Below are 49,077 nucleotides of genomic sequence, written 5' to 3' on the forward strand. Positions count from 1 at the left end.
CCTTCAGGTGCGACAGGCCGGTGCGGGCCTTCTCACGCGCTTCGAGATCGATCAGGAACTGCCCGGCGTTTTCGCTGAGCGATTGCAAATCGTCCAACTCGGCGTCGTAACCGGTTTTCAACACGCCGCCGTCACGGATGACGGCGGGCGGGTTGTCGATAATGGCTTTTTCCAGCAGCGCCGCCAGTTCCGGGTAGGTGCTGGTGGTCGTCGCCAATTGAATGATGTGCGGGGCTTCGAGCTCGGCCATCGCCACTTGCAACTCTGGCAATGCACCGAGGGCATCGCGCAGACGCGCCAAGTCACGAGGACGGGCATTGCGCAGGCCGATCCGCGCCAGAATCCGCTCGATGTCACCGATTTCCTTGAGCTGCGGTTGCAGCTTTTCGAAGCGGTAACCGTCGAGCAGGCAAGTGATCGAGCTCTGACGCGCCAGCAATACGGTCAAATCCCGCAGCGGACGGTTCAGCCAGCGAGTCAGCAAGCGGCTGCCCATGGCGGTCTGGCAGCGGTCGACCACCGATTGCAACGTGTTGTCGCGACCGCCGGCTAGGTTGGTGTCCAGTTCCAGGTTGCGACGGCTTGCGCCGTCCAGCACCACAGTGTCGTCCAGGCGTTCATGACGCAGGCTGCGCAAGTGGGGCAGGGCGGTGCGCTGGGTTTCCTTGGCGTAGCTGAGCAGGCAACCGGCGGCGCCGATCGCCAGGGTCAGGTTCTCGCAGCCGAAACCTTTCAGGTCCTGGGTGGAAAACTGCTGGCAAAGACTTTTCAGCGCCGAATCACGTTCGAAATCCCACGGTGCACGGCGACGAACCCCACGACGTTTTTCCGGCAGGTCTTTTGGCCAGTCGTCCGGGATCATCAGCTCTACCGGATTGACCCGCTCCAGTTCCGCCAGCAAGTTTTCCCAGCCCTTGATCTCCAGCACGGTGAAGTTGCCGCTGGTAATGTCCAGCACCGCCAGACCGAACAGACGTTCGTCACCCAGCACTGCCGCGATCAGATTGTCCCGACGCTCATCCAGCAGCGCTTCATCGCTGACCGTGCCGGGAGTGATGATCCGCACCACCTGACGATCCACCGGGCCTTTGCTGGTGGCCGGGTCGCCAACCTGTTCACAAATCACCACCGACTCGCCGAGCTTCACCAGTTTCGCCAGGTAACCTTCCGCGGCGTGGTAAGGAATCCCACACATCGGAATCGCCTGCCCCGCCGATTGCCCACGAGCCGTCAGGGTGATGTCCAGCAACTTGGCGGCCTTCTTCGCGTCTTCATAGAAGATCTCGTAGAAGTCGCCCATGCGGTAGAACATCAGCTGATCAGGGTGCTGGTTCTTCAGGCGCCAGTACTGCTGCATCATCGGGGTGTGGGAGGACAGATCGGAGAGGGCTTTATTCATCGGAAATTCAGGAAAACTCGTTGAAAGGTGTAGGGCAAAGGAGGGGCATCGGCCCGGCTTTTCCGCGATGGGCGCAAGATTACCATGGGCGGTCTGCCTCACGCAGGCATGAAAGCCTCCCGGTACCTTTCTGCTGGCTATGCACGATCTATGCGAATCAGCATTTGTCTTCCGAAAAAAGATCAAGCACTATGCGCATTATGCAAAAACGCAATGTTTCTACCGTCTTAAGAGCGCTGCTCGATCAGCACGGGATCTCCCCCACGGAGCTTCACCGTCGCACCGGCGTGCCTCAATCCACTCTCTCGCGGATCCTCAGCGGGAAGATCGTCGATCCTTCGGATAAACATATTTCGAAGATTGCCGAATACTTCGCCGTGAGCACCGACCAGTTGCGTGGCCGCGCGGATGTCGCGCACGCCGCCAGCGCCGGGCGCGATGAGTCGCATTCGGAACTCAAGGACATAAGCCTGTGGGATGACGATACGCCAGTCGATGATGACGAGGTGTCGGTCCCCTTTCTTCGCGAGGTTGAATTGGCTGCTGGATCAGGAAGATTCGTCATCGAAGAAAGCGAGCGCTCTAGCCTGCGCTTTGGCAAACGTAGCTTGCGCCACAACGGCGTGCAGTTCGACCAGGCCAAATGCGTGACCGTGCGCGGCAACAGCATGTTGCCGGTGCTGCGCGATGGCGCCACGGTCGGGGTGAATGCCGGAAAATGCGGGATTGGCGACATCGTTGACGGTGACTTGTATGCCATCAACCACAACGGCCAGTTGCGGGTGAAACAGCTTTATCGCCTGCCGACAGGGATTCGCCTGCGCAGCTTCAATCGCGATGAGCATCCGGACGAGGACTACAGCTTCCAGGAAATCCAGGAAGAGCAGATTGTCATCCTCGGTCACGTCTTCTGGTGGGGCATGTACGCCCGTTAACCTCACCGCTGTCAGATAAAACCCGCTGCCGGCGGGTTTTTTTTCGCCTATCGAAAACCGCTAACGCCTTTGTCTGCGGGGCTTTCATGCGCTAGTGCATTTGTAATGCATAAATAAATGCGTTTATGCATTGACTGTATATGCATCCATGCATATTCTTTGTCTCAAGCCACTCAACAAAGCGGCTCGAAACGAAGCTCTTTAGTTCCACCACAAAGGCAGCGATGAACCGGCCTCAACGGTTCAGAGGGTTGGCAACTGACCCGGGTGTGCAGCGTAAAGCACCAGAAGCAGTTATCCGGCGGGCAGGGACCGCGGTCGGAAAAAACAATTTGAATGGACTCGTACCGCGCCAGTAGCGCCGAAAAGTCAGCTTCCTTTTTGTACACAGGATTAAAGGAAGGCGAAGGACCGCATTACTGAAAAGCCCAGCCAAATGCCGGGCTTTTTGGAATGCCTACCTCAAGAGACATCGTTTGAACCCAACACACATCACTCATCAATCACCCCCAGGAGGCGTGACATGACAAACGAGCAACAAGCGTTGCTGGACATGCCGATCTGGCTGGTCATCGTTCTCGCCCTGGTGGGCGGGGTGTCCGGCGAAATGTGGCGCGCCGACAAGGAAGGCGCCCGTGGCTGGTCGCTGCTGCGGCGCCTGGCGCTGCGCTCCGGGGCCTGCATGATCTGCGGGGTCTCGGCCATCATGCTGCTGTACGCCGCCGGCGTGTCGATCTGGGCCGCCGGTGCGTTTGGCTGCCTGACGGCGATGGCAGGGGCGGATGTGGCCATCGGACTTTATGAACGCTGGGCCGCCAAGCGGATTGGCGTTTGTGAAGTGCCACCGCGCGATTCTCGTCCCGATTAACAGTGAACCGGTGTCGCTGATTTTCGCGTTGCTACAGAAACAGGAGGCCATTAATGCCCGCCGTCATCGAAAAACCGTCGCAGCTGTTTTCCGCCATTGCCGAAACCTTACGCACCAGCATCCCCGGCTTGACGGTCGGGAGTCATCAAGATTTCGACGGCACCGGCGATCAGCCTTGGGTGCTGATCGCCATCGAACGGGATGCGCCGGGCAACCGTGCCAACGATGGACGTATCGCTCATGTCCTGACGATTTCCTTGCAAGTCGTATTGCCCGGCACAGGGCTGGCCGCGTGCGACCTGGCCAGTGAGTTGAAAAACCTGATCGCCGACAACCGCTGGACACTGCCCGGCGACCAATGCGATTTGCCCATGAACATTGATGGCATCCCGTCCACGTTCATCAGCGAGACACGGGAGTACACCGCCTGGACCGTTTCATTCATCCAATCGCTGTACCTCGGCCCGACGCTGCTCGAGGACCCGCTGGGCATTCCGAAATTTGCCCGCACCTGGGAGGTGTCGAACATCGACGACCCGGATCAATACACCGCACTCGAGGAGTGACCCATGTTTGATGCGCTTCTACGTATGCAACTGGGCCCGATCATCGAACGTCTGGCCGAGATGGAAACCGAGCTCGAAGACCTGCACCGGCGTGCCGAAAGTTTCTGTCGCATTGGCGTTTGTCACGAGGTCGATGCGGCCAGCAACACCTGCAAGGTCAGTCATGGCGAGCTGCTCACCCCGGCGATCAGGTTTTTCAATCCAAGTGCCGGCGCACAGAGCGAGTCGCGGATCCCCTCCGTGGGCGAGCAGTGTTTGCTGCTGAATCACGGCGGCGGCGAGGGTGGTGGGCAGTCGGTGGCGTTGTTCGGCCTCAACGGCGGTCAGTTTCCGCCGGTCTCGACACAGGCTTCGCTGACGCGTCGCCTCTATCAGGACGGTACGCAAAGCAGTTACGACGACGCCAGTCATGTTCTGCACTGGAAAAACGGCCCGGCAGCGTTCACCGGCTCCCGTGAGTCCCTCGAGTTGAGCATCGGCCCGGCGAGGCTGGCGATGACGCCTGAAGTCATCGAATTGCAACTGGGCGCCGTCGGCATGCGGCTCGACGCCTCCGGTGTGCATCTGAGTGGCCCGCTGGTGGATCACCAGGGCCGCGTTATCAGCACCGCATAAAGAGCTTCCCATGATCGGAATCGATAGAAACACCGGCGCAACGGTCGATGACTGGCTGCAGTTTGTGCAGCGCGCCACCCGTGCACTGACCACGCCTTTGGGCACTCGGCAGAAGCGCCCTTTGTATGGCTGCGCACTCACTGACTTGCTGGGGCAAAACCTCGGTGACGATCTGCTGATTCTTGCCCAAAGCCATGCGGCCCAAGCGTTTTACAACCGGCACAACGGCATCGACGATTTCGAGCCTCAAGTCATTGTCGCCAGTCGCCGTGGTGCCGGGCTGCTGCTGCGTTTCGCTGGCACCTGGAAAAATCGCCAACAGACTTTCGAGGTAATGGCATGAGCATGTTGATCCCCGGTCAGAACCAGTTGGCCGAACCGGCAATCGTCACGGTCGAAGCGTTCGAGGATTTGCTCGCAGAGTTCAAAACCTTCGTCGTCGAGTACGTCGGCGCCCGTTCCCCCGAGAGCGCGGCCAAGCTTGTGGTCAGCCTTGAAAACGAAAGCGAGTTGCTGACCCTGGCCCTTGAGGCCTTTTGTGTGCGCCTGCAAACCCACGAGCGCAAATGCAACGCCCGTATCAAGCAGATGCTGGCATGGTGGGCCACCGGGACCAATCTCGATGCACGCCTTGCAGACATGGGCCTTGAACGTCAGATGCTCGATCCGGGCGACCCGGCGGCATTCCCGCCGATCCCCCCGATCTTTGAGAGCGATGACGACGCCCGCTTGCGTTACTACCTGGCGCCACACGCACCGGCGGCCGGCTCTCGCATGCAGTATCGGCGCGAGATCTTCACCCTTGGCGAACGGCCCGCGGTGAAGGTGGAAACCGCCGCGGCGGGTGTGGTGACGGTCACTTACACCTTCGAGCCGGACGGTTATGCAGCGCAGGTCAAGGACGGCAACGGGCGCCGGACCGCGCCCGGCGAAGTCACGGTCACAGTGCTGTCCCGGGAGGGCGATGGCACGCCATCCGAAGCGCTGCTCGACGGTGTTCGCCAGCATTTCGCCCGGCCTGATGTACGACCGGAAACGGATCTCGTCATCGTGCAAGCCGCGCGAATCAAGAACTACAAAATCCGGGTCGTGGCCAAGATCAATGCTGGTCCCGATTCGGGGTTGACCAAGGTTGCCGCGCAACAGCAGTTGCAGGCGTATGCCGATTCTTGTCACCGACTGGAAGGGCGGGTGGACCCGAGCTGGATCGACTACACGTTGCACAGCGCTGGCGCGGTTCAGCTTGAAATTCTTGAGCCGATCGAGCCGATTGTGACGACGGCTTTTGAGGCCCCGTATTGCACAGGTGTCGAGGTGGAGGTGGACACGTTATGAGTGAACAAACACCTCGCCCGAACCTGCTACCCGCCAACAGCTCACCCTTGGAAAAAGCCCTCGATCTCGGTTTTGGCACGTTGCTCGATCGCATCGCGCCGCCGTTTCCCGAGCTGATGAACCCCGCCGAAACACCGTTGGCATTCCTGCCATATCTGGGAGCCGATCGTGGGGTCAGCGAATGGAGCTCCGAGGCGGCCGAGGCTGAAAAGCGTTTGACGGTTGAACTCGCCTGGCCCACCGCACGGCAGGCCGGGACGCGAAAGGCGCTGGAGAATGCGGCGAAGGGTTTGCAATTGATGCCTGAGGTGCGCGCCTGGTATGAGCAAACACCGCCAGGCCAGCCTTACAGCTTTTCCGTCAGGGCCTTTACCGAACAGCCTTACAGCGAAGAGATCGACGCCCGTCTCGACCGTCGCCTGGCCGATGCCAAAAGCGAACGGGACATTTTGTCTGTCTCGGTCGGCTTGAGGGCATTCGGCACTCACTTCATAGGCGCCGCCACCGTGTGCGGCGAACTGACCACGGTTTATCCGATTGTCATCGAAGGGCTTGAAGCCTCGGGCCAGGCCTTCATGGCCGCCGGGCTCTACACCGTCGAAACCTCCACTATTTATCCACAGGGGTCCTAAATGGCCGACTATTACACCCTGCTCACCAATGCGGGGATCGCCTACGAAACCGCCTGCAAGGTGGCGGGCGTACCGATCAAACTGTCGCAGATCTCCGTCGGTGACGGCGGCGGCACGGTTTACAACCCGGCCGCCACGGCCACCGCACTGAAACGCGAAGTGTGGCGCGGGCCACTCAATGCACTGTTCCAGGACGAGAAAAACCCAAGCTGGTTGCTGGCCGAGGTGACTATCCCGCCTGAAGTCGGCGGCTGGTATGTGCGTGAGGCTGGGCTGTGGACTGATACCGGCATTCTGTACGCCATCGTCAAGTATCCGGAGTCGTTCAAACCGGTGCTGGCGACGTCGGGTTCGGGGAAAGAGTTTTACATTCGCTCGATTTTCGAGACCAGTAATGCGGCGTTGGTGACGTTATTGATTGACGACACGGTTGTTAAAGCGACGCGGGCCTGGGTGATGAGTTACCTCGCCGAAGAGCTTGGCAAACTCGACGGCAAGCAATCGGTGCGAGTTGCCGCCACCGCTAACGTGGTGTTGAACGGTGCTCAGCAGATTGACGGTGTTGCGGTGGTGGCGGGGGATCGGGTGTTGTTGCCGAACCAGACGCTGGCCAAGGACAACGGCCTATGGGTGGTTGCCAACGGAGACTGGGTGCGGGCGAGCGATGCCAACATCAATGCGAAAGTTACCCCGGGCCTGACTGTAATGGTCGAAGAGGGCGCGGTGAACGGTGACTCGCTGTGGCACTTGACCTCCAACGGGCCGATCACTTTGGGCACGACGGCGCTGACGTTTGAAATGTTGGCAGGGCGGACGGGGATTCAGCCGGGGACTTATAAAAGTCTGACTGTGGACAAATATGGTCGAGCAACCGGTGGTTCGAATCCTGAAACGTTAGCCGGGTTTGGTATCAAGGACACGTACACCAAGCCTGAAATCGAGGCGATGATTGCAGAGGCTTCGGCGTTGCCGGTTGGGTCGATGGTGGCGTTTCCCTTGAACAAGATCCCGCCAGGATTTCTTGAGATCGATGGCAGTGTGAAGAGCATTGCGGTCTATCCGGATTTGGCGGCGTTCCTCGGCATCGCATTCAACAAGGGGGATGAGGGCGCTGGTAACTTCCGTTTGCCAGAATCGCGCGGCGAGTTCCTGCGTGGTTGGGATCATGGGCGCGGTGTCGATGCTGGTCGTACAATCGGCAGTTGGCAGGCCGATGACAACAAGGCGCACTCCCATACCGTAACCCGGATGCAGGCCTTCGGTGGTGCGTCAGGGAGTAACCCGGGCGCGGTGGTCGTGGACAACGGCAATACGCCCGTAACCCTCAACTTTGGTACAGGCTTCAATAGTTCTGGAGGGACGGAGGCTCGGCCGCGAAACATGGCTGTCATGTGGTGCATCAAGGCCTGGAACGCGCCGATCAATCAGGGAACGATTGATATCTCAGCGTTGGCTGCGCTGGCGCAGCAAGCGACTGAGCTTGATCAAGGGACGGCGAAAGTTGCCACTCAGACACAGACTGATGTAGGCACCGACGATAAAACCATCGTCACACCGAAAAAGTTGCGCTGGGGATTCTCCGTCAGTATTTCAGGAGATCTGGGTGGCAGTTACATTGTCTTCCCTAGTTGGCTCGGCGGTTTGATGGTTCAGTGGGGTCTGACTCCCATCATTGCCTCGGCAGTCAATTATCTGCAGGTATTCCCGGTTGCTTTTCCGGGAATCAATCCCATGGTTTTCACCTCCTATCCCAATACGGCAGCCGATGCCGGCATGGGAACAACCTACATTGGGCAGGTCAGGGCGGTTAATAAGGCGAACGTGACGATTCGCAACCTGGGCCAAGCACCTGCGCAGTTTTACTATCTTGCATTTGGTCGTTAACACAATGGAGTTGGCGAGGGCTTATTATGAAGTTCGCAACATTTAATGAGTTTGGAGAAATTATCGGTCGATATGATTCGGACATTCACTTCGTGATTCCTGAGCACGCGGTAAACCTAAGCGATGATGTTTTTCTTGCTACAAGGATTGATAAGGACGGCATCTGGAAATTAGTCGATGGTGAGGTGGTCAAGTTGCCGCTTCCTGCGGTAGAGCCGAATTACCCAGCGTTGTTCGCTGCCGAGCGTTTCGTGCATGAGGCGTCTGGCATTTCTGTAGAGGGCCTGGATATTGAAACGACCCGAGACAGCCAGGCGCTGATCGCCAGCACCGGACTGTCGGCGATCCTTGACCCTGAGTACCGCTGCAACTTTAAAACTCTCAACGGTTTCATCGAGATTGGTGCGGCGCAGATTCTCGCGATTGCCAAGGCCGTCCGGGCACATGTCCAGGCCTGCTTTGACCGTGAGCTAACATTGCTCCGTGCTCTTGAGGCTGGAACTTACAAAGACGAAATGCTCAGTGATGGTTGGCCTGAGGCATCTCAACCAGGACCGAGCCCAGCGCTTCAATAAACGCCCCGCACCGTCGGGGCGTTTTCTTATCCGCCAAACACCAAACATCACCCAAAAGCCCCTCCCTAAAAAAGGGGCTTTTTCGTATCTGGAGAAACCCAAATGGCACAACGCCAAACCTACACCGTGCTCCTCCCATTCCCCACCGGGGGTGGCCACTGGTCGAGCGTCGGCCAAACCCTGGACCTGCTCGATGTGGAGGCCAATGCATTGCGCAGCGCAGGCCGTCTGGAGCTGACCGCTAAAACCGAGGTCGCCGAGTCGGCCTCTATCACTACCAAGGCCTTGAAGGCCGCTGCCAAGAAGGCTGAATAACCATGGCTGAGGTTTTGAACTTCGAGCACAACGGCATCACCGTCAATGCCACTGAATCTCCCGAGGCCATGGGTGGCCTGGGTGACAACGTCATCGGTCTGGTCGGCACCGCGCCGAATGCCAATCTGCTGATTCCGAAAAACACCCCGTTCCGCATCAACAGCTTCACCACTCAGGCCCAACTGGACCCGACCGGTGCCGAAGCGGGCACGCTGTTTCAAGCGGTTTACCAGATCCTCAAAGTGGTCAAGGTGCCGGTCTACGTGGTCATCGTCGAAGAGGGTGCAACCCCGGCCGACACCGTGAATAACGTGATCGGCGGTATCGAGCCGTTGACCGGTCGAAAACTGGGTCTGGCCGCGTTGAGCGGTGTCGCGGAAGACCTGACGATCATCGGCGCGCCGGGCTTCACTGGCACCAAGGCGGTAGCCAGTGAGTTCGCTTCGTTCGGCAAACGTATCAAGGCTCGCGTGGTACTCGACGGCAAGGACGCCGCGGTCGCCGATCAAGTGACTTATAGCCAGGAACTGGGCGGCGCTGACCTCGGTTTCGACCGCTGCCTGGTGGTGCACAACATGCCGGCGGTTTACTCCAAGGCGGCGAAGAAAAACGTGTTCCTTGCACCATCGAGCCTGGCCATCGCCGCCCTCGCCAAGGTCAAGCAATGGGAGAGCCCGGGCAACCAGGTCACCTATGCCGAAGATGTATCGCGGACCGTTGAATACAACATCCTCGACACCTCCACCGAGGGCGATCTGCTCAACCGCTATGGCATCAGCTATTACGCCCGGACCATCCTCGGCGGCTTCTCGCTGCTGGGTAACCGCTCCATCACCGGCAAGTTCATCAGCTACGTCGGCCTCGAAGATGCGATCAGCCGCAAGCTGGTGAAGGCCGGCCAAAAAGCCATGGCCAAGAACCTGACCAAGTCGTTCATGGATCAGGAGGTCAAGCGCATCAACGACTGGCTGCAGACTCTGGTCGCCGACGAAACCATTCCGGGCGGCAGCGTGTACCTGCACCCGGAATTGAACAGCGTCGAGAAGTACAAAAACGGCACTTGGTACGTGGTCATCGACTACGGCCGCTACGCGCCGAACGAACACATGATTTATCAACTCAACGCCCGCGATGAAATCATCGAGCAGTTCCTGGAGGACGTTCTCTAATGTTTACCAACCGCGTAAGACAGGCCATCGCGGCCACCCTGCAAGGCCTGCCGTTGTCGGCGACCGTAGAAGAATTCACCCCGCCGAAGATCGAATTCGAAATGGAAGAGATGCGTGGCGGTCGTTTCATTGGCGAGGAAATGGCCAAGGGCGGCAAAGCACTCACGGCCAAGCTGACGCTGCAAGGCGTCGGCCCGGAAATCATGCTGGCGCTGGGCGTGAGTGTGGGTGACGACATTTTGCTGAACGTGCGAGAAGCCGGCCAGGATCAAGACGGCAACACTTGGTTCACTTACCACACAGTGGGCGGCAAGTTGAAATCGCTTGAGGAAACCGCTCTGAAAATGAACGAGAAGCCCAAGACCAACCTTGAGCTGTCCTGCCGCACCTACAACCGGGTGGAAAATGGCATCCCGGTGATCGACATTGACGTGCGCACCCAGAAGTTCGTGCTCAACGGCGTCGACATTCTCGGCGACGCCCGCCGCGCCGTGTTGCTGCCTTAACCCCCGCCGGTTAAACACGATCCCTGTGGGAGCGAGCTTGCTCGCGATGAGGCCGGCACATCCAGCACTGACATTGCCTGACCCGCCGCCATCGCGAGCAAGCTCGCTCCCACAGGGGCTTTGCCAGCCCACAGATCTGCATTCATCGGCCGGCATTGCGCAACACTTCCCCATGATTCACCAAGGAATTCATTTCATGTCCTGGACGCCTCCTGTTCACGCCTTGTTGTCGCCGATCACCGCCGACGATCAGTCGACGATCGAGCAGATTCAGCTCAAACCACTGTTGTACGCCGCGCAGAAAGAGGCTCTGGCCCGCGCTGGCGATGATGAGGACGATCAGTTCTTCGAACTGGCCAAATTGGCAACGGGGTTGTCGGTCAAGGAACTCGACCAGCTCAAACGCCCGGACTACGTGAGCATTGCGCAGTACGTGCATGAGATGTCGACTCGCCCTGCTTCGTACTTTCTTGAACAGCAAGCGCAGGGCGAACAATCGGTAGACCCCGATCAGGTGCAACTACTGCAACCGCTCAACGCAGCGGGCCGCAGCATGACTTCGCTGACCCTGGAAATGCCGGTGCTGCGCGCGACCAAAGCGATGAAGAAACTGAAAACCGCCAAGGAACGCGCCGAATTCATCACCGCCCATTGCACCGGTCTGATGCTTCCCGATCTGGACTTGTTGACCGTGCCCGACTGGACACAGCTTCAGGTACGCATCGACGATTTTTTAAACAAACCGGCGGACTTCTTTCGGAACGCGACATCGAAGTAATCCTCGATGTGGTGCCGCTCATTTACTCGGTAACTGAGGCGGAAATTCTGGAGTGGGACGCCGGCAAGGCCTTGCGCCGCTACGACATCGCGATCACTCGCCTTGGCGTGAAACAGGAGTAGAGCGGGATGGCGGACGATAGATATTCGCTCAAATACGCAGCCTTCAATGACGGTGGGTTGGCGTTCGGTAATACCAACCTGGCCATCGCAACCACGAGCGTTGAGTCAGCACAAGGTACGGGCACGTCCGCCAGGGATCAGATGCCTGGCCTCGGTCTGGCGCTGGAAAGCGTCGGGTTCAAGCTCGGTCTGCTGACGACGGCTATTGAGTCGTTGACCTTGAAACTTTCGTCGCAACGTTTGATGTCCCAAGCGACGGGCCCTGGTGCCAGCGGGACCGCCAGCGAGCAAAAGAGTGCGGGCAGATCTGGTAGCCGCATCGAACCGCCGGAGCTGCTCAAACCCGCAATAGAGATGAATTCGGCCATGGCCGATCTGAGGCAGGCAGGCCAATTTACTTCGCGCCAGAGCGTAGAGATGGCGCAGTCAACCCAGCACATCGCCAGCGCTCCGTTAGTGGCGGCCGGGGGGACTCGATCGGTTGATCTGGTGAAGATTGAAAGTCTGGCCGCCAAGGCCGGGATCGTTAGCAATCTGCCCAATGCTTCGGACCGACAGTTTGAGCTGCTGCGCTTCGCCAGTGACGCCGGCGTCGCCGCATCGGCGTTCAAAATGTCCGCCATGGATGTCGCAGAAATGATGGTCGGCTGGCGCACCTCCATGAAGCTCAACGGCGCCCAAGCCTTTGACCTGGCGGATGCAACCAACTATCTGGGCAAGATACCCGGTGGTGCGAAAGCGGCTGACATCGGTGCCGTCTTGCAGCGTGACGGTGCTGCTGCTACGGCGACCGGCTTGTCCCCTGCGCAAGCCGCAGCGTTTACGGCGGCATTGTTGAATACCGGTACGCAAAAGGCTGATACCGGTAGTGCGCTCAATAACATCACCACCGCCCTGGGCAAGGGTAATCAGGTCTCTGCAGCCGAGCGAGCGGCCTGGGGACAGTTGGGGCTGGAGCCGAAAGCGGTGGCGAGCGGCTTGCGTGACGAGGACGCGGCGCCTGGCACGGTGATGGCGGTGCTTGCGGCCTTGAACGCGCAACCTGCCGAGAAACGCTCCACGCTTGCCTCCACGCTATTTGGCAAGGGTGATGAGGCGGCGCTGCACATGGCGCAAAACCTTACCGATGTGAATGGCGCCTTCTGGCAGGTAAAAGACAAAGCCCATTACGCCACCTCGGAGTTGGGTGACAAGGGCTCGGTGAGGCAAGACGCACTCGCGCAGTCGAAGACTCAACAGGGTCAATTGAATGTCTTGAATGCGCGCAACGATCGTTTGTCCACGGCCACGGGTAATGCGCTGGCCCCTACGACGGACAGCGCGCTTGGTTCCCTCGGTTCGTTGATTGATGGCTTGAGTGAGTTGGCTGAATCTTCACCTAAAGCCACCGCTGCAATTGTGCTGGTTGCAGCGGCGATCAAACCGCTGGTGGGGGCGCTATTCAAAGCCGTAACGGATGAGATGACCAATCAGGTGGCCAAGCGAGTATTGGGGGGCGTGGCTCCCCGTCTCCCCGGTCGTTTGGGTGAGATGATTTCTGAAGACTTCAGAAAAACCGATCGTACGGCCAAGCTGGATATCAAGGATACGAGCAGGCTTGAGCCCGGGACCGCTGCGAAAGTCGAGGCCGGGGGGAGTGCTAGCCGTTCCCTGCGAGGCGTGAGTGCTTCATTGCGCCCGTTTACCCGGTATATACCTGGAGCACTCGCGTTAAGTGCTGCCCCCGAGGTGGTTGAAGGCGCGATGAGCGGCGACGTCCGGATGATAGGCGCTGGCCTGGGAACCGCTGGCGGCGGCTGGGCAGGAGCTTCGGCAGGTGCAGCCATGGGCGCCACTGTGGGTACCTTTTTCGCTCCGGTCATCGGCACCGCCATTGGCGGGGCGGTCGGTGCGGTCGTCGGCGGACTGGCCGGAAGCTGGATAGGTAGAGAGTCGGGTTCCTGGCTGGGTGACAAACTCGCCACGCCCGCCGACAAGCTCCCCCCTCCTGATCAGGCCGCCAAAGATCTGACCAACACCCAGACCACCCGTCAGCAAAACGCACTGACCGCGAACATTTATATCAATGGTCAGGATCAAGCCAGCGCCACTCAACTGGCAAACCTGGTGGTGCAGCATATTTCCGGACAATTCGGACTGATGACAACGACCAATCAACTCGCCGTGCGACGTGACACGGCCCTGACCGATGGGGTGGCTTGATGAGGCAACAAATGGTCTTGGGCAGTTTCATTTTCGGCCTGTCCAGAAATTTCGCTTACAGCACCCTGATCCACAAATCTAACGGTGGTTGGACGAACATCGACATTCTCACCAGCAAACCCAAGTCCAGCCAGACTGGCCAAGGCCTGCAAACCCTGACGATCACTGGCAAATCGATGTACGCGGCCGCCATGGATCGACTCGACGAACTGCGTGCTTTGCAGGCGCTGCGCATCCCCTTGCCATTGGTTGACGGCATCGGTCGCAACTGGGGCTTATGGCGGGTCAACGATGTGTCGGAAACCCAAAACAACATCATCGATGACGGTACCGCGATGGTGGTGGATTGGACGATTGAGCTGATGGAGTTCGCCAATGCGTAGAGTCCGAAGTATCGCCGGTGACTCGGTGAATCTATTGCTCTACCGCGAGCTTGGGCGTTGTGACGATGTGGCGGAAGAGGCGCTGTGGCGCCTCAACCCGACGCTGGCCGAGCAAGGCCCGGTGCTGCCAGCAGGCATTTGGGTGGTGCTCCCGGAACTTGAATCCAGGCCCGCAGCGACTACACCTGTAACGGCGTGGGATTAAGGAGGCTACATGGCACTGGGGTTCACGCCAGCGGTGGAAATTTACGGGGCCAACGCGGCCCTGATCAATCAGCGTCTGATCAGTTGGCAGCACATCGATGCCGCCGGCATCGAGTCCGATCAACTGACCCTGGTGCTCGATCTTGAAGGCCTTGAAGGGCTGCCGAGCCTGGGCGGAAAAGTCGGCTTGCGCGTGGGATATCTGGAATCCGGACTGGTGGATAAAGGCCAGTTTCGGGTGACTCGACGTACGCCGACGCTGTTCCCGTTTCGCGTGTCGCTGGTGGCTACCGCCGCCCCGTTCAGTGCGGCGGACGAGAGCGGATTCCAGCAGCGGCGCTCGGCCAGCCATGGCCCGACCACCCTCGGTGCATTGTTTCGCGAGCTGACAGCCAGGCACGGCTTTTCGCCGAGGGTGGACCCGGCGTTGTCGCTGAAAAAGGTCGAACACATCGACCAGTCCAATGAAACCGACATGGGCTTCGTCACGCGCTTGGCACGCAAGTACGGCGCCATCGCCAAACCGGTGAATGAACTGTATGTGCTGGCCCGGCCAGGCCAGGTCAAATCGTTGTCGGGCAAAGTATTGCCGGACGTGAAACTGTCGGTCACCCGCAACAATCGCCCCGGCGATCATGCGTTTATCACAGCCACCCTCGATGATTCCGCCCGGGGCAAAAGCCAGGGCTGCAAAGTCAGTTGGTGGGACGCCGCAGCCGGTTTGATGCGGGTGGTTGAAACGGGGTTCGCGCCGTTCAAGACCTTGCGCCAGAGCTGCCAAAGCGCGGAAGAAGCGCAGGCGGTCGGCGAAGGTGAAGTGCGCAAGATGGGCCGTGAAAAGCTCAAGGTGAAAATCAGCTGTCCGGGCAATCCCGATTTTTCGGCTGAAGGCCTGGTACTCCTTGATGCCACCTGGCCAGACTTCATGCGTGGTCGCTGGTCGATCGACAAAGTCACGGCCAATGGCGATCGCACCAACAGCTATCGCTGCATGATCGAGGCAACTTGCCTGGACCCAAGTGCTGACGACGTCGCCTGATCCTGATTCCCTCCAAACCTGTAGCCAGCACACAGGTTTCTGACTGCACCTTCCATACAACTGGAGCGCCTTCATGAAGATCACCCCGATCCTCACGCAGTTGCGTGAGCAATGCCCAACCCTGGCCAATCGCGTGGCCGCCGGCATCGACCTCGTGACGCTGCAAGCCACCACCCCGCTGCAAACCCCCTGCGCCTATGTGGTGCCGATTGCCGATCTGGCGAGCAAAAGCGTGGCGCAAAACCTGACGCTGCAACCGATCCGCGACCGCTTCGAAGTGACCCTGGTGCTCGACACCACGGACGCTACAAAAGCGCTGGATCTGTTGCACGACCTACGCGCCGAACTCTGGCGCGCACTGGTGGGTTTCAAGCCCGGCAATGGCTACGACGCCATCGCCTATGACGGCGGCGAACTGGTTTCCATCAACAGCAGCCGCGTGTTGTATCGCCTGCGCTTTTTTGCCGAATTCCAGCTCGGTCGCAATTTGCCGGGTCAGCCGGCGGAGAGCTGGCACGAGCGTGAACTGGACGGCTTGTCGTCCTTTACCGGGGTCACGGTGCGGGTCGATGCGATCGATCCGGCGGACCCCAATCTGCAACGCCCAGGCCCCGACGGGCGCCTGGAACTGACTTTCTCTGGAGATGTAACCCCATGAGCAAACGCATCACCGTGCTACCGGCCCCGGGCCGTGTCGTGCCGGACCCGGAAGCGGGCGATCTGTTGCCCCTCGAGGGCCGTGAAGTGCCGGACAACGCCTGGTGGCGTCGACGTCTGGCCGATGGCGATATCACTATCAAAGCCGTGAAAGCGGCGAAACCACAGGGAGCCAAATAATGGCGATCGGATTCAGCAACATCCCCGCGGACATTCGTGTTCCGCTGTTCTACGCCGAAATGGACAACTCGGCCGCCAATAGCGCGTCGTCGGCCATGCGCCGCCTGATCGTCGCTCAGGTCAACGACAACATCGCGCCGGCCGACGTCGGCAAACTCGTGTTGGTGTCCAGCGTGGCGCTGGCCAAAAGCATTGGCGGCCAAGGCTCGATGCTCGCCTCGATGTACGAAACCTGGCGCAAGACCGACCCGATCGGCGAGGTCTGGTGCCTGCCGCTGCACAACACTGAAGGCAGCGTTGCCAAAGGCGTGCTGACCCTGACCGGTGCAGCGACTCAAAGCGGTGTGCTCAACCTGTACGTCGGCGGCGTTCGTGTTCAGGCGGCCATCGTCAACGGTGCCACTGCGGCGCAAGCGGCCACGGCCCTGGCGCTGAAAATCAATGCCTCCGCCGATCTGCCGGTCAGCGCTGCGGCCGCCGAAGGCGTGGTCACCCTGAGCGCCAAATGGACTGGCGAGAGCGGCAACGACATCAGCCTGCAATTCAATCGCCTGGGCAAGAGCAACGGCGAAGAAACCCCGGCCGGCCTGACCTCGGCCATCACGGCCATGACCGGCGGCGCCGGTGTGCCGGATCAAGTGGCCGCCGTGGCGGCGTTGGGCGATGAACCGTTCGAGTTCATCTGCATGCCGTGGTCCGATCTGTCGACCCTCAACACCTGGCAAGCCGTCATGGATGACAGCACCGGTCGTTGGTCCTGGGCCAAGCAATTGTTCGGTCACGTCTACAGCGCCAAGCGCGGCACCATCGGTACTCTGGTGGCGGCCGGTCAGGCGCGTAACGACCAGCACATGACCATTCAGGCGCTGGAACCGGGCGTACCGCAACCGTTCTGGGTGCAGGCCGCTGCACTGGCCGCGCGCACCTCGGTGTTCATCTCCGCCGACGCCAGCCGTCCGACCCAAAGCGGCAGCCTGCCAGGTCTGGACCCGGCCCCGGCGAGCGAGCGTTTCACCCTGACCGAGCGTCAGTCGCTGCTCAACTACGGCATCGCCACCGCGTACTACGAAGGCGGCTACGTGCGCATTCAGCGTTCGATCACCACCTATCAAAAGAACGCCTACGGCCAGGCAGATAACTCCTACCTGGACAGCGAAACCATGCACCAGTCGGCGTTCATCGTGCGTCGTCTGCAAAGCGTGATCACCAGCAAATACGGTCGCCACAAACTGGCCTCCGATGGCACCCGTTTCGGCGCCGGCCAGCCCATCGTCACCCCGAGCACCATTCGCGGTGAGCTGATCGCCCAGTACGCCAAGCTCGAACTGGAAGGCCACGTGGAAAACGCCGAGCTGTTCGCCGAGCACCTGATCGTCGAGCGCGACGTGCAGGATCCGAGCCGGGTCAACGTGCTGTTCCCGCCGGATTACATCAACGGCCTGCGCGTGTTCGCTTTGCTCAACCAGTTCCGTCTGCAGTACGACGACGCAGCCTGATCGCTGCCTTTGACTGTGTGAATTCAGCCCACCTCGCGTGGGCTTTTTATTTGAAGGGAGAAACACCATGGGTCAACTGATTGCGGGCACCTGCTACGTCAAAGTGGACGGCGCTCAACTGACCATCAACGGAGGCTGCGAAGCGCCATTGATGGCCGTTAAACGGGAAACCGTCGTGCCGGGCTTCTACAAGGAAACCGACATCGCGCCATCGTTCAAAGTGACGGCGCTGCACACCGCGGACTTCCCGCTCAAGCAACTGATCGCCGGCACTGACATGACCGTCACCTGCGAATTCAGCAACGGCAAAGTCTACGTACTGGCCGGCGCCTACCTGGTTGAAGAGCCTGTCTCCAAAGGCGACGACGCCACCATTGAACTGAAATTCGAAGGCATCAAGGGGACCTGGCAATGAGCAACGCCGTGAAGCTTCACGTTGCGATCGAAGCCCACGGCGAGCCCTTGACCGAACTCAACCTGCGCCGCCCAACGGTGCAGGAAGTTCGAGCGATCAAGGCGCTGCCGTACAAGATCGACAAGAGCGAAGAAGTCAGCCTCGACATGGACGTCGCGGCCAAATACATCGCCGTGTGCGCCGGCATCCCGCCGTCGTCGGTCAACCAGCTGGATCTGGCTGACCTCAACGCGTTGAGTTGGGCCGTCGCGAGTTTTTTCATGAGTGCGGCGTCGGAGCCATCACCGACCTGATCGCAGTCGCCTATGACCTGGCCTGGTTCTGGAAGGTTGACCCCGAACAGATGATGGCCAGGCCACTGGATGTGCTCCGCGAATCGCTGGAGCACGCGCAACGGATCAATGCGATGCAGCAGGTGCAGTGATGGCGAACTTACAACAAAGCATGAGTCTGACGAACATTCAGACCACGGTGAACATGTCCGTGGTCGTGATTAATGCCCAGAAGCTGGACACCCAGCTCAAGGGCATCAAGGCCAGGATCGGCGCATTCAAGAAAAGCATCGATGACAGTCTTGGCACTCTCGATGCGGGCGCTTTCATCAGTGGGGGCGGGCTGCTGGAACCCTTCATCAACGGCATCAAAAAGGCAATCAAGGCAGAAGATGAACTCGAGGGAAAATCCAATAAAACCACGACGCTGAAAGCGCCTGAGGTGTCGCTCGGTAATACAGCGACCAACCTCAAGCAGTTCAACGATGCGGTAGACGGTATTTCCTTGAAAATGGGGCAGGCGCTGCTGCCGGCCGTCAACAGTGTGGTCACCGGCCTCATGCCGTTGATCACTGCCGTTGGCGAATTTGTCGCCAATAATCCTTCACTGGTCGAAGGGTTGGCGGCGGCAGCCGTTGCCTTTACGGTGGTCACCGCAGGGGCCATGGGGCTCGTTGCTGTGATGGGGCTGCTGACTTCGCCGATTGGCATTGTCGCGGCAGTGATCGCCCTGACAGCGGGTTTGATTGTGGCTTACTGGAAGCCGATATCGGGATTCTTCAAAGGTATCTGGCAAGCGATGCAAGGGGCGGCGGAGTCGGCGTTTGCAGCGTTCCAGAGCCTGTTCAACTGGAAGCCGCTCGAAACGTTGAAGGAGGCTTGGGCGCCGGTCAGCGGTTTCGTTTCCGAGCTGTGGGGATCGATCTCCGACACGACGACGCAGGCCTGGGCAGGTTTCCGGGCGATCTTCGAGTGGTCGCCCGAAGCGTTGATCGAAGCTGCGTGGGCACCGATCAGTGGCTTTTTCGGTTCGCTCTGGCAGGAAATAAAAAACCTGTCCGCACCGATCGGCGATTTTTTCAAGACGCTGTTCTCCTGGCATCCGTTCGTCATCGTTGCCAGCAATTGGCAGCCGCTGGTGGGGTTGTTTTCCGCGGTCTGGGATTTGCTCAGGGCCTTGGCAGTGCCGGCGATGAGTTTTCTCAAGAAGCTCTTTGACTGGAACGTGCTGGACAACGTCGCCCGTACCTGGCAACCGCTGGTTGCGTTTTTTTCGGCGACATGGGATGTGCTTCGTGCGCTGGCCGCGTTGGCGATCGATTTTCTCAAAGGCCTGTTCGACTGGTCACCGACGCAGATGTTTCGTGCAGCCTGGGACCCGGTGAGCAATTACTTCTCGGGGATGTGGCAAAACCTGCAAGTGCAGGCGCAACCGGCGGTGGATTTTTTCAAAGGCCTGTTCGACTGGTCGCCGTCTGAGGTGTTCCGTGTAGCTTGGGACCCGGTGAGCATTTACTTCTCGGGGATGTGGCAGAGCCTGCAGCTGCAGGCGCAACCGACGATGGATTTTTTCAAAGGCCTGTTCGACTGGTCGCCGTCTGAAGTGTTTCGTGCAGCCTGGGATCCGGTGAGCAATTACTTCTCGGGGATGTGGCAAAACCTGCAAGTGCTGGCGCAACCGACAGTGGATTACTTCAAGGGACTCTTTGATTGGTCACCCTTGGACATGTTCAAGGCAGGTTGGGAGCCGGTCACCGAGTGGTTCTCCACTTGGTGGGGCAAGCTGCAAGAACTGATCGCGCCGATCAAGGAAATGTTCAACGGTGGTTTTGGTGGTTTCATTGCCAGTGTCACCGGTCAGGTCGAAGGCCTGACCGCAGCGCAACAGAAAACCAATGCCGAAGGCAAGGGCGAGCTCTCACCTGCGTTCTTTGGTGCCAGCAATGACACGGCGCTGCTGCCGAACAACCTGGCCCAAGGCTCCAACGCTTTGGTGCAGCAAACCGCCGCCAATAACCGCACGCAACTCGAAGGCGGCCTGACCGTGCGCTTCGAAAACGCGCCGGCCGGGCTGCGCACCGATCAACCGCAAACCAATCAACCGGGGCTGTCGCTCAATTCGCGCATCGGCTATCGCTCGCTGTCTCTGGGAGGTTCCAATGAACTGGCGTGACCGTTTGTTGCCGGCATCCTTTCGCGGTGTCGGTTTTTGGGTCGATCAGGCGAAAACCCCGGTCGGCCACAAGGGCCAACTGCACGAGTATCCACAACGTGACCAGCCGTTTTTCGAGGGGCTTGGCCAGCAGGCGAAAATCCACGATCTGACGGCCTTCATCGTCGGCGCCGATTGCCTGGAGCAGCGCGACAAACTGCTCAAGGCGCTGGAGCAGGGCAGTGGTGAACTGGTCCACCCGTGGTTGGGGCGGATGCAAGTCAAGGTCGGCGAGTGCGACATGACCCAGACCCGCCAGGACGGCGGGCTGGTGACCTTTGCCCTGAAGTTCTACCCCGATCAACCGCTGCAATTTCCGACGGCCACGGTCAGCACGCAAAAGCTGCTGCTGTCATCGGCGGACACGCTGCTGGGGTCGGCGGTGGCGCGTTTCGAACAGGCCATGACCCTGATCAAGGCTGCGCGGATCGGCATCGCCAATCTGCGCAACAGCCTGACCGGGGTCTATGAAGTGATCCAGGAACAGCTCAAACCGTTGATCGAGGAGTACCGGCAAATCAGCGAGCTGGTCAAGGCGGTCAAGGAATTGCCCAAGGAAGTGGCGGCGGAATTCAAGGGATTGCTCGGCGATATCAAATCGCTCAAGGACTTCGCGAAGGAGGGCTATCGTGGCGTGATTGCCAACGTTTCCCAGCAGGTCGAAGCCATCCGCAAGGCCGATGCACCGAAGCTCACCACCGGCAAGGACACCACGGCGGCGGCGCAAGCCATGGCCGATCTGGTGCAGGACACGCTGCTGGTGAAGGTGGCGCAATGGGTCGCCTCGATGCCAGTGGCGTCGACGCCGGTGAAACTGACGTCACAGCCGTCGCTGGATCATCAGACTCAGCAGCCGGTCACCCGTCAGGAAGTGCCGGTCACCGACGATCTGCAGTTGTTGCAAAAGGAGTTGAACGAAGCGATCCAACTGGCGCTGAACAAGGCCAATCCCGCGCACTATCAGGCCATCAACGATGTGAAGCAGAGCTTGAATGCGCACCTCAAGGCGGTGGCATCGTCCGGCGTGCGGCTGGTCAGTAAATCCTTTCAGGAAAGCTTGCCCGCTGTCGTCGTGGCCTATCGGCAATTCGCCGACGCGACGCGGGTCACCGAAGTGACTCAGCGCAACGGCATTGCCCATCCGTTGTTCCTGCCGCCGAACGGCGTGAAAGTCTCCGGGGAGTGAACCATGAACGAGATGGATAACCGGGTCACCCTGACCGTCGGCGGCCTGGAATACGGTGGCTGGAAAAGCGTGGAAATCACTGCGGATCTGGAGCGTCAGTTCCGCACTTTTAAACTCAACATCACCTGGCAATGGCCGGGGCAGACCGTGGACAAACGGATTCAGCCCGGTGACGCCTGTGAAGTGCGCATCGGCCAGGATCTGGTGCTGACCGGGTATGTGTTCAAGGCCCCGATCAGTTATGACGGGCGGCAGATCAGCCTGAACATCGAAGGCAGTTCCTGCACCCAGGATCTGGTGGATTGCGCCGCGACCAACCGCCCGAACCAATGGCATGAGCAATCACTGTTGAGCATCGTCGAAGCGCTGGCGATCACCTACAAGGTCTTTGTGGTCAGCGAAATTCCCGAGACCGCTCGGCTCAGCAGTCACACCATCGTGCCGGGGGAAACGGTGTTTCAATCCATCGACCGTTTGCTGACATTGTTCCGGGTGTTTTCTACCGATGATGCCCAAGGCCGGCTGGTGCTGGCCCGGCCTGGCAGTGGTGGCCGGGCCAGCGATGCGCTGGAGTTGGGCAAGAACATTCTGTCGGCCAACGCGCCGATGGATTACAGCCAGGTGTTCTCCGAATACCGGGTAATCGGTCAGCACAAGGGCACGGACAAGAAGAGCGGGGCAGCGGTCAGCGAGGTTGAATCGGTGTCCGCCGACCTGAGCTACAAACGTCGACGGGTCACGGTGATCAACGAAGGCATGCAGATCAATCCCGATCTCGCCTTGCAACGGGCCAACTGGGAAAGCGCCACCCGCGTGGGCAAGGCCAAAGCCACCACCTATCAGGTGCAGGGCTGGCGGCAATCGAACGGCGATTTGTGGCGTCACAACACGCAGGTCAGGGTCAAGGATCCGGTGCTGGGGTTTGATGACGACATGCTGATCTCCAAGGTGACTTACTCGCTGTCGGCGCAAGGTTCGGTCACCACCCTGCAAGTGGCACCGCCGCATACCTTTGACGCCAATCCAGAGCCCCCCAGGAAAACCTGATAGCGCCCTAAAAGATCGCAGCCTTCGGCAGCTCCTACAGGTGTACGCCGATCCCCTGTAGGAGCTGCCGAAGGCTGCGATCTTTTGGCGACCTCTGTCGCGATAGAGCTATTCAGGTCAATTGCGTGGGATCGACCTCGCTCCTCCAAGGAATTCAATATGAGCCTACTGACACGCCTCCTGGCGCGCGGCACTGTCGTGCTCGCCAATTCGGCCACCAAGCTTCAATCGCTGCAAATGCGCCTTACCGCCGGCGAAGTGAACGATGACATGGAGCACTTCGAACCCTACGGTTTCACCAGCAATCCGCTGGCCGGCGCCGAAGGTATCGCCACCTTTCTGGGCGGTGATCGCTCCCACGCCATCGTGCTGGTGGTCGCCGACCGTCGCTATCGTCTTCAGTCCCTGGCCGCTGGCGAAGTGGCGATCTACACCGACGAAGGCGACAAAATTCACTTCAAGCGCGGGCGGATCATCGACATCGAAACCGCCACCCTGAATATCCGCGCCAGCAGCGCCGTGAACATCGATACACCGACCCTGACCCAGACCGGCAAGATCGTCTCCCAACGCGATCAGATTGCCGGCGGCATCAGCCAGATCAAACACGTGCATGTCGGCGTTCAAACAGGCAACGGCCAGACCGGCATACCGGCAGGAGGGCAGTGATGTTCATCAGCCAAAACCTGCATGCCGCACTGACCCGTTCAGTGCTGATCAGCCTGTTCACCTGGCGCCGCGCCGCCGATGACGATGCCCTCGACGACGAAGAACGTTTCGGCTGGTGGGGCGACACGTTTCCCACCGTCGCCGACGACCGCATCGGTTCGCGGCTGTGGCTGCTGCGCCGGGTCAAGCTGACCCGACAAACCCAGATGGACGCCGAATTCTATGCCCGCGAAGCCCTGCAATGGCTGATCGACGACGGCCATTGCAGCGCCATCGACATCATCAGCGAACGCCTCGACGCCCAGCGCCTGAACCTGCGCACGGTCCTGACCCTGGCCGACGGCGAGCGCCTGGACATCAACCCTGATAACAGTTGGCAGGTGATCTATGCCGTTTGAAACCCCTTCGCTGCCGGTGCTGATCAAGCGCACCCAAAGCGACCTGGCCAGCGATTCGCTGCGCCAGTCCGATGCGCAAGTGCTCGCCCGCACCCTTGGTGGCGCCGCCTATGGCCTGTATGGCTACCTGGACTGGATCGCCGAGCAGATCCTCCCGGACAAGGCCGATGAATCGACCCTGGAACGGATCGCCGCACTGCGTCTGAACCAGCCGCGCAAACCCGCACAAGCGGCCAGCGGCAGCGTCAGCTTTACCGCCAGCGCCGGTGCAGTGCTGGACGTCGACACCCTGCTGCAATCAAGCGACGGTCGCACTTACAAAGTGACCGCCGCGCGCACCACCAGCAACGGCCTCAATACCACCACCATCGCCGCGCTCGAGGCCGGCAGCCTGGGTAATGCCGAGGCCGGTCTGGCGCTGATTCCGGTGCAACCGATTGCCGGCATTGTCGGCAACAGTTTCACGGTGCTGGCGCCGGGGCTCAGCGGCGGTGTGGCGCGAGAAAGCCTGGAATCGCTGCGTTCGCGGGTGATCCGCTCCTACCGCATCATCCCCCACGGCGGTTCGGCGCAAGACTATGAAACCTGGGCCCTGGAGTGCCCCGGCGTGACCCGCGCCTGGTGCCGTGGCGGGTTGTTGGGGCCGGGCACGGTCAGCCTGTTCATCATGCGCGACGACGACCCGCAACCGGTGCCGAACGACGAGCAACTGGCCGAAGTCCAGGCCTACATCGAGCCTCTGCGCCCGGTCACCGCCGAGGTGCATGTGCAGCGACCGGTTCAGGTGCCAGTGGTCTATCACCTGACGCTGACCCCCGACACCACCGCCATACGCGCCGCTGTTGAAGCGCAACTGCGAGACCTGCATAACCGTGAAGCCGACCTCGGCCAGAAGTTGTTGATCAGTCATATCCGTGAAGCGATCAGCAGCACCAGCGGCGAAAACGACCACGTACTCACTTCGCCTGCCGCGGATGTCGAAACCGAGCGCAATGAGCTGCTGACCTACGGAGGTTGCGTATGGGGGGCATAAGAACCGCCGCGCAATACCACGCCCAACTGCGCAGCCTGCTGCCCAGCGGCCCGGCCTGGGACCCTGAACGAGTGCCGGAACTCGAAGAAGTCCTCGAAGGCGTCGCCCAGGAACTGGCCCGCCTCGACGCCCGCGCCGCCGACCTGCTCAACGAAATGGACCCGGCCGGGGTCAGTGAACTGGTGCCCGACTGGGAGCAAGTGATGAACCTGCCCGACCCGTGCTTGGGCGCTACGCCACTGTTCGATGACCGCCGCCTCGCGGTACGTCGCCGCCTGCTCGCGGTCGGCAGCCAGGCCGTAGGCTACTACCTCGAAATCGCCAAAAGCCAGGGTTACCCGAACGCCACCATCACCGAACTGGAAGCCCCGCGCATGGGCCGCTCGCGTTTCGGCGCGGCGCACTGGGGCACGTGGGAAGCCCAGTTCATGTGGACGCTCAACACCGGCGGCCGCCTGCTACTGGGTCGTCGCTTTGGCGCCAGCTACTGGGGCGAGCGCTTCGGCGTGAACCCGGGCTCGGCACTGGAGTGCCTGATCCACCGCAGCGCACCGGCGCATACCAAGGTGCACATCAATTATGACTAGGGAGTAGAGGGATGGATTATCCGAAAAGTGTGCCCAGCGCCGGGTTGGTGAATGGGAAATTTGTGGATGAGAACCCGCTGACCGGGACGCCGGGGTCGTTGATCCCGGCGGATTGGGGGAATGGGGTGACGGAGGAAATAGTAAACGTCATCAAGGCCGGGGATTTGACGCCGGATGAGACGAATTACAAACAACTGCTGCAAGCCATTCAGAGCATTTCGGCCAAGGGCTGGAATCTGGATTCGGCGCTGCCGATTGGGTCGTTGCCACCGGCTACGGTGGCCACGGCTGATGGGCGTTTGGCGGTGACGCCGGTCGCCGCGGCTACGAATGGTGGCAAAGTTTCGATTCCGGCGGGGGTATTTGTCAGTATCGGACAGGAAGTCGTTGCGGGCCAGTTGGGCCGTCCTCGAACGTTTACGACTCAAGCATGGAGCAGTGCGGATCTGTTGCCGATGTCCAGTTATTTTCTTCGGGTCCAAGTGAGCGGCGATGCCCTGACTTTTTACATGCAGCGCGGTGCTTTGTATGACGCGCAACCTGAGGGGCTGAAGGGCACCGTCAATGGCGCGGCAGGCGGTGGTTTCCAGTCCACGCCGCTGGATATGTGTATCGCATGGGTTGTGACGGCAGCCCCGGGCACGACGCCAGTGATACGACTGATCTACAACCGCAGCAGACTGTCCTGGACCCAGACCGTGAACGGAAATGGGGTGGTTTATCTACCGCTGGATCCCCAAGCCCGTGCTGCACGCCTTGTGGTGGGCAATCCGACGCCTCATCCAACGGCAATTACTAGCGTTTCTTTCGCGCCGGGGGGATGGGCGGGCGGCAACTACTCTTATTTATCTCCGGTTAGCACGGGGGTTAGTAATTGGGATGGTTGGGCCACAGTCGGTTCATCGGCTTGCATTTTTACAAGTAACGTCGTTAACGATGCCACGGTCTCCACCCTGACCGCTAGCTTCGACCATTCGGAGCTACGTTCGCTCTGGCAGACGTATCAAGCCGAGCATACGTTTAACTCCGGGATCGCTACCAGTGACGAGTTGCTTTTCTCTATGGGGATCAAATTCTTCTCTCAACCTGACTATTCAAATGGCATAGCGGTCAACTTTTCTGCTGCGGTCAACGTTAACTTTTCCTGGGAATTGATTCGATGAATGTCATTCAAGAACTTCACCTGTTTGAAGACGGACTTCGTTCCGCCCAACCTTCTCCAATCCATGGTTGGGACGGCGAAAAGTGGGTGGTGGACGGGTCGATCGTTGCCATGCTGGAGCAGGAGCAGGGCGCGGAGCTTTGCGCCAGGATTGATGCGGCCGCAGATAACGCACGAAAAGCCATGGCTGGCGACCCGCTACGCGCCGTTGAATACGCACACGCCGCCGCCGATGCCCAGGCCTTCATTGCTGAAGGCTATCCGAAAAAAGCGGTGCCGCTGTCGGTGTCCGCCTGGGTCATCAAGGGTCGAACCGCCAGACAGGCGGCCGATCAGATCATTGCCAAGGCCGCTCAATTCCATGAGAGCCTGCTGACACTTCGAACCCTTCGGTTGAAGGCTAAAGAACAAGTCAAAGCGCAAATCGCCAAAGGCAAAACCGATCTCGCCAATCAAGTCAGTGATGAGGCGATTGCCGCTATCCGTAACGTGGTGAGCGACTTGGCTGGCTAGTTCATTCGAAATATCCGCTGTACCCAACGCCCACTCACCCGTGGGCGTTTTTGTTTTTATTCAAACACGACCTGCTGCGCTGTTGTGCCAATAGCCATGCAGGGCTTTATTACAGGGAACACAAACAATGGATTATCCAAAAAGCGTCCCCAGTGTCGGACTGGTCAATGGACGGTTTGTCGATGAAAATCCGGTGGCCGGTTCGCCTGGGTCGTTGATTCCAGCGGTGTGGGGCAATGCCGTTACGCAGGAGATTTTGAGTGTGGTGACTGGCGCCGGAATGGCGCCGGTGGAGGCGGACACGGGACAGTTGTTGAAGGCGATCCAGGCGATTATCGGTGTGAGCAGTCCGATGCGTTCGGTGGTGACCCGGCTAGCGGCATCGAAGCTGCTGGCGCCGGAAGAGCTCGGTCTGGTGCTGATTGATGCGAGCCCCGGTTCGACCACAATCGCTCTTCCACCGGCTAACGCTGCAATGGGCATTCGTGACGTCATTCTTCGACGTGTCGACAACAGTGGTAACCGCCTGGTCATCCAGGCTGCGGGCACAGACCGAATCAGATTCCATACCCATCTTTCAGCGGTTGGCTATCCATTTCTGGTGTTGATGGGCAGCGGCGACTGGTGGCATCTGCGCAGCGATGGCGCCGGCAGTTGGTGGCCGGTGGGGCGCTTTGATAACACGCCGTTGGGTCGACCGTTTTTTGAAACGACTCTACAAATGAACCCTGGCGGCTATGGCGCTCTCAACGGGAATGTCCTGGTTCGCAGCGAATGGCCGTGGCTATGGGATCACGCGCAATCATCGGGTGCGTTGACGACTGAGGCGGCAAGGGGGGGCAAGGAGGGTGGCTGGACATCTGCAGATGGCGCGCTGAACTTCCGGATTCCAGAGGCCCGAGGGGAGTTCCTTCGCGTGCTGGACGAATCCCGGGGCGTGGATGTGGCGCGCGCATTAGGAAGTAGCCAGATCCACACGCTTCAGAAGCATAACCACTTCCTTCCCACCACCGCGGGCAGCTCAATCAGTCCCGCCTCAAGTATTCCTGACGGGATGTGGGATGTTGCACATGATGTTAATTGCGCCCCGACCAATACGACTGTTGCTACCACTTATCCCAATCCCGCGTTCGATGGTGGAGTCGAAGGCAGCATTGGGACTATGGGTACATTTTCCGCTGAAACCCGCCCACGAAACATTGCCTATCCAGGCCGAATCAAATTGATTTGAGGTGTATATGTTTAATTATTTGATCGATGAAAGTGGCGCCTTGTCTGGTCCTGTGGAGTTTCCGGTTGTTCCGGGTATCGGCGTGCAGTTGCCCAGTAATGCCCTCACGCTGGGAATCGAGCTGTCCAAAGTGCCCGTTGCTCATACTTGGGCGTTTGTAGACGGCGCGCTGCAACTTCAAGCCGATTATCGGGGCGATGTTTTTCGCACGGACACCGGCTTTAGAGAAACCTGGGTAGAACTGGGTGATTTGCCGGATGGCTATACGACTCAGGTTTGGCCGGGGGCTTACCATCGTTGGGTTAATGATGCGTGGGCGTTAGATGAAAAGGCTCACTTGGCCGATCTTGAACGCCAGGTACTTACGAAACGAGACACCCTGCTGCGTGATGCCGTTGTGCGTATAGCCCCGCTTCAATATGCCGAAGATATCGGTGATGCCACTCACGATGAGCAACTGGCGTTGATGGAATGGAAACTCTACAGCGTTGAGTTGAATCGCCTTGAACGGCAAGCAAACTTTCCTGCAGAGATCGACTGGCCTCAGGTTCCAGGCTCGACAGAGTAACTGCATTGCCTGTGTTTATGCCCTTCAACTTGAGTAGATCAAAATGGACTATCCAAAAAGCGTCCCCAGTGCAGGACTGGTCAACGGTAGATTTGCCGATGAAAACCCGATAGCCGGAACTCCCGGCTCCCTGATTCCAGCCAGTTGGGGTAATAGCGTCACCCAGGAAATTCTCAACGCCATCACCGCCGCGGGGCTGATGCCTTCCGAGAATCAAACTGATCAGTTGAGCCTGGCCATTAAAGAGTTGGCCAAACTCGACCCACAACAGAATTTTCCGGTGCAGGTTTATCGCAAGAACCTGGTGATTAACGGCAACTTCGATATCTGGCAGCGCGGTGCGGTTAACTTGGGGCCTTACACCGGTGCTTATATCGCGGACCGTTTTCGTTGCGACTGGAACGGAAACGCCGGGGTGAATATTTCCCGGCAGAGCTTTGCGCTGGGTCAGGGCGAGGTGCCCAATGAGCCCCGTTACTTTATGCGTTGGCAACAAATCACTGCGGGAGTTGGCGCCAGCGTGCATAAAGTTTCCCAGGCTATCGAGTCAGTCAGGACCTTGGCGGGGAAAACCGCGACACTGACGTTCTGGGCCAAGGCCGACACGGTGCGTCAACTCAATGTGACTGTCGCGCAGTATTTCGGAGCGGGCGGTAGTGTGGATACCGTGACGCCGGTTGGCAGCTTTCAACTCAAAACTTCCTGGACCCGATACAGCGCGACGATTCAAGTACCGTCCTTGACGGGCAAAACGTTGGGAAGTAGTGGCAATGACTTTCTGCGGCTCTCCTTCGACCTGCCCTTGAATGTTTTGCAGGTGATAGACCTGGCGCAGATCCAGTTGGAAGAGGGGCGGGTGTCGACGCCGTTCGAGCTCCGCAGCCCTGGCGATGAATTGATGTTGTGCCAACGTTATTACGAAAAAACCTACAGCCAGGATCTACCACCAGGAAGCATGACAGGTCCCTACGGCGCTCTGATCTCCACCGTGAGACAGGGGCAAACGGGATTTGCCTCACAGCCCATGGCTCAGTGGACCTTCAAGGTTGAGAAGAGAGCTGTTCCAAGTTTCAGTCTGTTTACCACTACGCCGAAAGGAGTCGCAGGGCAGTGGCGTTCCGGGAGCGATGAAGTCTCATCGGGTAATGCTCGAGTTCTTGGGGCTTCGACGCGCGGCGTCTGGGTCGATAACTCTGATATTGGCGTCATTACACAGTCTTACTACATCCACGCCACTGCCGATGCCGAACTTTAAGGAGGCCATTTTCATGAACTATCAACTCACTGAAGATCCGGACACGGTCATCCGTCTGCCTGACAGGGCAACCGTTCCTCTACATCACCGCTTCTGGGATGAATACCAGCAATGGCTGGCGAGCGGTGGCGTGCCGCTGCCTGCAATCCTGGCAGGTGCTCCAGAGGCAGTTGCCCGAGCCTGGCGGGACCAGGAACTGGCCGCCAGCCAATGGCTGGTCGACCGTGATCGCGATGAGCACGAGGCCGGTACTCCGATGACTTTGAGCCGCGATCAATATCATGACTTGCTCGATTACCGGCAGGACCTGCGCGACTGGCCCTCGCTTGCCAGCTTTCCAAAAGACGCCAGCAAACCCTTGGCGCCGGTATGGTTAAGAACAATGGCCAATGGAACATGACTCATGCCTCTCACTTCAGCGCAGTTGCAACAAATTTTTTCCAACGCCCGCTCCCAAGCGGGCGTTTTCATTTCCGCCCTGAACACCGCCATGTCTCACCGCAACATCAACACCCCCAAACGCATCGCCGCCTTCCTCGCGCAAGTCGGTCACGAGTCGGGGCAGTTTCAGTACGTGCGTGAACTGGGCAGTGACCAATACCTGAGCAAATACGACACCGGCACACTGGCGGCTCGTTTGGGTAATACCCGTGAGCCTGACGGCGACGGCCAAAAGTACCGCGGTCGAGGCCTGATCCAGATCACCGGTCGCGACAATTACCACCAATGCAGTCTCGGGCTGTTCGGCGATGATCGTTTGTTATTTTTGCCTGAACTGCTGGAAAAACCCCAATGGGCCGCCGAATCAGCCGCCTGGTTCTGGCAACAAAACGGCCTTAACGAACTGGCCGACCGCGATCAGTTCAACAGCATCACTCGCCGCATCAACGGCGGCCTGAACGGTTTGCAGGATCGCTTGCAACTCTGGGCGCGAGCGAGGGCGGTGTTATGCCAGCCTTCGGTCTGATCGGCTGGCGATTGATCGGTCTGCTGGTGCTGGCCGGTTGTTCGGCGGCATTGGCCTGGCAGTTTCAGGATTGGCGCTACGGCCGCCAACTGGCGGAGCAGGCCAGGCTGCACGCCGAAACCTTTAATCAACTGACTCTGGCCGTTGCCACCCAGCAACAGGCCGAGCAGGACAAGCGCCTGGCTCTGGAACAACGGCTGTCGGCCAGTGAACAAACCCATTATCGAGCGCTTAGCGATGCCGAACGTGATCAAGGTCGCCTGCGCGATCGTCTTGCCACTGCTGATGTGCGCCTGTCAGTCCTCCTCGATGCCCATGACGCTGCCTCAACCTGTGCAGTGCCAGCCGCCTCCGGCGCCGGCGGCGTGGATCATGGCGCCCCGCGAGCCCGACTTGACCCGGCGCATGCTCAGCGAATTATCGCCATCACCGACGCAGGCGACCGCGGACTGATTGCCCTGCAGGCGTGTCAGGCCTATGTCAGAGCCCTCGCTCGCTAACATTTTGATCGATCCTGAACCTTGCAAGCGTGATCGGCTCGTGTACGGTAGGTCTCATTCCGCTCGATCAGGAGAGAGCCGTGAAAGATATCACTCAGCTGGCCGCTGAACTTGGCAGGCGCTTGCAGGTTCTCAATGCCCACGTCACCACCGCCGAATCCTGTACCGGTGGCGGGATTGCCGAGGCGATCACCCGTATTCCAGGGAGTTCGGCGTGGTTTGAGGCCGGTTATGTCACGTACTCCAATCGCCAGAAAACCCAGCAATTGAATGTCCCGGCCCAATTGTTTGAAACAGTGGGGGCAGTCAGCCGCGAGGTGGTTGAAGCCATGGTCCGCGGCGCGCAGGAAAAAAGCCGGGCGCGTTTTGCCGTGGCGGTTAGCGGTGTGGCCGGGCCGGATGGCGGTTCGCCGGGCAAGCCCGTGGGCACGGTGTGGCTGGCCTGGGGCATTGGTGAGCAGGTGTTCAGCGAGGTGCAGTACTTTCCCGGTAACCGTGACGAGGTCCGCCGACAAACGGTGAAGGCCGCGCTAGAGGGGCTGCTGCGACATGCCGCTGGAGAAATCTCAAATCAGGGGTAGGCGATCCTGAAACGCTGTGGAATAATACTGGCTACTTATACAGGTGTTGGCCGTCAGGCCTTATTGATTACGTGAGGACTTTAATGGACGACAACAAGAAGAAAGCCTTGGCTGCGGCCCTGGGTCAGATCGAACGTCAATTCGGCAAGGGTGCCGTAATGCGTATGGGCGATCAGGACCGTCAGGCGATCCCGGCCATTTCCACTGGCTCTCTGGGTCTGGACATCGCGCTCGGCATTGGCGGTCTGCCAAAAGGCCGTATCGTTGAGATCTACGGTCCTGAATCCTCCGGTAAAACCACCCTGACACTGTCGGTGATCGCCCAGGCTCAAAAAGCCGGCGCGACCTGCGCATTCGTCGACGCCGAACACGCCCTCGATCCTGAGTACGCCGGCAAACTGGGCGTCAACGTCGACGACCTGCTGGTTTCCCAGCCGGATACCGGCGAGCAAGCCCTGGAAATCACCGACATGCTGGTGCGTTCCAACGCGGTTGACGTGATCATCGTCGACTCCGTGGCGGCTCTGGTGCCGAAGGCTGAAATCGAAGGCGAAATGGGCGACATGCACGTGGGCCTGCAAGCCCGTCTGATGTCCCAGGCGCTGCGTAAAATCACCGGTAACATCAAGAACGCCAACTGCCTGGTGATCTTCATCAACCAGATCCGTATGAAAATCGGCGTGATGTTCGGCAGCCCGGAAACCACCACCGGTGGTAACGCGCTGAAGTTCTACGCATCGGTTCGTCTGGACATCCGTCGTACTGGCGCGGTGAAAGAAGGTGATGAAGTCGTTGGTAGCGAAACCCGCGTCAAAGTCGTGAAGAACAAAGTGGCTTCGCCGTTCCGTCAGGCCGAGTTCCAGATTCTTTATGGCAAGGGTATCTACCTCAACGGTGAGATGATCGACCTGGGTGTTCTGCACGGTTTCGTCGAGAAATCCGGTGCATGGTATGCCTACGAAGGCACCAAGATCGGTCAGGGTAAGGCCAACTCGGCCAAGTTCCTGGCGGACAATCCGGAGATCGCCGCGAAACTTGAGAAGCAACTGCGTGACAAGTTGCTGACTCCAGCGCCGGACGTCAAAGCATCGCCAGTCAAAGAGACGGCTGATGACCTGGCTGACGCTGATATCTGATTGATCCGATGACCGCCGTACTCGATACACTCGTCGCGGTGCGGCGAACCGCAATGGACCTGCTCGCGCGACGCGAGCACGGTCGAGTCGAGCTGACGCGTAAACTGCGTCAGCGCGGCGCCCTCCCTGAAATGATCGACACTGCACTCGACCGCTTGACGGAAGAGGGCCTGTTGTCCGAATCCCGTTATCTCGAGAGCTTTGTTTCCTACCGTGCCCGTTCCGGTTATGGCCCTTTGCGAATTCGTGAAGAGTTGAGCCAGCGCGGCCTGCAACGTACCGACATCGAACTCGCTTTGCGCGAGAGCGGTATCAACTGGCAGGAACAACTGGAAGACACCTGGCGGCGCAAATTTGCTGGGCACCTACCGATAGATGCCCGGGAGCGTGCCAAACAGGGCAGGTTCCTGAGTTATCGGGGGTATTCCATGGAAATGATCAGCCGCTTGTTCAGCGGCCGAGGGATGGACGATTAAATACGGTCCGCTATTTCGATAGCGGGCCGTTTTTTTTGCTTCACGTCACCTTGAACGGCTCACGCGCGCGTTGTTGCGTCTGGGGTTTGGACTGGGCCCAGTTTTCCGGCAGGTTGATGTAATCCACCAATTCCCGCAGACGGCCATGATCACGGGCGTTGAAGGTGAAGGCCAGTCGTGCCAGATGGCTGAACTGTGCTTCGTCGTGCTCCTCACCGCTGTAGGCGTGCTGATGGAAATGATCGCTCAGGCACAGGTCGGCGAATGCCTCCTGCATGTGTTCAAGCGCCCGGTCGCTGAGTTTGTGGTTCATGCGAATCACGAACTGATGCTTGAGCCAGCGGCTGGAGTGGAAGTTGCTGTAGAACTGATTGATCTGCTCCACTGCCTCTTCGGCACTGTAGACCAGACTCAACAGCTTCATGTCGGTTGGCAGGATGTAGCGATTTTCCTCCAGTTGATGGTGAATGAAGTCCAGCGCGCCTTGCCAGAACTTGCCGCCCGGCGCATCCAGTAGCACCACGGGCACCAATGGGCTTTTGCCGGTCTGAATCAGGGTCAGCACTTCCAGCGCTTCATCCAGCGTACCGAAACCGCCTGGGCACAGGACCAGCGCATCGGCTTCCTTGACGAAGAACAGTTTGCGAGTAAAGAAAAAGTGGAAGGGCAGTAGATTCCCGGTGCCATTGACCGTGGGATTGGCATGTTGCTCGAAGGGCAGGGTGATGTTGAATCCCAGGCTGTGTTCCAGGCCGGCGCCTTCGTGGGCCGCCGCCATGATGCCGCCACCGGCACCGGTGATAACCATCATGTCCGAGCGCGCCAGAGCGGCGCCAAGCTCTCGGGCCAAACCATACAATGGGTGTTCAATCGGCGTGCGGGCCGAACCGAAAACGGTGACTTTGCGTCGCCCTTTGAACTGCTCCAGCACACGGAAGGCATGCTCGAGTTCGCGCAGGGTTTGCAGGGTGATCTTGGCATTCCAGCGGTTGTGATCTTCCTGGGCCATGCGCAGCACAGTCAGGATCATGTCGCGGTAAATCGGGATGTTGGGGCTGTTGGGTGAAACCAGGTTGAGTTGTTCTTCGACCTTGCTGGTGAGGTCGTGGCCGCTTTCTTGAAAATGACGGCTCAGGAGGTCATTCGGTTGGTAAGGCATTCAACTTCTCCTTCTGCACAGAACCCTTGGCCCGACAAAACAGTTGTCGGCGCCGCGACACCCCTTGTGTCGCTGTCTGCCCAAGCCCTTGCCTGGGCGCTCCACCTGACTCAATTGCAATCGAGCCATCCATACGGGCTCTGCTTATCCCTTGAATGAAAGAAACGTTCGCACAATAAGACACGCAATGGGCAGCCCCTTTTCTGCCCCTGAAAAAAACAACGTGAACATTATGAATTTAGACCCTCGCAACGATTTGCGCTGCCTGATCATTGCGCCGCACAGTCTTTCCTGGCAATCGCTTATTAACCATTTGCAAGGGGCTTTCACCGCTCGTCTGAACGCAAGCCATCTGTCCTGCGCTCTGATTTACTAAGTTACAGGTGTAACACGACAACCTTGCGTCAATGGCAGGACGCAACGTTCAAGCAATTCAGGGATTTATCGCGTGATCAACGACGATCAAGCGTGCAGGGAGGCGGTAAACCATGCCCAGAGTCACTCTGGAAATCGATGCGCAACTGTATCGATTGCTGAAATTATCAGCCGAGACCAATCATTTGAGTCTCGAAGAGGAGTGCTGCCGACGTCTGGAGGGCGGGGAGCGACGTTCGCGCTACTTGCAGGCGCTGTTGGCAGAACTGCGCGCCGAGGATGAACAGCGGCGCGCCAATTCCCGATAGTTACTTCTTCTTGGCCGGTGTGGCTTTCGGGCAATCCGATTCCTGGAAGCTTGCGGAGCCGACCGGGCGGTTGGTTTTCACTTCGGTAAAGTCGTAACGCATGATCGCGCCCTTTGCCATCAGCTTGCGGAACCCCTCGTTTCTGCAGACGGAGGCACCAAGCTGGAAGTACACGGCTTTCGGATCGGCGCGCATCTTGTCGGCGTGGCTGCTCTGAACACTCAGATGATTGATCAGCTGATTGCCTTCGACGGTGTAACCCTGATCCTGAATGTCTTCATTGATCGCCCGTGGAGTGCCGACACTGCTTTGTACGGCGACGTTTCGCAGCTCTCTGTTCAGATTCTGCTCACTCAAGGACGCAGCCTGAGCGTTGAAGGACGACGCCAGCAGAATGGCAGCGGTGGGAACGATAAGGCGCAGCATGAAACTCTCCTGGTTCAGTGACTGGTGGTTCGACCCGTCACGTGACTGTGCGTTCAGTGGCGGCGAATTATAGGGGAGCGCGCCTGGACGGTACAGGCTTGCGCCGGCCGCTCTGGTAAACTGCTGGCCTTTATTGCCTTGCCGAGTACCGTTTGTGTCGAGTTTTCCTGTCTGCGGGTGCTGCCCACGATGAACCACGCCCCCAACGCCGTAGCCCGCTTGCGCGATCAGCGAGAGGAAGAGGGCATCAAGCCGATTCAGGCCCGTGGCTGGCGAGCAACCCGTTGCCGTGCCTGCCGCGTGATCGAGAGCCACTGCTTATGCGCCTGGCGTCCGCAGGTCGACACCCGTAGCGGCGTGTGCCTGATCATGACCAACAAAGAAGTGTTCAAGCCGAGCAATACCGGTTGGCTGATTGCCGATGTGGTGCGCGACAACCATGCATTCATCTGGTCGCGTACCGAAATCGATGAACAACTGCTGGCGCTGTTGGCCGACCCGCAATGGCAGCCATATCTGGTGTTTCCTGGCGAATACGTCGAGCCCGAGCGAGTGACCCACAGCGTCGAGGTCAATAGCACCAAGCGGCCGCTGTTCATTCTGCTGGACGCCACTTGGACCGAAGCCCGGAAGATTTTCCGTAAAAGCCCCTATTTTGATGGGTTCCCGATTCTGAGCCTGCTTCCTGAGAAGCTTTCACGGTACCGGTTACGCAGGTCCACCCGCAGCGAGCACCTGTGCACGGCCGAAGTGGCGGCGTTGTGCCTCGATCTGGCTGGCGATACAGACGCTGCATCGGCACTGGACGCTTATTTTGATGTGTTCAGCCAGCATTACCTGGACGCTAAACATCAGTTGGATATGAATGTTGCAACACCGGCCCACGCCGAGCTGATGCCCTTTGTGCAGCAAGTGGCGCCCGTCATCTGCTGAGCATCGCCCATACTGCAAAGAACCAGGCTCGCTGGCCGGGCCATGCAACTTGACCACCCCGGTTTCGCTGGGCATGCTTGGCGCCGATTAGGGCGCGGCCAAAGTTTGAAACGCTGCTTTTTTTACGTAATTGGCGTTGAACGTGCCCTGTTGGTGCCGCTGCGTGGCTGCACCTCGAGTTGTTTTGGCGAGGCCTGAATGCATCGGGCGTCCCATGAAAAACAGGATCATTAGAATAATGGCCACATACGAAATCCTGATTGCCGATGATCACCCTCTTTTTCGAAGCGCCCTGCATCAAGCGTTGACCCTGGGTCTAGGCCCAGATGTCCGTCTGGTGGAAGTGGCGAGCATTGCCGAGCTGGAAACCCGTCTGGACGAAAAGGCCGACTGGGATTTGGTATTGCTGGACCTGAACATGCCGGGGGCGTACGGTTTTTCCGGGTTGGTGCTGTTGCGTGGGCAGTACCCGCAGATTCCAGTGGTGATGGTGTCGGCTCAGGAAGAAGCGTCAATCATGGTGAAATCCCGTGAATTCGGCGCCAGTGGCTTCATTCCCAAGTCCAGTGATTTGAGCGTGATTCAGAAAGCTGTTCGCGCGGTGCTGGATGGCGACGTTTTCTGGCCGCCCCAAGCCTTCGAAGCGGTCAGCGTTTCCACCGAAGCCAAGGCCGCCAGCGAAGGCCTTGCCAGCCTGACACCCCAGCAGTTCCGGGTGTTGACCATGGTCTGTGAAGGTTTGCTGAACAAGCAGATTGCCTACGAGTTGAGTGTTTCCGAAGCGACGATCAAGGCCCACGTCACGGCAATTTTCCGTAAGCTGAATGTGCGGACCCGGACTCAGGCAGCGCTGCTCTTGCAACAACTTGAGTCAATTTCGAGCAACTAAGGAGCAAGGTGTTCACGCTTTTTTGACTTTGCTTCATCTAGCTTTCCCACTCCTTTTTGGTCAGTTGCCTACTTTATGTCACCTTTCAAAGGCCAGACCGGCCTCAAACGTATCCTCAACGCCTCCGGCTACTCCCTGGATGGCTTGCGTGCAGCCTTCACCGGTGAAGCGGCCTTTCGGCAACTGGTGCTGCTTAATGCGATCCTGATTCCGCTGTCATTCTTCCTCAACGTCAGCCGTGTCGAGCAGGCACTTTTGATTGCGGTTTGCCTGTTGGCATTGATCGTCGAGTTGCTCAATTCGGCGGTGGAAGCGGCCATCGACCGCATTTCCCTTGAGTTGCATCCGCTGTCCAAGAACGCCAAGGACATGGGCAGCGCCGCTCAATTGGTGGCATTGAGCATGATCGCTCTGGTCTGGGCGCTGATCCTGTTTTAAGCGATGGTAGGCAGGACGATCTCGTCGCTGCGCTGAACCCCGGCGGTGAACGCGCGGCACAGTTCGAGGAATTCGCGCATCGCCGACGTCTGGTATTTCTGTTTGTGCCAGATGAAATAGAACTGCCGCGCCAAGTCCAGATCCGGTGTTTCCACCGGCACCAGGCTGCCGCGGCGGAACGCATCGCGCAGCGCCAGGCGAGAAATGCATCCAATCCCCAAACCTGATTCCACCGCGCGCTTGATCGCTTCGGTGTGTTCCAGCTCCAGGCGAATATTCAGCGCGCTGCGATGGTGTCGCATGGCTTGGTCGAACGTCAGCCGGGTGCCCGAGCCTTGCTCACGCAAGATCCACGCCTCATGACTCAGCTCTTCCATGGTCGCGATGCCGCGTTTGGCCAGCGGATGCTGGGGCGCACAGAACACCACCAGTTCATCTTCGACCCAGCTCTGCACTTCGATGTCCGGATGGCTGCAATCGCCTTCGATCAGACCCAGATCAATTTCATAATGCGCGACCTGCTGCACGATGTTGGCAGTGTTCTGCACGTGCAGCTTCACCTGGCTTTCCGGATGGCGCTGCATGAAGCTGCCGATCAGCAGGGTGGCGAGGTAATTGCCGATGGTCAGGGTCGCGCCGACCGCCAGAGAGCCGAAACCGGATTTGCCGTTGAGCAAGTCTTCGATCTCCTTGGCCTGGTCGAGCAGGGCCACTGCCTGCGGCAACAGCTGTTTGCCGAGGGCATTGAGGCTCAGCCGTTTGCCGGCGCGATCGAACAGCTGGCAGCTGCACTGACGCTCTAGCTCGGTGATCGAGGTGCTCGCCGCCGATTGCGAGAGGTTGAGCGTCAGCGCAGCACGGGATACGCTTTCCTGCTGGGCGACGGTGACGAATACTTGAAGTTGACGGAGAGTAAATCGCATATCGATATAACCGATAACCCTTATCTTAATAATCCATTTAACAGATATTGTCGCTGCCATTAGAATGCGATGCAATTGCGCACATCATCGGCGCAGGCAAATCTCCAGGAGTCCCACGTACATGAGCAACATGAACCACGAGCGTGTCCTCAGTGTTCACCACTGGAACGACACTCTGTTCAGCTTCAAGTGCACCCGCGATCCGGGCCTGCGCTTCGAGAACGGTCAGTTCGTGATGATCGGCCTGCAACAGCCCAACGGCCGCCCGCTTATGCGCGCTTACTCGATTGCCAGCCCTAACTGGGAAGAGCATCTCGAGTTCTTCAGCATCAAAGTGCCAGATGGCCCGCTGACTTCCCAGTTGCAGCATCTGAAGGAAGGCGACGAGATCATCATCAGCAAAAAGCCTACCGGCACGCTGGTGCTGGATGACTTGAAGCCTGGCAAACATTTGTACTTGCTCAGCACCGGTACCGGTCTGGCGCCGTTCATGAGCGTCATCCAGGACCCGGAAACCTACGAGCGTTTCGAAAAAGTGATCCTGTGCCACGGCGTGCGTTACGTCAATGAAGTCGCTTACCGCGAGTTCATCACCGAGCACTTGCCGCAGAACGAGTTCTTCGGCGAGGCGCTGCGTGACAAGTTGATCTACTACCCGACCGTGACCCGCGAGCCGTTCGAGAACGAAGGCCGCCTGACTGACCTGATGCGCAGCGGCAAGCTGTTCAGCGACATCGGTCTGCCACCGATCAACCCGCAGGACGACCGCGCCATGCTGTGCGGTAGCCCAAGCATGCTCGACGAGACCAGCGAAGTGTTGAACAGCTTCGGCCTGAAAGTTTCGCCGCGGATGCGCGAGCCGGGTGATTACCTGATCGAGCGTGCGTTCGTCGAGAAGTAAGACGTTGTTTGGGTGACGCAGAGCGTCACTGGATGCATTCCCACGCAGAGCGTGGGAACGATCAGCCCCCATTGCCTGTGCAGGCAATGGGGGCTTTTTTATGCCCGACACAAACCTTGTAGGAGCTGTCGAGTGAAACGAGGCTGCGATCTTCCTGTTTTTTAAAGCAACATCAAAAGATCGCAGCCTCGTTTCACTCGACAGCTCCTACAGGTTGGAGATGGGGATGACTTCGAGGACGCGGATCATGCCGGCTTCCGGGTAATGCCAGCGCACATCCACATCCCAGAACTGCGCGCCGTATTCCCTTTCCGGTGCAGGAGTCTGGTACGCCGGACGTGGGTCTTGTGCCAGGCATTGCTCGATCAGCTCGACCAAGGGTTCATCAAGCCGCTGAGCGTGGCCATGAGCCTGTTGCAGCGCTGAGTCTGTCCACTGCACGGGAATCAGCGATGGCGGAGCGCTGGCGATGCTGTTGGAGGCCGTGTCGATGATGTCGGCGTAGGGCACGTAGGGTTTGATGTCGAGAATCGGCGTCCCGTCGAGTAGGTCGATGCCGGAGATCCACAGCCGATTGGCTTCGACTTTGTCCAGCTTGACCACCGATTGGCCGATACCATTGGGCCGGTGCGTCGCCCGAGTGGCGAACACGCCCATGGATTTGTTGCCGCCCAGGCGCGGAGGGCGGACTTTCAGGCGTGGCTTTTCTTCCAGGGCCTGATGGAACAGGAACAACAGCCAGACATGGCTGACCTGCTCCAGCCCCTGCACCGCATCACCCTGATCGAACGGCGCCACCAACTCCAGCACGCCGCGAGCGGCCGCGGCCAGCTGCGGCTGGCGCGGAATGGCGAACTTCTCCTTGAAACAGGAGCGCACGAAGCCGATGGGGGAAACGCTGTAGGTCATGGTTTGGGGTCGAGGCGGGGGATTAGGTGGCATGATAACCCACTCAAAGATCGTTCCCACGCTCCGCGTGGGAATGCCTCAATGGACGCTCTGCGTCCGCTTTGGGACGCAGAGCGTCCCGGGCTGCATTCCCACGCGGAGCGTGGGAACGATCATTGGGAGGAGATCAGAGGCTGAACCCACCATCCAAAGGAATAATATTCCCTGTCATATACGCCCCAGCCGTACTCGCCAGACTGATCGCCAGCGCAGCCATCTCTTCCTCCCGCCCCCAGCGCTTCATCGGAATCAGCGCCGTATCCTCGGCCAACGCCTGCTCATCATTGCCAATATGCTGAGTCATCTTGCTCGGAAAACGTCCCGGTGCAATCACGTTGACGTTGATGTGCTGGCTCACCAGCTCCCGCGCCAGAATCCGCGACAGTTGATGTAGGGCGGCTTTACTCGGGCCGTAGGCATACGCCTGTTCGCCAAAGGAGGAAATCCCGGCCACCGAACCAATGTTGATGATCCGCGCCGGATTCGCTTCGGAACCAGCCTTGCGCAGCAGCGGCAGAAATTGCTGGATGCAGTTGAACACCGAGGTCACGTTGAGCTGCATGACCTTTTCCCAGCCCTTGACCGGGTAACTCTCCAGCGGCGCGCCCCAGGTGGTACCGGCATTGTTCACCAGAATATCCAGTTGACCGATGTGTTCACTCAGGTGCGCAGCCAATTGCTGGACGCCTTCTTCATGGGCCAGGTTGGCGGCTACCGCGTGACACACCCCGAAGGCACTCAGTTCGTTGGCGGTTTGCTGACAGGCGTCGGCATCGCGGGCACACACGTACACAGTGGCGCCAGCCTCGACATAAGCCTTGGCGATCATTTTGCCGATACCGCGGGTGCCGCCGGTCACCAGAGCGGTGCGGCCTTGCAGGGAAAAGTAGGGATGCATGGCGAATCCTGAGAGCTGAGGGTCAATACACCCTAGTCGTCAGCCGCCAGAAGCGGAGCCACTATTTTTGCGAGGAATGAAGGTCCATACAGCCTTGAACTGCCCCGCCCTTGTAGGAGCACAGCTTGCTGGCGAAGGCGTTTTGAAAATCGCCTTCGCGGGCAAGCCTCGCTCCTACAGGGACCGCGGCGTTCGTGGGCGCTTATTGCGGGCGAACGCGCAGGGTCAGGCCCTTGAGGAAGTTGCGCAGCAACTGGTCGCCGCAGGTGCGGTAGTTGGTGTGGCCGAACTTGCGGAACAGCGCGCTCAGCTCAGGCTTGGACACCGGGAACTCGGCCGCCTTGAGAATCGCGTGCATATCGTCCTCTTTCAGCTCGAAGGCCACACGCAGCTTCTTCAGGATGATGTTGTTGGTCACCGGCGTTTCGATCGGCTGCGGCGGACGGCTTTCGTCCTTGCCACGCTTGAAGATCACCAGGCCATCGAGGAAATGCGCCATGACCTCGTCCGGGCAGCGTACGAAGCCTTCTTCGTCTTCCTCTTTTTTGTCGAGGTACGTCAGCAGGTCTTCCATGGACACGTCCATGCCGCCGAGCTTGATGATCTCGATAACCTTCTTGTCGCTGATGTCGAGCATGTAGCGCACGCTGCGCAGTACGTCGTTATGAATCATGGTGTGCAGTCCTGATATTCAGCAGTGGGCGCCGCATAAACAGCGGCGCCGAAATGTATGGCGGCGTGAAAAGTCTTAGAACTTCTCTTTGCCGGACAGGTAGCGCCATTGCCCCAACGGCACTTTGCCGATGGACACGCCGCCGATGCGGATGCGGCGGATGGCGACGACCTTCAGGCCTACAGCCTGGCAAAACAGGGCGATCACGCCCGGTTGTGGATTCTTCATCGCAAAGCGCAGACGGTTTTCGTTCTGCCAGCTGGCTTTGACCGGCGGCAGTTCCTTGCCCTTGTAGGTCAGGCCGTGATTCAGGCGGTTGAGGCCGTGAGCCACCATGTCGCCTTCAACCTCGACCACATACTCTTGCTCGATCTTGGCGGAGTCTGCGGTGAGTTTGCGCAGGATCTTCCAGTCCTGGGTGAACACCAGCAGACCGCTGGCATTGGCCTGCAGATCGGTGCTGGCGGTCAGACGCAGGAAGTGGCCCTTGAGCGGGCGTTTGCCGTAGCGGTGTTCTTCGCTCAGGGTCTCGGCGCTGATGGTTGCCATGGCCGTGTCCGCGTCCATGCCCGCAGGGACGTTGAACAGGATGGTCACCGGCTCCGGCGCAGTGGCCTTGGCTTCTGGATCGAGCTCGACTTTTTGGTTGTCGACCTTGAACTGCGGCTCGTCGATGACTTCACCGTCCACGGTGACCCAGCCGCCCTCGATGAACAGCTCAGCCTCCCGACGGGAACAGCCGACGAGTTCGATGAGGCGTTTGGAGAGACGAATCGGGTCAGTCATGACAGGGCCGTAACAAAAAAGGGGTGGGCATTGTACCTGCCTGGCGCCGGTTAATCCCGGCTCCATTTGCACCGTATGGCTTTTTGTGGGAGCTGGCTTGCCTGCGATAGCATCACCGCGGTGCAACTGACAGACCGCAGTGATGCTATCGCAGGCAAGCCAGCTCCCACATTGTTCTATGTGGGGTCAGCCATTAACCATTACGCGTCAGTTGTTGAGACTGGCGCAAACGCATGTGCAGTAACGGATACGGCTGCCCCATGCCATCGACTTCCGAACGGCCAATCACCTCAAAGCCCTGTTTAAAGTAAAACCCCAAGGCCTGCGGGTTCTGTTCATTGACGTCCAGCTCATCGGCGTTCAGGTGTTCCATGGCATAGCGCAGCAATAGCTTGCCCAGGCCTTTGCCTCGATGCGCCGGGTCGATGAAGAGCATTTCGATCTTGCCCGCCGCCACGCCGGCGAACCCGGTGATGCGCTGTCGCGAGTCTTTGGTGCAGATCAGCATCACCGCGTCGAGGTAGCGGGTCAGCACCAGGTTCTTCAGTAGTTCGATGTAGCTGTCGGGTAGAAAGTCATGGGTGGCGCGCACCGAGGCTTCCCACACTTGGGTGAGTTCTTCGTAGTCGCTCTGTTTCGGTGTGTGAATGACCGAATGTTGGCGCATGCCGCTGGCCTCTCTTGCGTGGATGACGCGAGTTCTTTCTCTCACAAAACGATAGACGTAAAAAAGCCCCGCATCTCGTCAAGAGAGCAGGGCTTTTTGTATTTTTTGCGTTTAGATCTGTTCAGCCCACAGGTCGTATTCGTCGGCGTCGGTCACTTTGCACCAGGCTTTGTCGCCCGGCTTCAAGTTGCTGCCGTTGTCGATGAACACGTTGCCGTCGATTTCCGGGGCATCGAAGAAGCAGCGGCCAACGGCGCCTTGCTCGTCGACTTCATCGACCAGCACTTCGATTTCACGGCCGACGCGCATTTGCAGGCGTGCCGAGCTGATGGCTTGTTGGTGAGCCATGAAGCGGTCCCAACGGTCTTGCTTGACGTCGTCCGGCACGATGGCCGCGTCCAGCAGGTTGGCTGGTGCGCCTTCGACCGGCGAGTACTGGAAGCAACCAACGCGGTCCAGCTGGGCTTCGGTCAGCCAGTTCAGCAGGTACTGGAAATCTTCTTCGGTTTCGCCGGGGAAGCCGACGATGAAGGTCGAACGGATGATCAGGTCCGGGCAGATCTCGCGCCAGTTTTTGATCCGCGCCAGGGTCTTGTCTTCGAAGGCCGGGCGTTTCATGGCTTTCAGGACTTTCGGGCTGGCGTGCTGGAACGGGATGTCCAGATACGGCAGGATTTTCCCGGCGGCCATCAGCGGGATCAGCTCATCGACGTGCGGGTATGGGTAAACGTAGTGCAGACGCACCCAGACACCAAGAGTGCTCAGCGCTTCGCAGAGTTCGGTCATGCGGGTTTTCACCGGCGCGCCGTTCCAGAAACCGGTGCGGTATTTCACGTCGACGCCGTAGGCGCTGGTGTCCTGGGAAATCACCAACAGCTCTTTGACGCCGGACTTGACCAGGCGCTGGGCTTCGTCGAGCACGTCACCGACCGGGCGGCTGACCAGTTTGCCGCGCATCGACGGGATGATGCAGAAGCTGCAGCTGTGGTTGCAGCCTTCGGAAATCTTCAGGTAGGCGTAGTGGCGCGGGGTCAGTTTGATCCCTTGCGGCGGCACCAGGTCGATCAGCGGGTTGTGATCCTGACGCGGCGGCACAACGGCGTGCACGGCGTTGACCACTTGCTCGTACTGCTGCGGACCGGTCACGGCCAATACGCTTGGGTGCACGTTGCGGATGTTGCCTTCTTCGACGCCCATGCAGCCGGTCACGATGACCTTGCCGTTTTCCTTGATGGCTTCGCCGATCACTTCCAGGGACTCAGCCTTGGCCGAGTCGATAAAGCCGCAGGTGTTGACCACCACGACGTCGGCGTCCTGATAAGTGGACACAACGTCATAGCCTTCCATGCGCAGCTGGGTAAGGATGCGCTCGGAGTCGACCAGTGCTTTCGGGCAACCCAGGGATACGAAGCCAACCTTTGGATTGGCCGGCGCAGGAGTGGTGGACATGTCTAACCTCGGTATTTGTGACGCCTCCAGCCGAGAACGGCAAGGCGACAGACGGGCGCTTATGTTTTTCGGCGCCTCTGATCAAAAAGTGCGCAATTCTAGCGATGGCAGAGGCACTTGACCAGCTTTATGCAGGGAAATACGACGAGTGCTGCGCTATGCTTCGCGCCTTTACGCTTTATCGATTCTCTATAGTCAATAAAACGTCTGTAACAACAAGTAAAACAGCGCATGCTGCACGGCAAAACATAGTGCTTCTTTCAAGAAGCCCGGGTCTGGTAACAGGAGTTGTGGATGGGTCAGGCAAGTAGTCAGGCGGCGGGTGCCGAGCATTCGGCGGCGAAGCCGATCGGCATGCTGATCGCAGCGGTCGGGGTGGTTTATGGCGATATCGGCACGAGCCCGCTGTACACCCTCAAAGAAGTGTTTTCCGGTGGCTATGGCGTGCCGGTCAACCATGACGGCGTGCTGGGCATTCTGGCGCTGATCTTCTGGTCGCTGATCTGGGTCGTTTCGATCAAATACATGATGTTCGTGCTGCGAGCCGACAACCAGGGCGAGGGCGGGATCATGGCCTTGACCGCGCTGGCGCGGCGGGCAGCGGCGGGGCATGCGAAATTGCGTACCTTACTGGTGGTCTGCGGGTTGATCGGCGCGGCGTTGTTCTATGGCGACAGCATGATCACCCCGGCGATTTCCGTGTTGTCGGCGATTGAAGGTCTGGGATTGGCATTCGAGGGCATCGACCATTGGGTGGTGCCGCTGTCGTTGATCGTGCTGGTGGCGTTGTTCCTGATTCAGCGCCACGGTACGGCGCGGATCGGCATTCTGTTCGGGCCGATCATGGTCACCTGGTTTCTGGTGCTGGGCGCGCTGGGCATGTATGGCATCAGTCAGCACCCGGAAGTGTTGCAGGCGATGAACCCGGTGTGGGGCGTGCGCTTCTTCATGGTTCATCCAGGCATGGGGATCGCGATTCTTGGCGCTGTGGTGCTGGCGTTGACCGGTGCCGAGGCGCTGTACGCCGACATGGGCCACTTCGGTCGCAAGCCGATCGCCCGGGCCTGGTTCATTCTGGTACTGCCGGCGCTGGTGCTGAACTACTTCGGGCAGGGCGCGTTACTGCTCGGTGATCCGGAAGCCGCCCGTAACCCGTTCTATTTGCTGGCGCCAAGCTGGGCGTTGATCCCATTGGTGGGATTGTCGACGATGGCCACGGTGATTGCCTCGCAAGCGGTCATCTCCGGTGCGTTCTCCCTGACCCGTCAAGCGATCCAGCTCGGCTACATTCCGCGCATGCACATCCAGCACACGTCCAGTGCCGAGCAGGGCCAGATCTATATCGGCGCGGTGAACTGGGCGTTGATGGTTGGCGTGATCCTGCTGGTAATAGGCTTTGAGTCCTCCGGCGCGTTGGCTTCGGCCTACGGCGTGGCAGTGACCGGGACCATGCTGATGACCACGATTCTGGTGTCGGCGGTGATGTTGCTGTTGTGGAAGTGGCCACCGATCCTCGCGGTTCCGGTGTTGTTGGGTTTCCTGTTGGTGGACGGTCTGTACTTCGCCGCCAACGTGCCGAAAATCATTCAGGGCGGTGCATTCCCGGTGATTGCCGGTATCGCGCTGTTCGTGTTGATGACCACCTGGAAACGCGGCAAGCAACTGCTGGTGGAGCGAATGGACGAGGGCGGGTTACCGCTGCCGATCTTCATCAGCAGTATCCGCGTGCAACCGCCGCATCGGGTCCAGGGCACGGCTGTGTTCCTGACTGCTCGCCCGGATGCCGTGCCTCACGCGCTGTTGCACAACCTGCTGCATAACCAGGTGCTGCACGAGCAAGTAGTGTTGCTGACAGTGGTGTACGAAGACATCCCGCGCGTCCCGCCGCAACGGCGTTTCGATGTCGACTCCTACGGTGAAGGGTTCTTCCGGGTGATCCTGCATTTCGGCTTCACCGACGAGCCGGACGTGCCTGAGGCCTTGAAGCTGTGCCATCTGGAAGACCTGAATTTCAGCCCGATGCGCACGACCTACTTCCTCAGTCGCGAAACGGTCATCGCCTCCAAACTCGAAGGCATGGCCCGCTGGCGCGAGGCGTTGTTCGCCTTCATGTTGAAGAATGCCAATGGCAATTTGCGGTTCTTCAATTTGCCGTTGAATCGGGTGATTGAGTTGGGTACGCAAGTCGAGATGTAAGCCACATGAAAAAGCCCCCGTTGCCATGAAGGTAGCGGGGGCTTTTTTTTGACTGGCATTTGATCCCAATCCAACGAAGAACCCTGTGGGAGCGGCGGTGCGGCGATCCGACTTGCCCGCGATAGCGGTATGTCTGCCACATCAATGTTGGATCTGCTGCCGTCATCGCGGGCAAGCCCGCTCCCACAGGTATCTGAGTATCTGCTGGCGCCTTTACTGGCTTTCAGGCAGCTCTTCTTCAGATTCGGTCTTTGTCCGAGCAGGTCGAGGTGTCAGCACCTTCACCACATCATCAATCACTGCCTTGGACATAGCCGTCAAATAGTGCGCGGCCCAGGCGTGGCGGTCGGTGTCTTTTATGTAGGCTGCGTCCTCGGTAAATGATTTGGCGAGGAATAGCAGATCGGAGGCTTGTGACAATGCATCAACAATGGGGACGCCGGCGCGGACGTTGAACAACGCCTGATCCGAGCAGTAGATGAGCGGGGTGAGGCCGATGGTTTTTAGTTCTGAAATCGCGGTCGAATCTATTTTGGACATGTCTATTCCCTAAGCTTGAGGAACTGCCACGTTCGTTTCCAAGCGAATGGGTGGCAGCTGTGCGCAGGTTGGAAAACCGGGAGCCTAGGAAACCGGCACGTCCGAAGACGTCCCACGCACAACCGCCATGACACAAGATTGCAGCCGTAAAGGTCTGCGGTCATGTTGGGCACGTTGTTGCTATTCGCTCGTCGGGTTTCCAAGCCCGATCGCTGAATGGTCAGCGACGTCCGGAGAGTATCCCGTCGAAGAAAAACGCAACAAGGAGGCAAAGTGCCCAATTGGCAAGATTAGGAGTTTGCCTACAAGGTCTGCGGGCGTCATCTGATATTGCGACACCTTAAGTAAACGAAACTAAACATGGTGAGAGGATCTTGATCTACAGGGCGTCGATATTCCCTGTGGGAGCGGGTTTGCCCTAATGCCAGTCAGTTAAGGGCAAATCGGACCTGTAGGAGCCAGGCTTGCCGGCGAAGGCGTTCTTAAGGACGCCTTCGCCG

At 59.0% G+C, this 49,077-nt stretch carries 57 protein-coding genes (1 of these 57 cut by a window edge); 46 read left to right on the top strand and 11 right to left on the bottom strand.

Annotated elements, in window-relative coordinates; translation table 11 throughout:
• Positions 1-1,399 carry the 5' portion of a DNA mismatch repair protein MutS gene (mutS, locus tag NHU87_RS21695; RefSeq protein ID WP_253552380.1) on the bottom strand. 1,178 nt of this gene lie to the left of the window's left edge, so the window shows 1,399 of its 2,577 coding nt (coding positions 1-1,399); it begins with the start codon at positions 1,397-1,399; its stop codon lies beyond the left edge, outside the window.
• A 200-nt stretch (positions 1,400-1,599) separates the two neighbouring features.
• On the opposite strand from mutS, the gene NHU87_RS21700 reads away from it, so the two are divergent.
• The 40 genes from NHU87_RS21700 to recX all read left to right on the top strand — a co-directional run bounded on the left by NHU87_RS21700 (position 1,600) and on the right by recX (position 34,068).
• Positions 1,600-2,334: an XRE family transcriptional regulator gene (locus NHU87_RS21700; protein WP_008072692.1), complete on the top strand. Its 735-nt coding sequence runs from the start codon at positions 1,600-1,602 to the stop codon at positions 2,332-2,334.
• Positions 2,335-2,857: 523 nt separating this feature from the next.
• Positions 2,858-3,202 (top strand): phage holin family protein, encoded by a 345-nt coding sequence (locus NHU87_RS21705; RefSeq protein WP_253552382.1) that lies wholly within the window; start codon positions 2,858-2,860, stop codon positions 3,200-3,202.
• Between the two features lie 53 nt (positions 3,203-3,255).
• Positions 3,256-3,768: a hypothetical protein gene (locus tag NHU87_RS21710; protein ID WP_253552384.1), complete on the top strand. Its 513-nt coding sequence runs from the start codon at positions 3,256-3,258 to the stop codon at positions 3,766-3,768.
• Positions 3,769-3,771: 3 nt separating this feature from the next.
• Positions 3,772-4,383 (top strand): phage baseplate assembly protein V, encoded by a 612-nt coding sequence (locus NHU87_RS21715; protein WP_253552385.1) that lies wholly within the window; start codon positions 3,772-3,774, stop codon positions 4,381-4,383.
• A 10-nt stretch (positions 4,384-4,393) separates the two neighbouring features.
• Positions 4,394-4,726 (top strand): phage baseplate protein, encoded by a 333-nt coding sequence (locus NHU87_RS21720; RefSeq protein ID WP_253552386.1) that lies wholly within the window; start codon positions 4,394-4,396, stop codon positions 4,724-4,726.
• A complete protein-coding gene (locus NHU87_RS21725) occupies positions 4,723-5,718 on the top strand; it encodes a baseplate J/gp47 family protein (RefSeq protein WP_253552388.1) in 996 nt (331 codons plus the stop codon). The genes NHU87_RS21720 and NHU87_RS21725 overlap by 4 nt, the downstream gene beginning before the upstream one ends.
• The gene (locus NHU87_RS21730; RefSeq protein ID WP_253552389.1) at positions 5,715-6,350 is read left to right on the top strand and encodes a phage tail protein I; all 636 of its coding nucleotides are present in this window, start codon (positions 5,715-5,717) and stop codon (positions 6,348-6,350) included. Before NHU87_RS21725 ends, NHU87_RS21730 begins: the two co-directional genes overlap by 4 nt.
• A complete protein-coding gene (locus tag NHU87_RS21735; RefSeq protein ID WP_253552390.1) occupies positions 6,351-8,234 on the top strand; it encodes a phage tail-collar fiber domain-containing protein in 1,884 nt (627 codons plus the stop codon).
• A gap of 26 nt (positions 8,235-8,260) precedes the next feature.
• The gene (locus NHU87_RS21740) at positions 8,261-8,809 is read left to right on the top strand and encodes a DUF4376 domain-containing protein (protein ID WP_253552392.1); all 549 of its coding nucleotides are present in this window, start codon (positions 8,261-8,263) and stop codon (positions 8,807-8,809) included.
• A 102-nt stretch (positions 8,810-8,911) separates the two neighbouring features.
• The gene (locus tag NHU87_RS21745) at positions 8,912-9,124 is read left to right on the top strand and encodes a hypothetical protein (protein ID WP_253552395.1); all 213 of its coding nucleotides are present in this window, start codon (positions 8,912-8,914) and stop codon (positions 9,122-9,124) included.
• A gap of 2 nt (positions 9,125-9,126) precedes the next feature.
• Complete coding sequence (locus NHU87_RS21750; RefSeq protein ID WP_253552397.1) at positions 9,127-10,293, top strand: phage tail protein; 1,167 nt, start codon at positions 9,127-9,129, stop codon at positions 10,291-10,293.
• Positions 10,293-10,799 carry a phage major tail tube protein gene (locus NHU87_RS21755; protein ID WP_253552399.1) on the top strand — a complete coding sequence of 169 codons (507 nt, stop codon included), beginning with the start codon at positions 10,293-10,295 and terminating at the stop codon, positions 10,797-10,799. The genes NHU87_RS21750 and NHU87_RS21755 overlap by 1 nt, the downstream gene beginning before the upstream one ends.
• Positions 10,800-10,995: 196 nt before the next feature.
• A complete protein-coding gene (locus tag NHU87_RS21760) occupies positions 10,996-11,577 on the top strand; it encodes a phage tail assembly protein (RefSeq protein WP_253552401.1) in 582 nt (193 codons plus the stop codon).
• Positions 11,578-11,756: 179 nt separating this feature from the next.
• A complete protein-coding gene (locus NHU87_RS21765) occupies positions 11,757-13,901 on the top strand; it encodes a phage tail tape measure protein (RefSeq protein ID WP_367399050.1) in 2,145 nt (714 codons plus the stop codon).
• The gene (locus NHU87_RS21770) at positions 13,901-14,284 is read left to right on the top strand and encodes a phage tail protein (protein ID WP_253552404.1); all 384 of its coding nucleotides are present in this window, start codon (positions 13,901-13,903) and stop codon (positions 14,282-14,284) included. The genes NHU87_RS21765 and NHU87_RS21770 overlap by 1 nt, the downstream gene beginning before the upstream one ends.
• On the top strand, positions 14,277-14,489 hold the full coding sequence (locus NHU87_RS21775; protein WP_253552405.1) for a tail protein X: 213 nt from the start codon (positions 14,277-14,279) through the stop codon (positions 14,487-14,489). The genes NHU87_RS21770 and NHU87_RS21775 overlap by 8 nt, the downstream gene beginning before the upstream one ends.
• Positions 14,490-14,498: 9 nt before the next feature.
• Positions 14,499-15,527 carry a phage late control D family protein gene (locus tag NHU87_RS21780; protein WP_253552406.1) on the top strand — a complete coding sequence of 343 codons (1,029 nt, stop codon included), beginning with the start codon at positions 14,499-14,501 and terminating at the stop codon, positions 15,525-15,527.
• A gap of 73 nt (positions 15,528-15,600) precedes the next feature.
• Positions 15,601-16,185, top strand: a complete 585-nt coding sequence (locus tag NHU87_RS21785; protein ID WP_253552407.1) for a phage tail terminator protein — start codon at positions 15,601-15,603, stop codon at positions 16,183-16,185.
• Positions 16,182-16,364 carry a DUF2635 domain-containing protein gene (locus NHU87_RS21790; protein ID WP_253552408.1) on the top strand — a complete coding sequence of 61 codons (183 nt, stop codon included), beginning with the start codon at positions 16,182-16,184 and terminating at the stop codon, positions 16,362-16,364. The genes NHU87_RS21785 and NHU87_RS21790 overlap by 4 nt, the downstream gene beginning before the upstream one ends.
• On the top strand, positions 16,364-17,860 hold the full coding sequence (locus tag NHU87_RS21795; protein ID WP_253552409.1) for a phage tail sheath subtilisin-like domain-containing protein: 1,497 nt from the start codon (positions 16,364-16,366) through the stop codon (positions 17,858-17,860). Before NHU87_RS21790 ends, NHU87_RS21795 begins: the two co-directional genes overlap by 1 nt.
• 67 nt (positions 17,861-17,927) lie before the next feature.
• On the top strand, positions 17,928-18,275 hold the full coding sequence (locus tag NHU87_RS21800) for a phage tail tube protein (RefSeq protein ID WP_007907215.1): 348 nt from the start codon (positions 17,928-17,930) through the stop codon (positions 18,273-18,275).
• On the top strand, positions 18,272-18,568 hold the full coding sequence (locus tag NHU87_RS21805) for a phage tail assembly protein (RefSeq protein ID WP_038979172.1): 297 nt from the start codon (positions 18,272-18,274) through the stop codon (positions 18,566-18,568). Before NHU87_RS21800 ends, NHU87_RS21805 begins: the two co-directional genes overlap by 4 nt.
• A gap of 130 nt (positions 18,569-18,698) precedes the next feature.
• Entirely contained in the window at positions 18,699-20,720 is a 2,022-nt protein-coding gene (locus tag NHU87_RS21810) for a phage tail protein (protein ID WP_253552411.1), read from the top strand.
• Positions 20,707-21,945 (top strand): DNA circularization protein, encoded by a 1,239-nt coding sequence (locus NHU87_RS21815; RefSeq protein WP_253552413.1) that lies wholly within the window; start codon positions 20,707-20,709, stop codon positions 21,943-21,945. Before NHU87_RS21810 ends, NHU87_RS21815 begins: the two co-directional genes overlap by 14 nt.
• 3 nt (positions 21,946-21,948) lie before the next feature.
• Positions 21,949-22,992, top strand: coding sequence for a phage baseplate assembly protein (locus NHU87_RS21820; protein WP_253552414.1), 1,044 nt, complete (start codon positions 21,949-21,951; stop codon positions 22,990-22,992).
• Between the two features lie 159 nt (positions 22,993-23,151).
• Entirely contained in the window at positions 23,152-23,661 is a 510-nt protein-coding gene (locus NHU87_RS21825; protein ID WP_253552415.1) for a phage baseplate assembly protein V, read from the top strand.
• Positions 23,661-24,059, top strand: coding sequence for a phage GP46 family protein (locus NHU87_RS21830; protein ID WP_038979177.1), 399 nt, complete (start codon positions 23,661-23,663; stop codon positions 24,057-24,059). The genes NHU87_RS21825 and NHU87_RS21830 overlap by 1 nt, the downstream gene beginning before the upstream one ends.
• Complete coding sequence (locus tag NHU87_RS21835; RefSeq protein ID WP_253552416.1) at positions 24,049-25,092, top strand: baseplate J/gp47 family protein; 1,044 nt, start codon at positions 24,049-24,051, stop codon at positions 25,090-25,092. Before NHU87_RS21830 ends, NHU87_RS21835 begins: the two co-directional genes overlap by 11 nt.
• Complete coding sequence (locus NHU87_RS21840; protein WP_253552417.1) at positions 25,080-25,679, top strand: YmfQ family protein; 600 nt, start codon at positions 25,080-25,082, stop codon at positions 25,677-25,679. The genes NHU87_RS21835 and NHU87_RS21840 overlap by 13 nt, the downstream gene beginning before the upstream one ends.
• Before the next feature lie 11 nt (positions 25,680-25,690).
• Entirely contained in the window at positions 25,691-26,842 is a 1,152-nt protein-coding gene (locus tag NHU87_RS21845) for a phage tail protein (protein ID WP_253552418.1), read from the top strand.
• Entirely contained in the window at positions 26,839-27,354 is a 516-nt protein-coding gene (locus NHU87_RS21850) for a phage tail protein (RefSeq protein WP_253552419.1), read from the top strand. The genes NHU87_RS21845 and NHU87_RS21850 overlap by 4 nt, the downstream gene beginning before the upstream one ends.
• 127 nt (positions 27,355-27,481) lie before the next feature.
• Positions 27,482-28,585: a phage tail protein gene (locus tag NHU87_RS21855; RefSeq protein WP_253552422.1), complete on the top strand. Its 1,104-nt coding sequence runs from the start codon at positions 27,482-27,484 to the stop codon at positions 28,583-28,585.
• Positions 28,586-28,592: 7 nt separating this feature from the next.
• A complete protein-coding gene (locus NHU87_RS21860) occupies positions 28,593-29,153 on the top strand; it encodes a tail fiber assembly protein (RefSeq protein ID WP_253552424.1) in 561 nt (186 codons plus the stop codon).
• A 43-nt stretch (positions 29,154-29,196) separates the two neighbouring features.
• Positions 29,197-30,408: a carbohydrate-binding protein CenC gene (locus NHU87_RS21865; protein ID WP_253552427.1), complete on the top strand. Its 1,212-nt coding sequence runs from the start codon at positions 29,197-29,199 to the stop codon at positions 30,406-30,408.
• Positions 30,409-30,421: 13 nt separating this feature from the next.
• Positions 30,422-30,808 carry a phage tail assembly chaperone gene (locus NHU87_RS21870; RefSeq protein ID WP_253552429.1) on the top strand — a complete coding sequence of 129 codons (387 nt, stop codon included), beginning with the start codon at positions 30,422-30,424 and terminating at the stop codon, positions 30,806-30,808.
• A 3-nt stretch (positions 30,809-30,811) separates the two neighbouring features.
• Positions 30,812-31,375: a glycoside hydrolase family 19 protein gene (locus tag NHU87_RS21875; protein WP_253552430.1), complete on the top strand. Its 564-nt coding sequence runs from the start codon at positions 30,812-30,814 to the stop codon at positions 31,373-31,375.
• Positions 31,357-31,875, top strand: a complete 519-nt coding sequence (locus NHU87_RS21880) for a lysis system i-spanin subunit Rz (RefSeq protein ID WP_253552432.1) — start codon at positions 31,357-31,359, stop codon at positions 31,873-31,875. Before NHU87_RS21875 ends, NHU87_RS21880 begins: the two co-directional genes overlap by 19 nt.
• 80 nt (positions 31,876-31,955) lie before the next feature.
• A complete protein-coding gene (locus NHU87_RS21885; protein ID WP_253552433.1) occupies positions 31,956-32,456 on the top strand; it encodes a CinA family protein in 501 nt (166 codons plus the stop codon).
• A gap of 83 nt (positions 32,457-32,539) precedes the next feature.
• A complete protein-coding gene (recA, locus tag NHU87_RS21890) occupies positions 32,540-33,592 on the top strand; it encodes a recombinase RecA (protein ID WP_007907270.1) in 1,053 nt (350 codons plus the stop codon).
• Positions 33,593-33,600: 8 nt separating this feature from the next.
• A complete protein-coding gene (recX, locus tag NHU87_RS21895) occupies positions 33,601-34,068 on the top strand; it encodes a recombination regulator RecX (RefSeq protein WP_048393833.1) in 468 nt (155 codons plus the stop codon).
• A gap of 40 nt (positions 34,069-34,108) precedes the next feature.
• On the opposite strand, the gene NHU87_RS21900 is transcribed toward recX, so the two are convergent.
• On the bottom strand, positions 34,109-35,227 hold the full coding sequence (locus NHU87_RS21900) for a TIGR00730 family Rossman fold protein (protein WP_253552434.1): 1,119 nt from the start codon (positions 35,225-35,227) through the stop codon (positions 34,109-34,111).
• 488 nt (positions 35,228-35,715) lie between these two features.
• Here NHU87_RS21900 and NHU87_RS21905 point away from each other — a divergent pair, with 488 nt between their 5' ends.
• Positions 35,716-35,910 carry a hypothetical protein gene (locus tag NHU87_RS21905; RefSeq protein WP_007907277.1) on the top strand — a complete coding sequence of 65 codons (195 nt, stop codon included), beginning with the start codon at positions 35,716-35,718 and terminating at the stop codon, positions 35,908-35,910.
• On the opposite strand, the gene NHU87_RS21910 is transcribed toward NHU87_RS21905, so the two are convergent.
• Positions 35,911-36,336 (bottom strand): PA3611 family quorum-sensing-regulated virulence factor, encoded by a 426-nt coding sequence (locus NHU87_RS21910; RefSeq protein WP_253552435.1) that lies wholly within the window; start codon positions 36,334-36,336, stop codon positions 35,911-35,913.
• Between the two features lie 189 nt (positions 36,337-36,525).
• On the opposite strand from NHU87_RS21910, the gene NHU87_RS21915 reads away from it, so the two are divergent.
• From NHU87_RS21915 to NHU87_RS21925, 3 genes are all read left to right on the top strand, one after another.
• Complete coding sequence (locus tag NHU87_RS21915) at positions 36,526-37,269, top strand: tRNA-uridine aminocarboxypropyltransferase (RefSeq protein WP_253552437.1); 744 nt, start codon at positions 36,526-36,528, stop codon at positions 37,267-37,269.
• A gap of 238 nt (positions 37,270-37,507) precedes the next feature.
• Entirely contained in the window at positions 37,508-38,158 is a 651-nt protein-coding gene (erdR, locus tag NHU87_RS21920; protein WP_253552439.1) for a response regulator transcription factor ErdR, read from the top strand.
• A 75-nt stretch (positions 38,159-38,233) separates the two neighbouring features.
• A complete protein-coding gene (locus NHU87_RS21925; protein WP_253552442.1) occupies positions 38,234-38,596 on the top strand; it encodes a diacylglycerol kinase in 363 nt (120 codons plus the stop codon).
• On the opposite strand, the gene NHU87_RS21930 is transcribed toward NHU87_RS21925, so the two are convergent.
• Positions 38,593-39,519 carry a LysR family transcriptional regulator gene (locus NHU87_RS21930; RefSeq protein ID WP_253552445.1) on the bottom strand — a complete coding sequence of 309 codons (927 nt, stop codon included), beginning with the start codon at positions 39,517-39,519 and terminating at the stop codon, positions 38,593-38,595. The genes NHU87_RS21925 and NHU87_RS21930 overlap by 4 nt on opposite strands.
• A gap of 121 nt (positions 39,520-39,640) precedes the next feature.
• Here NHU87_RS21930 and fpr point away from each other — a divergent pair, with 121 nt between their 5' ends.
• Positions 39,641-40,420 (top strand): ferredoxin-NADP reductase, encoded by a 780-nt coding sequence (fpr, locus tag NHU87_RS21935; RefSeq protein ID WP_003443014.1) that lies wholly within the window; start codon positions 39,641-39,643, stop codon positions 40,418-40,420.
• 207 nt (positions 40,421-40,627) lie between these two features.
• On the opposite strand, the gene tsaA is transcribed toward fpr, so the two are convergent.
• From tsaA to rimO, 6 genes are all read right to left on the bottom strand, one after another.
• Positions 40,628-41,329: a tRNA (N6-threonylcarbamoyladenosine(37)-N6)-methyltransferase TrmO gene (gene tsaA, locus NHU87_RS21940; protein WP_253552448.1), complete on the bottom strand. Its 702-nt coding sequence runs from the start codon at positions 41,327-41,329 to the stop codon at positions 40,628-40,630.
• Positions 41,330-41,495: 166 nt separating this feature from the next.
• Entirely contained in the window at positions 41,496-42,266 is a 771-nt protein-coding gene (locus NHU87_RS21945; protein ID WP_253552451.1) for an SDR family oxidoreductase, read from the bottom strand.
• A 202-nt stretch (positions 42,267-42,468) separates the two neighbouring features.
• Positions 42,469-42,939, bottom strand: a complete 471-nt coding sequence (locus NHU87_RS21950) for a DUF1456 family protein (RefSeq protein ID WP_253552455.1) — start codon at positions 42,937-42,939, stop codon at positions 42,469-42,471.
• Between the two features lie 75 nt (positions 42,940-43,014).
• Entirely contained in the window at positions 43,015-43,725 is a 711-nt protein-coding gene (locus tag NHU87_RS21955; RefSeq protein WP_038979194.1) for an rRNA pseudouridine synthase, read from the bottom strand.
• Positions 43,726-43,918: 193 nt separating this feature from the next.
• The gene (locus NHU87_RS21960) at positions 43,919-44,392 is read right to left on the bottom strand and encodes a GNAT family N-acetyltransferase (RefSeq protein ID WP_253552458.1); all 474 of its coding nucleotides are present in this window, start codon (positions 44,390-44,392) and stop codon (positions 43,919-43,921) included.
• A 111-nt stretch (positions 44,393-44,503) separates the two neighbouring features.
• A complete protein-coding gene (rimO, locus tag NHU87_RS21965; RefSeq protein ID WP_253552461.1) occupies positions 44,504-45,841 on the bottom strand; it encodes a 30S ribosomal protein S12 methylthiotransferase RimO in 1,338 nt (445 codons plus the stop codon).
• A gap of 354 nt (positions 45,842-46,195) precedes the next feature.
• Between rimO and NHU87_RS21970 the strand changes: the two genes are divergently transcribed.
• Positions 46,196-48,037 carry a potassium transporter Kup gene (locus tag NHU87_RS21970; RefSeq protein ID WP_437180848.1) on the top strand — a complete coding sequence of 614 codons (1,842 nt, stop codon included), beginning with the start codon at positions 46,196-46,198 and terminating at the stop codon, positions 48,035-48,037.
• Between the two features lie 213 nt (positions 48,038-48,250).
• On the opposite strand, the gene NHU87_RS21975 is transcribed toward NHU87_RS21970, so the two are convergent.
• Positions 48,251-48,577, bottom strand: coding sequence for a DUF3077 domain-containing protein (locus tag NHU87_RS21975; RefSeq protein WP_253552467.1), 327 nt, complete (start codon positions 48,575-48,577; stop codon positions 48,251-48,253).
• Positions 48,578-49,077 lie beyond the last annotated feature (500 nt).

Source organism: Pseudomonas mandelii (assembly GCF_024138395.1).
GTDB lineage: Bacteria > Pseudomonadota > Gammaproteobacteria > Pseudomonadales > Pseudomonadaceae > Aquipseudomonas > Aquipseudomonas mandelii_E.

Excerpts from the sequence above, each read along its gene's own strand:
- NHU87_RS21955 (WP_038979194.1), bottom strand. The coding sequence starts at position 43,725 with ATGACTGACCCGATTCGTCTCTCCAAACGCCTCATCGAACTCGTCGGC.
- NHU87_RS21795 (WP_253552409.1), top strand. The coding sequence starts at position 16,364 with ATGGCGATCGGATTCAGCAACATCCCCGCGGACATTCGTGTTCCGCTG.
- NHU87_RS21870 (WP_253552429.1), top strand. The coding sequence starts at position 30,422 with ATGAACTATCAACTCACTGAAGATCCGGACACGGTCATCCGTCTGCCT.
- NHU87_RS21785 (WP_253552407.1), top strand. The coding sequence starts at position 15,601 with ATGAAGATCACCCCGATCCTCACGCAGTTGCGTGAGCAATGCCCAACC.
- NHU87_RS21755 (WP_253552399.1), top strand. The coding sequence starts at position 10,293 with ATGTTTACCAACCGCGTAAGACAGGCCATCGCGGCCACCCTGCAAGGC.
- NHU87_RS21880 (WP_253552432.1), top strand. The coding sequence starts at position 31,357 with ATGCCAGCCTTCGGTCTGATCGGCTGGCGATTGATCGGTCTGCTGGTG.
- NHU87_RS21700 (WP_008072692.1), top strand. The coding sequence starts at position 1,600 with ATGCAAAAACGCAATGTTTCTACCGTCTTAAGAGCGCTGCTCGATCAG.
- NHU87_RS21865 (WP_253552427.1), top strand. The coding sequence starts at position 29,197 with ATGGACTATCCAAAAAGCGTCCCCAGTGCAGGACTGGTCAACGGTAGA.
- NHU87_RS21830 (WP_038979177.1), top strand. The coding sequence starts at position 23,661 with ATGTTCATCAGCCAAAACCTGCATGCCGCACTGACCCGTTCAGTGCTG.
- fpr (WP_003443014.1), top strand. The coding sequence starts at position 39,641 with ATGAGCAACATGAACCACGAGCGTGTCCTCAGTGTTCACCACTGGAAC.
- NHU87_RS21760 (WP_253552401.1), top strand. The coding sequence starts at position 10,996 with ATGTCCTGGACGCCTCCTGTTCACGCCTTGTTGTCGCCGATCACCGCC.
- NHU87_RS21800 (WP_007907215.1), top strand. The coding sequence starts at position 17,928 with ATGGGTCAACTGATTGCGGGCACCTGCTACGTCAAAGTGGACGGCGCT.
- NHU87_RS21945 (WP_253552451.1), bottom strand. The coding sequence starts at position 42,266 with ATGCATCCCTACTTTTCCCTGCAAGGCCGCACCGCTCTGGTGACCGGC.
- NHU87_RS21950 (WP_253552455.1), bottom strand. The coding sequence starts at position 42,939 with ATGATTCATAACGACGTACTGCGCAGCGTGCGCTACATGCTCGACATC.
- NHU87_RS21900 (WP_253552434.1), bottom strand. The coding sequence starts at position 35,227 with ATGCCTTACCAACCGAATGACCTCCTGAGCCGTCATTTTCAAGAAAGC.
- NHU87_RS21845 (WP_253552418.1), top strand. The coding sequence starts at position 25,691 with ATGGATTATCCGAAAAGTGTGCCCAGCGCCGGGTTGGTGAATGGGAAA.
- NHU87_RS21725 (WP_253552388.1), top strand. The coding sequence starts at position 4,723 with ATGAGCATGTTGATCCCCGGTCAGAACCAGTTGGCCGAACCGGCAATC.
- NHU87_RS21820 (WP_253552414.1), top strand. The coding sequence starts at position 21,949 with ATGAACGAGATGGATAACCGGGTCACCCTGACCGTCGGCGGCCTGGAA.
- NHU87_RS21745 (WP_253552395.1), top strand. The coding sequence starts at position 8,912 with ATGGCACAACGCCAAACCTACACCGTGCTCCTCCCATTCCCCACCGGG.
- NHU87_RS21960 (WP_253552458.1), bottom strand. The coding sequence starts at position 44,392 with ATGCGCCAACATTCGGTCATTCACACACCGAAACAGAGCGACTACGAA.
- NHU87_RS21735 (WP_253552390.1), top strand. The coding sequence starts at position 6,351 with ATGGCCGACTATTACACCCTGCTCACCAATGCGGGGATCGCCTACGAA.
- tsaA (WP_253552448.1), bottom strand. The coding sequence starts at position 41,329 with ATGACCTACAGCGTTTCCCCCATCGGCTTCGTGCGCTCCTGTTTCAAG.
- NHU87_RS21815 (WP_253552413.1), top strand. The coding sequence starts at position 20,707 with ATGAACTGGCGTGACCGTTTGTTGCCGGCATCCTTTCGCGGTGTCGGT.
- NHU87_RS21850 (WP_253552419.1), top strand. The coding sequence starts at position 26,839 with ATGAATGTCATTCAAGAACTTCACCTGTTTGAAGACGGACTTCGTTCC.
- recX (WP_048393833.1), top strand. The coding sequence starts at position 33,601 with ATGACCGCCGTACTCGATACACTCGTCGCGGTGCGGCGAACCGCAATG.
- NHU87_RS21740 (WP_253552392.1), top strand. The coding sequence starts at position 8,261 with ATGAAGTTCGCAACATTTAATGAGTTTGGAGAAATTATCGGTCGATAT.
- NHU87_RS21715 (WP_253552385.1), top strand. The coding sequence starts at position 3,772 with ATGTTTGATGCGCTTCTACGTATGCAACTGGGCCCGATCATCGAACGT.
- NHU87_RS21775 (WP_253552405.1), top strand. The coding sequence starts at position 14,277 with ATGCGTAGAGTCCGAAGTATCGCCGGTGACTCGGTGAATCTATTGCTC.
- NHU87_RS21720 (WP_253552386.1), top strand. The coding sequence starts at position 4,394 with ATGATCGGAATCGATAGAAACACCGGCGCAACGGTCGATGACTGGCTG.
- NHU87_RS21905 (WP_007907277.1), top strand. The coding sequence starts at position 35,716 with ATGCCCAGAGTCACTCTGGAAATCGATGCGCAACTGTATCGATTGCTG.
- rimO (WP_253552461.1), bottom strand. The coding sequence starts at position 45,841 with ATGTCCACCACTCCTGCGCCGGCCAATCCAAAGGTTGGCTTCGTATCC.
- erdR (WP_253552439.1), top strand. The coding sequence starts at position 37,508 with ATGGCCACATACGAAATCCTGATTGCCGATGATCACCCTCTTTTTCGA.
- NHU87_RS21810 (WP_253552411.1), top strand. The coding sequence starts at position 18,699 with ATGGCGAACTTACAACAAAGCATGAGTCTGACGAACATTCAGACCACG.
- NHU87_RS21730 (WP_253552389.1), top strand. The coding sequence starts at position 5,715 with ATGAGTGAACAAACACCTCGCCCGAACCTGCTACCCGCCAACAGCTCA.
- NHU87_RS21915 (WP_253552437.1), top strand. The coding sequence starts at position 36,526 with ATGAACCACGCCCCCAACGCCGTAGCCCGCTTGCGCGATCAGCGAGAG.
- NHU87_RS21925 (WP_253552442.1), top strand. The coding sequence starts at position 38,234 with ATGTCACCTTTCAAAGGCCAGACCGGCCTCAAACGTATCCTCAACGCC.
- NHU87_RS21705 (WP_253552382.1), top strand. The coding sequence starts at position 2,858 with ATGACAAACGAGCAACAAGCGTTGCTGGACATGCCGATCTGGCTGGTC.
- NHU87_RS21825 (WP_253552415.1), top strand. The coding sequence starts at position 23,152 with ATGAGCCTACTGACACGCCTCCTGGCGCGCGGCACTGTCGTGCTCGCC.
- NHU87_RS21790 (WP_253552408.1), top strand. The coding sequence starts at position 16,182 with ATGAGCAAACGCATCACCGTGCTACCGGCCCCGGGCCGTGTCGTGCCG.
- NHU87_RS21910 (WP_253552435.1), bottom strand. The coding sequence starts at position 36,336 with ATGCTGCGCCTTATCGTTCCCACCGCTGCCATTCTGCTGGCGTCGTCC.
- NHU87_RS21860 (WP_253552424.1), top strand. The coding sequence starts at position 28,593 with ATGTTTAATTATTTGATCGATGAAAGTGGCGCCTTGTCTGGTCCTGTG.
- NHU87_RS21710 (WP_253552384.1), top strand. The coding sequence starts at position 3,256 with ATGCCCGCCGTCATCGAAAAACCGTCGCAGCTGTTTTCCGCCATTGCC.
- NHU87_RS21875 (WP_253552430.1), top strand. The coding sequence starts at position 30,812 with ATGCCTCTCACTTCAGCGCAGTTGCAACAAATTTTTTCCAACGCCCGC.
- NHU87_RS21835 (WP_253552416.1), top strand. The coding sequence starts at position 24,049 with ATGCCGTTTGAAACCCCTTCGCTGCCGGTGCTGATCAAGCGCACCCAA.
- NHU87_RS21840 (WP_253552417.1), top strand. The coding sequence starts at position 25,080 with ATGGGGGGCATAAGAACCGCCGCGCAATACCACGCCCAACTGCGCAGC.
- NHU87_RS21805 (WP_038979172.1), top strand. The coding sequence starts at position 18,272 with ATGAGCAACGCCGTGAAGCTTCACGTTGCGATCGAAGCCCACGGCGAG.
- NHU87_RS21975 (WP_253552467.1), bottom strand. The coding sequence starts at position 48,577 with ATGTCCAAAATAGATTCGACCGCGATTTCAGAACTAAAAACCATCGGC.
- NHU87_RS21750 (WP_253552397.1), top strand. The coding sequence starts at position 9,127 with ATGGCTGAGGTTTTGAACTTCGAGCACAACGGCATCACCGTCAATGCC.
- recA (WP_007907270.1), top strand. The coding sequence starts at position 32,540 with ATGGACGACAACAAGAAGAAAGCCTTGGCTGCGGCCCTGGGTCAGATC.
- NHU87_RS21930 (WP_253552445.1), bottom strand. The coding sequence starts at position 39,519 with ATGCGATTTACTCTCCGTCAACTTCAAGTATTCGTCACCGTCGCCCAG.
- NHU87_RS21970 (WP_437180848.1), top strand. The coding sequence starts at position 46,196 with ATGCTGATCGCAGCGGTCGGGGTGGTTTATGGCGATATCGGCACGAGC.
- NHU87_RS21780 (WP_253552406.1), top strand. The coding sequence starts at position 14,499 with ATGGCACTGGGGTTCACGCCAGCGGTGGAAATTTACGGGGCCAACGCG.
- NHU87_RS21770 (WP_253552404.1), top strand. The coding sequence starts at position 13,901 with ATGAGGCAACAAATGGTCTTGGGCAGTTTCATTTTCGGCCTGTCCAGA.
- NHU87_RS21855 (WP_253552422.1), top strand. The coding sequence starts at position 27,482 with ATGGATTATCCAAAAAGCGTCCCCAGTGTCGGACTGGTCAATGGACGG.